Source organism: Clostridium sp. Marseille-QA1073, from assembly GCF_054863625.1.
On record NZ_JBSVQM010000001.1, the window covers coordinates 346,029 to 403,699 of the forward strand.

Sequence of the window (57,671 nt, forward strand, 5' to 3'; positions counted from 1 at the left end):
TTCTGGGAATTTTGCATTATGATATACGTTTTGAACGTCATCGTCATCTTGGCCCAGAATCCTTGAAATCACTTGGTTTGCATGAATTTTTAACAATTTTATAAATGTATGTATGTCATTGTAAATAGTTTTTATAAATCTTAATGTACATAAAATATATCATTATCAAAATTAGAAAACAATATATTATTTATTTCTAAACATTCTGCATAAATGATTAACTTTCTCATCAATTGAGATTGTATTGAGTTTTCTGTGTAACCAAGCAAAATAATATTACAAAGAGTATTTACATATTAATATATTTGTAATTAAAAAAGGATTATTAGATACAATTTCTAATAATCCTTTTGATTTATACATCATATGTTAAGGTTCAACCAAGTAAACGAAAATGGTGGAGAATTACAAATTGCATTTAAATACATCTTATGTTAAGGTTCAACATAATCAGAAAACATCAAAAGTTTTTAATACTATCAATTTAAATACATCTCATGTTAAGGTTCAACAAAAGAGAACTTGTGATTTTCAGTTCCCTTTTTGCTTTAGTTGAATTATTTTTCTATTTAAAATTGTTATTAAATGTTTCAACTATTTTATCCTTATCTTTATGTTCATCGTAGTTAAGCAACATGAACCCATCTTTATAAAGCACTGGCATATTTTTGCCCATTAAAGATACTTCCCCATCTTTTGCTTGTTTGACATATTCTTTCCCATTTTCTAACAAGTTCTTATTATCATAGAAATACAATTCAACTGTATCATCGTTTATATCAAACTTAATTCCGTTATTTGCTCCAATCATTTGATACATAACTTCTTTATTTTCTCCAACTGTCATTCCAGCTTCAGCAAATGATTGCTTTATAGAGTCTATTGTGACATCTTTAGCTTTAGAATTACCACATCCAACTAATAAAAAAAGTATAGACATAGAAATTATAATTGCTGATAATATTTTTTTCATAAATTCTCCCCCTTTTATGTACTTTTATGTACATAAATATCTCAACATTTTATACAATTTTATACAACCAAGCATTAATTATAGCTTTAATTCCTCTATTTACACAGAATATATTATTAATGTAAGATTAATAAATAGATAATTAAACACATATAGTAAAAAAATTCCTACATAATTATATATAGCTTTATTCGACACTTTATTTTATAGTATCCACATTGATGGATAAAGAATATTTAGATTTTTTATAATAAATTTATATATCCCTACATAGTAAAAGTAATCACCATTTCATTGATAAATATAAAATAGAAATTCATTATGAGAAAACTCCTAACGAAAACACTACATTTAATATATTTAAAGTAAAAAAGGACTATTAGGTACAATCCTAATAATCCTTTTTATTAATTACATCATATGTTAAGGTTCAACTAGGAATCTAATTATCCATATATAACAATAAATAGAATTTAAATACATCTTATGTTATGGTTTAACAAAAGGAATTTCGATACAAGAAAAAATTGCTTTACAATTTAAATACATCTTATGCTACGTGGTTTAACCACTGCACTCAAGCCATTCTTTATTTTCATTATAACCTGTAATACATTGAAAATAAAGACTTTATTTAAAATTTTACCAACCATCTTATATTTTCAAAAAATTTAATAAAAACCTCTTTATAACCCTAGATGTTTCAATAGTTTAAGAAGAGTTTTATCTTCTTTGAGGTTGGTAAAATTAATGTTTAATTGTTACTTTAACTAATCTAACAATTGCCTATTTAATCGTGATATACATAATCAGCACTACTAAGTGCATAACACTAATCTATAGCAATTTTCAACCTTATTATACTCTTAATTAATCTTATTTTTTATATCTTGTACGTCTTTTTTTACATTCTCAATCACATTTAATTTCGCTGCTAGATCTTGTATAATAGATTGGTTCTTATCTATAGTAGCATTTAATCTGTTCTCTCTTTCTTGTGTAGTTTTAAGAACATAAATTAATAAGAATACAAATAATGCGTATTTTAATCCTTTACTAATTGCTACTTTTATTACTTCTTGTTCCATATTCTCACCTGTTGTTTTAGTTTACTTTAAATTCAATAATCATAATTATGATTATGTAATATAATTTAAGTTTTTATCATAAAAATTGGCAAGAAAAAAGACCTTATGGTCCGTTATCTTGCCTTTAAAATGTATTTAGTTTTATATCGTAAAAATATCAAAATACGAACTAATCATTAACTGGTTCAAGTCTATCTTCATATATATAGTCTTAAATGATTTGGAAACAAGACTAAATAGCACCAATGGTTTTCTTCATATTTTTTTAAATTTTATAATTCCTATACGGTCAAATTCTTTGTCTTTAACCTTTTGGTCTATTTCATACATAAATTTAAGCCTTCCTTCATAATATATTTGAATTTCCACATGCGAAATATAGCAAATTCCTTTCTGAATAATACGGTATTTTAATATATTATTTATATTTACTTTTAAGTTACTTAACAAATTGGAATTTATATAATTAATTTTAATATTTAAGATTCTTCAATCAATTTCTTCTCACTTCTCAATGCTTTAGCAATATTAGTGCCTCCATTACGTTCACATAGTTCTATTTCACTATCAATAACCTTTAGCATCTCTTTCTTAGTGATTATATTATGCTCATGTTCCAATTCAGCATCACCCCAAAATTCTGGATAAGTATAGTCAAAATAATACTCATTCATTGATGTTACACCATATATAACTACTTCAATTGGCCCAAAACAATAATAATTTATTATTGCTCTTTTACCATCCTTATCAGCCACCTCAGATGGCATGCAATGATAAAAATTTCCTATAAATATTCCATTCATTATACCCCTCCAAATTCCTTATCTCTGCATTACTCATATATACCCTCCATAAAAAATAAATTCTATCGATAATTAATACTATAATAGCAAAAATAGGTAAAAATTTAAAGTCACTATAATTTTTACATAATCTTTCCCAATATAATCTATGATTCTGTTCTGTTAAATATATAGGATTACTAACATCTAATCTACTATTTCAATCTTTACTTAATTCTATAATATGATGTACTCATTCACCTTGTATTATCTTTCCCGTTCTATAGTATTCCAGTATATCTATTGCGTAATAATCAGCAATCACTACATCTCTTATTTTCTTCCAACTCTTATCATTATAAAAATCTTGATATTTCTTTTGTTCTTTATCCTTACGCCTTCTACTTTGGTATTCTCTATATCTTTCCTTTTCGCTTTCATCCCATTTCCTCTGATGATAATCGCAGTAAATCACTCCATGCTCTACTATCTTATTACATCCAGTTTTGCTACACTTCTTTTTTAATGACATTAGATTACCTATTCATATAAATAAAAAAGATAGATAATCCTATGTTTAGAATATCTATCTTCTTATTTATAATATTATATTTAATTTATGAGAACATTTATCTACTTTTCAAATTTAAACGATTCATTTTCCATTATAAATTCTTTGGTAATACTGAAACCACATAATTTAAGAATATCGTATGTTCCTCTTGGTCCTTCTCCCCAATAGCCACATGAACATGAATTAATTAAATGTATCTCTTCATTCTTATCATTAATTAATACTAATTTATACTCAGCTTCATCTTTTTTACCATGCATCTCAACTGATATAACATTTCCAAAGGCATCTTTATATCTCTTGAAAAATTCTAAACCTCCTTGAGTCGAACCATCACAATTATTATTTATTATCATTGCCATTATAATTACACCTCCATTTTATATAACTATTTCTACATTTTAGGATATAATCCTTCATTTGTCGATTATTTATGCACATAAAAATAGCACCTAGTTTCCTAAATGCTATAAAAAAGAGGCCTGTTAAAAGAGATTTTTTTATTAGTATTTTTATTAATCACTTAAAACCTCTTTGCTCCACTCAGCTCCTCTATCAGCTTCAAATACTGTTTTGATAATTAACAGAATTAAACCTCTGTACTTTAATCAGATTTTCTTTCAATTTTAAGAATTTTTCCTGTATCAGCATTTACTTCAACCTTATACAATCCAGTATCATTTCTAATGTCAACTTCATAGATTAATAAATTATTTTTATAATCTATTCTAACTTTTTCTACCCGACCTGGAACTCGCTCTGAAGCGATTTGTATAGCTGCTTCGCTATTAATCCTATAGGTTCTCCAGTAATCATCCCATAGCCTATAATAAATATCTCTCATTATATTAAACTCTTCCTTTTTAAGTATTCACATTATCATTATATGTAAATTTTTAAGAGTTAGTGCTTTATAATAATGTACATACCGCCTATCACATCAAAATAAAATAGCACCTAGTTTCCTAGATGCTATGATTATCTAATTTATTTACTTATTTCATATTCTCTAACTTCAAAAGATACTATTTTATCATGTACTATATATTCTTTTACTGATGTATATGGATTAAGCTTTTTATCAAATGAATATAATGCTGAACCTTTGCCATTAGCTCTTTCTTCATACCAGTTTATGAATTTATTTACTTCTTCCATGCTTACATCATATTCTTTTGTAGCTCCATTTACTAAAGAAATACTTAGAATTGCATTATTCTTATTTTCTTCTGCTAATTTACTTACATTTACTTCACAAGTAGCTGTTAAATCAGTATTTTCTACTTTAGCTGTTATTGTTGCTTGTCCTTCTTTTATAGCTGTTACATTTCCTTCTTGGTCTACTGTTGCTATTGTTTCATCACTTGAACTCCATACAACTTTCTTATTTACTGCATCTTCAGGTAATACTGTAGCTGTTAATTTATCTGAATTGCCTTCTACTAAATTTATGGATGTTTTATCCAAAGTTATTGATTGTTCACTTACTTCATATGGCAATAACTCTCCATCTTCATCAATGTCTATTGCATCCAATCCAGTAACATTTCCGTGGTCTGCATTTTCTGCAACAGTTATAATCACATTATGATTTCCTGGATTTAATCCTAGCTTCTCAAAAGATAATCTTCTATACTTTTTTGCGAATAAGTATAATTTTCTCCATCTATGCTTATATTAACAACTTTGGGTTTATCTATATTACCATTAGTAAGTATTCTTAATTTGGTTCCATAGAACCTAAATTTAATATCATTTCCTATCTTCTTACTAAATGTTATAGAGGAATTATAGTAGTACGGATCTGTATTATTTATTTTCCACTCCCCATTATATTGTATTTTGAATTTGAATCGTCATATCTTTTCCATCCTTTTTCCGGAAGCTTAATCTGATCTCCAACTTTTGCACTATTTTCAGGTGTATTATTTAAATTTTGCGTACCTATAACCGCATCATCAAATGAAGCAGCTTTTACTATTTTTGCATTATTAAAACTTAATGACATAAATACAAATGCAAACATTAGTATTAAAATTGATTTTAATTTTCTTTTCATTATTTTATCCCCCTTGTGTAATTTGTACATATGCATTATATACTGTATAAATTTGCATATTCAAGGATAAATTTACCATAATTTAGGTCATATTTTTTAAAACTTTATAATTATTGTAAAACATATTTAAAAATATATATTCTATTTAAATATATTTGTCAAATTAGAAATGATTAAGATATTTATTTGAATTTCTTTATCAAGTTTTAAATTATTTATAGGAATAATAATCACCTACTTTTTAAACTTTTAAACAAAAAACACCTATTTAAAATTAGGTGTTTTAAGCTCGTATTAATATTATCTATTAGATTTTAAATCATTTAATATACTACTAAAATAATCTTTATCTCTGATAAATAATCATTTTGTATTATACATTTTCTCAGTCTCATCATATATTTTTTTAATAAAGGACTTACGCTAACCTGTCTTTCTTTATTTCCTTTACCTCTAAGCATTGCAGTCTTATCTTTAATATCATCTTTTAATAAGGTACAAGTTTCATTATTTCTTGCTCCTGTATCTATCAAAAAAGCTATTAACATTTTGTTTCTAGCTTCCAAATACGTAGTGAATTTATATGCCTCTAACATATTTACTATTTCTGTATCTGTAAAAGTATTCATAATAACTTTACCTTCTTTTTGCCAACCTACTTTTAGACATGGGTTTTCTTCTAGATATTCTTCTTCCATGCAGTATTTTAAAAATGCTCTAACAGTTTTTAAAACAGCATTCGCATATGTAGGTTTGCACCTTTTTTGCATCAAAAATTTAAAATATTTCTTAATGTGCATGGATTTTATACTTTCTAATTCTGTAATGTTAAATTCTTTATTTAAATAATTAAAAAACAAAATATTATTATTTCTATAACCTTTTATTGTTTTTTCAGAATAATTCTTTACCTCACAGTCAAATATAAATTCTTTTAAAACGTCATTTAATTCCATAAAAATAAAACACCTCCAAATGCATTTTTTATACATACATTTAAAAGTGTTATATTTCATCACAAAATGATTAAAAAACGTATATCATCATGTTTCTTAATCAATCATATCGTCTAAAGCATTGATATTGCTTTACTCTTCAAATCCTTCTGGGAATTCTGCATTATGATATACGTTTTGAACGTCATCGTCATCTTCTAGTGCATCTAGCATTTTTTGTATTTTACCTGCTGTTTCCATATCTACTTCTGAGTTAGTGTCAGCAACTAATTTAACTTCTGCTTCTAAGAACTCTACTCCGTTTTCTTCAAGAGATTCCCTTACTGCTCCAAAATCTTCTGGTGTAGTAGTTACTACATAAACTTCATCTTCAGAAGCAAAATCTTCTGCTCCTGCTTCTAGAGCCATCATCATTAATTCATCTTCATCAAGGTCATCGTTTTTTTCTATAACAATTTCACCTTTCTTTTGGAACATGAAGCTCACACAACCTGTTGAACCCATATTTCCACCATGTTTTGAAAAGGCATGTCTTACATTTCCTGCAGTTCTATTTTTGTTATCTGTTAGTGTTTCAACAATAACTGCAACTCCAGCTGCACCATATCCTTCGTACGTAATTTCTTCGTAGCTAACTCCTTCAAGTTCTCCTGCTGCTTTTTTAATTGCTCTAGTTATTGTATCTGATGGCATATTAGCAGCCTTTGCTTTAGCAATTACATCTCTTAGCTTATTGTTTGTTTCTGGATTTGCACCGCCATTTTTAGCAGCTACCATTAACTCTTTACCTATTTTAGTAAATATTTTACCTCTTTTAGCATCTACTTTTCCCTTTTTAGCTTGTATATTATGCCATTTTGAATGTCCTGACATTTAGTTCCACTCTCCTAACTTTATATGTAAGGCATCTAAAATAAAATTACTGGTCAGTATACTAGTTATGAAGATGCCTAAATAATGTTTTTGCATTGTATAAGGCATGTGAAAGAAAATAGTAAACCAAAGATGTTAGTATATTTTAGGCATATGAAATAAAATAACTAGTTAAAGATGTGAAATATATTTTGCATCAGACAAGTTCACAGGTTTTCATGATAGTCTAGATATCATGGAGTTCTGACGACGCAGTATGATACAAAATAGATGAACATACTGACTAGTTATTTTTTTGAATATGCCTCATATTAGACAAGGCGTCAGGTTCCGCTCATAGTACTCATAGTAGCACTATGGGTGGGTTCTGACAACGCAGTATAATGGAAAATAGACTAATATACTGGTCTATTATTTTTTTGAAAATGCCTAACTTTAAAATACTCCTTAAACATTATAACACAGTGATCTATCTTCTTTCAAATACCCTATATCACCTCTTTAAAAAGTCTATTTTCCATTTTAAAATAATATTCCTCTTCTTCTTCAGAAATTATTACTTTTCCATTAGTAGCCTCTACAAAACTCCCATGTATAGTGTCATAATTTTTACTTTCACAATACATTATAATCTCAACTTTATCTGTATACATAGTATCTTCTATATGCCATTGATTCTTACCACAAATATACTGAATTTTTCCTAATAGGTCATAGTCTAGTTTTACCTTTATCTCAAGTCCCTTGACTTTCTCGACTATTCCCCCAACTTTAATAGCTTCAGATGCACCTTTGGAATAAGCCCTAACAAGACCACCAGCCCCTAAAAGTATACCTCCAAAATATCTAGTAACTACTACTGCTATATCTGTTAAATCATTTTTCTTTATAACTTCTAATATTGGAATGCCTGCTGTACCTTGAGGCTCACCATCATCACTATATCTTTGAATTCCTTTATTTTCTCCTACTATATAAGCTGAGCAATTATGAGTAGCTTGCTTATGCATGGCTTTTATCTTTGCTACAAATTCTTTAGCTTCTTCTTCAGTTTTAACTCTTTTAGCATATCCTATAAAGACAGATTTTCTTTCTTCAAATTCTGCACTTGCTTCATCTTTGATAGTAAAATAGCTCATCCCTTATCCCTCCTCATAAAATATAATGAATTTAACCAATACTATCTTTTGTATCTTTAAAACTGTTTAGAAACTCTTCACAGGCTTTTTTTATATAAGGTCTGTCATTAATTTTATAAATTTCCTCTATTTTTTCTATGGCTTTTTCACTTTTTATTTTCTGTAAAGATTTTATAGCATAGCTTACTACTTGATTATTTTCATCTTGAAGTGCTCTTAAAAGTGCCATCTCCCCTTTTGAATCTCCTATTTTGCCTAAAGCTGATACAGACAATCTTCTAATATTAACAAATTTATGTACTGTAGACTTTATTAAAAAATCTACTGATTGAGAAGCTCTAAGTTCACCTAGTACCCATATTCCAAACTCTTTTTCTTTTAACGATACTTCTAAATGATTTTTTAATATATAATCTATGAGTTTTGTTTTATTAACCACATCTAGACTATTTAATATATATATTCTTTCTGATTTTCCTACCTTTGATAAAGTCTTAAAAAGCTCTTCTATATTTTGGCTTTTAACTACATACCTATATTTTATTTTACATGCTATTATATGCTTCTGCACTTCAGCTTTTTGCAAATTTCTAATAATACTTATAGTTTCTATGGATTTACCTTCTAAATGTAAGAAATAAGATATTTCTTCGTCACTATACTTTTCAGCAAAATTCCAATCAAACTTCACTAAACCATTATTCAATAATTTTCTCACCTCATCTTCAATACCTTAAACTGAGAAATAAAATATTTGACATGTAAAAGAAAATAACTAATCAAAAAATAAATCTTATATTTTGCATTGGACAATGAAACTATTTCTCTTAGAATATAGCTCTCTTGAAATTGTAATTATACAATATGATAAAAATAAAAAACATATTGATTAGTTATTTTTAAATATGCCTTATATTTAATTATAATATATAAGTTAGGAAAGTTCATGGAAAAATTATATAATAACCTTTTTTATATTATTTCTCTCCATAAAATTGCACTTATTACATAGAAAAACATGAGTACAACTATTTCCATTATCCTCAATAGGTGCATCTGCACTATAAGGACCATAATACTCTTGTACTCTTCCTTTATCCTCCATTGTTCCTCCGCATTTGCTACATATATAATTACAGTTCTTTATTTCATTGCACTGTGGACAAATATATTCCATAATGATCCCTGCTACTCAAAATATGGACAAATATACCCATATCGAGATTTTTACTACTTCAACGTGTCTGATTTTGTTCTATAGAACTACTTTCATTTGATATAACACTCCATAGTCATAAATTCCGAACTAGCCATCCGTACATATCTACAATAACTTATTTATGCTATTTTGTAGATTTTAGCATCTCTTAAATTAAAACTTGCATTTATATCTCTATCCTCTTCATAGCCACATTCGCACTTATAGATTCTATCAGAAAGTTTTAAATCCTTTTTAATATGGCCGCATTCATGACATAATTTACTTGAAGGATAAAATTTATCTACAATTCTCAATTCAATACCCATCCAATTACACTTGTTAGTTAATTTAGTTCTAAACTCAAAAAACTTTTGCTCTGCAACTGCTTTGGATAAATGCTTATTCTTCATCATTCCACTAACATTTAAATCTTCTATAGTTACGAAACTTGGATTTTGTTTCACTATATCAGATACTGCTTTATTAATATAATTTGTTCTTATATTTGAAAGATTGTAATGAAGTTTTTGTACTTTAGCTATTTGTTTTTGGATATTTTGTCTAGTAGCATCTCCTTTCTTATCTTTATTTCTTAATTTTAAACTTTCATATTTCCTTGAAAGTTTTCTTTGTTCACGTTTTAATCTCTTTTCTAGTTTTTTTACTTTTTCAGTTTTATTAATATTCTTTTTACGAATACCATTTGAAATAACTGCAAAGTCTTTTAATCCTAAATCAATGCCGACTCCATCATTTATAGGAATATTTGGACTTACAATATCAGTTTCCACTAATACTGATACATAATATCTATCAGCACTCTTAGATACTGTTCCACTTTTAATATTTGCATTTATTGGTATATATCCATATTCTTTTAATCTTACATTTTTCAATGATGGTATCATTATTTTATGTCTGTATACTTTCCAGTCACCTTTATTGTTTTTAGGAAAATATAATTTAACATCTGATTTATTCTTCTTTTTAAACCTTGGAAATTTAGATTCACCTTTAAAAAACTTTTTATATGCAGTTTCTGCATTACATATAGTTTTCTTTCGTGCTTTTGAACCACATTTATTAATCCATTGATATTCTTCTAATGTTTTAATTTCATTGTTGATATATTTATCAAAATCATTAGCTGACATAAATGAATGTTGCTTATCCAATAAACCATCTTTAAATTGCTGATATAATTCTTTATTTTTGGCAAGATAAAAATTATATAAATATCTGCATATTCCAATTGATTGATTAATTTTCATCTTTTGTTCCAACGTTGGTTTTATTTCCACCTTGTATGCTATTAGCAATTTCTTCATCCTCCTCTATCTTTTTCTTACACTTTTGAAGACCATATATCCTACATAAAAATATCTTCTCTATCCCAACGTTGCAATGTTTTCACTGAAACTCCAAGTAACTCAGAAAAGTCTTTTGGTTTATAATTAGTTATGTATTTCATTAATATCACCCCTTAGGTATATATCAACATAATTAATCACATTTATCTATATTTTTATTAACTATTGACTCCCTCCTTATGGAATTATCTTTTCCATTTTTCCAATTTATAAATCTTTAGGCATCTAAAATAAAGTTATAATTTAAAGATATGAACAAGATGCCTTATTATAAAACTAAAACTGCTAACTTTAAAATCAGTTAGCAGTTTTATTCAAGTATAGCTGAATATATATGTGCCATTAAATATTTTCATTCATAACTTGTGAATTCAATAGTTTTAATTATAATATTAAAAGACATCAACTATTTTCATATATTAATTTTTAGAACTAACATATCTATGTATGATTTTTAAAATAAGCTATATAAAATATTATCTTTCTTCATTATAATTCTATTTTAGAAGGCATATACTTATTCTTCAATTATATAATCTTTACATTTATTGTATACTTCTTCATCACCTTGAACCATCATAACTGTTCCTTCTTCTACATACTCTTCACTATCAACTTTTCCATTTCTATGAAGATATGCGACGGTACTAGAATCTGCATATGGAATTAGCACCTTAAAAGCTTTTAACTTATAAGGAAGTAATTCTGTACTTTCATTTAACAACTTTTCTAAGTTTATTCTTTCTTTTGCAGATACTTCTATTATTTTATAGTTTTTATATTTTTCTCTTAAATCCTGTAATTTTTCTTCTAAAGCTTTGTCTGTTTTATTAAGAACTAATATAGTTGGTTTATCACAAGCATCTAATTCTTTTAAAACATCTTCAACAACTTCAATTTGCTTATCAGCGCTGTCACTAGAACTATCTACTACATGCAATAGCAAATCTGAATAAATAACCTCTTCTAAGGTAGATTTAAAGGCTTCAACTAATTCATGAGGAAGCTTTCTTATAAATCCTACTGTATCTGTTATAGTGGCTACCCTATTATCTGGAAGTAATATTCCTCTAGTAGTAGTATCTAGTGTTGCAAATAACATATCTGCTTCAAATACCTTCTCCTTTATATTTGAAGATTTTAATGGGTAAATATCGCAAAGAGTATTTCTTAGCGTTGATTTTCCTGCATTAGTATATCCTACAAGAGAAATCTTAGATATGCTATCTTTATTTCTCTTTTCTCTTTGTGTATTTCTAACATGCTTTATTCTTTCAAGCTCTTTAGTCAAGTCATATATTGTTTCTCTTATATGTCTTTTATCAGTCTCAAGCTTCTTTTCTCCTGGACCTCTTGTACCTATACCTCCTCCAGTTCTTGAAAGTACTGTACCTAGACCTCCCAATCTTGAAAGTCTATATTTTAACTGTGAAAGCTCAACTTGAATTTTTCCTTCTTTTGTTTTAGCTCTTCTTGCAAAAATCTCTAATATTAGGGTAGTTCTATCTATAACTTTTACACCTAATGCACCTTCTAAATTTCTAACCTGCGCTCCTGATAGCTCTTCATCAAAAATAACCACATTAGCTCTTAATGATTGCCTTACTAAAGCTATCTCTTCTACTTTACCTCTACCTATATAATAAGCAGGATCTATTTTATTTTTGCTTCTCTTTTGAAGTATTGAATATACAGGAATAGCTTCACAAGCCTTTGTAAGTTCACCAAGTTCTTCTAAGCTTTCTTCGTCTTCTGTACCAACTAATATTGCCCTCTCTGTATTATCCTCAATAACATCATTTTCTTTGATAAGGCTTTCTATATGCCTAACCTTATCTAAAAACTTAAACTGCATTACATCTTCTGTAGTTCTAAACTCTAATTCTTCTTCAACTAAAATATTATTGTTTACATCACAAAATCCTATATGATATTTTAAGTTACCTTTATTATTAACGCCAATCGCAACCATAGCATCAAGTTTTAACTTAATTAGTGCAGATATGTCTAGCCCAGATAATTTAGGATTTCCATTAGGATGAGTATGAATTACTCTAACTCCTGATAATTTCCCTTCCTTAACATCTATTATTGGTATGTCTACGGTACTACTATCACCAATTGCCACTCCTATTATATTTCCTTTTCTATCTATAGCAACACTAATTTCTCTTTCTAAATCTAAAGTAACTTCATTTAAAAGATTTACAAGCTCTTCTGTAAATATCATATCTTTAGGTATCTTCATTTCATATATTGTATCTAATCTATTAAGTATGGATTTTTTTACACTTTCAATGTTTCCATTTATCAAAATTATCATCTCCATTTTAAACTTCAATTTAAGTATGTAAAATAACTGTTCAAAATCCTATATAAATTTAAGTCTTTCTTAATTTATCACCCTTAGTATACCTTAATTCACAATTTTATATGGCGAACACTGTTCGCCGCTACAGTTATTAGTTGTAACTTCATTTAATTTTATATCATTAATAAACAGTTGTAAATACAATAGAGTATACTATCTTTTTTAATAAAATTAGCAATAAAACTACTTTTAATATTACAATTTAAATTTTTACAAATATTGAAACAAGGTCTCTAATTCATTCTTATATTTTTTAACATTGCATTTTAAAATTATACCATAAAATTTCTTATTATTTTATGAAGTATTTTAGATTTTTCTTTACTATTCAAGGTTTTATTAAAATAAACTAATGTGTATCCCCTATATTTTGTAATATAATATTTAAAATTATAATCACATAATTTTATTATGTATTTTTTGTTTTTATATATAAATCCCCTCATAAATTCCCCTCCAACTCTACTTTAAATGCAATATAATTATACCTCGTGAAAGTATTCCTGACAGGAATATTTCGACATAGTCCTTTTGAGGCACAATTTATAGGTTTTATTTTGTCGTAATTTGTGCAAAAATCCAATTGATAAAACAATTCGAGGTATGATAATGTTAAAAAATGCAAGAAAATCAAAAAGAATGTCGCAAAAATATCTTGCTAAAAGGTTAAGAATAACACAATCTTACCTTAGCAAGCTTGAAAATAAAAAAAAATATAATAAGAATGTAACTATAGATTTGGTTGAACGAATAGCTGAAGAGCTAGATTTAGATAGTACAGACGTTTTTTTCTACTTCTGTCGCAGAAGTTAAGCTTTACTTTTAATATTTTAAATAAATAATAACTTTCCGTTAGAATCTGCAAGCTAATCTTAGCTCAAATGTAGGCATAATATAGGGAAAAAAGTTTACTAGATATTTTTACTAGAATAAACTTTAGCCATTTTGTACAAAAAAGTATTAAAAGGTAGCTGATAGATTTTATAATTAAAAAAAATTGAGGAAGAATTTAAAAATTAGAGCGATACGAATAACTTTAAGTGCATAATTAAACTTGCGGTAGTAAATATAAACCCTTAAGATTTATAGATGTGAATAGTATTTAATAAAGTATATAAAAAAACAATAGTTCTTGGCTCAAATTAAAAACTATCTTTTTACTGAAATATGTCTATATAATCACCATGTACATATCCACCATGATTAGGATAGTAAATGTGTATCCACTCCCCTTCTTTTCTGTATAATCTTACTTTTTCTCCATGTTTCAAGATACCTAATATTTTGCTATTAGTAGATTTACTCTGTCTTACATTTAAACCGTCTTTGGCAGTAACAATACCTATCTTTCCATCTAAGGAATACCAATTACTATTACTAGGTATAGCTTTGTCTGTAATTCCTTCTGCAATTGCATTAGCTAATCTTTCTGCACCTACTTTTTTATATAACTCTACGTCTATACTATCTATAAAAAATAACTCTATTAACATTGCTTTAGCTTTTGTATTTCTTATTACATATAAATTACTACCGTCCTTAATTCCTCTATTATTAAATCCTAAGGCTACTATGTTATTTAAAGTTTTCTGTGCTTCTGTAAAAATGTCATTATTGTAGGTATATACTTCTGTTCCTTGTCCTCCTCCAGCATTTACATGTATGGATATAAATAAATCTACATTGTTAGAATTAGCCTTATTTACTCTATAGGATAAACTTTCATTTACACTATTTGCACTATCTATTGCACATTCTATAACTGTGTGTCCTAAGGCTCTTAATTTAGAAGTAACTATTTTTCCTACTTCTCTTGTAATATCCTGTTCTTTAAGTCCATTGCCCACTGCTCCAGTATCATAACCCTTTAAAGTATGTCCATAATCTACACCTATTTTCATTTTCCTAATCCTCCCTCTTAATTTCCTTTTTATTACCTTCCTTAAGTTGTAATAATGCTTCTCTTATTTTTTCTGGTATAGGCAATCCTAATGATCCACAATTTTCTAAAATAGATAAACCCTCATTTGCTATATAAAAATAACAAATAAGGGTTCTAAATATCCATTTATCAATATTTAATAATCGATCTAAGCTTACTGCAACTATTAACACTACAAATATAACACCTTTTCTAGCAATACCTTTAAGTCCAGCATTACTAGATAATTCTTTATTAAAATATGCCCTCATCCAACCAGTTGCATAATCTAAAGCCATTAGAGTAACTAATATCTGTAACGCTAAATCCCACGCTCCAAAGAACCATGTAAATCCTGTTCCTATGCTTGCTACTATTGTTTTTATTAAATTTTCTTTTTCCATATTACATCCCTCTTTTGTTATAAAAATAGGCAAAATAAAAAGACCTTATGGTCCGTTATCTTGCCTTTGAAATTTAATTTATTCTGCAATATAATCCATTTCTGTAATACTCTTAAATTCCTCTACTGTTAAAACACCCCACTTTGTAGCTTCTTTTAAATCATCTAAATTTAAATATTTTTCACTATAAAACAATTTATAAAAATTAAACATTACCACTACCTCCTAATTGGATTAATTTTATGTTTAAACTGTTTATTTGCTCTGCTAAACTAGCAATCAAAACATCTTTTTTCTTGTTTTCTATTGTAAGATTATTTATTGTTTTAATTGTTAATTCTTCTTTTGTAGGTTGATCTTCTACATGTTCATGGGTTACGTTGCCATGTTGTCCATAAGCTTCTTTTATGCAATTAAGCCAATATTCAAATTCTGAATCTTTGCATTGGTACTCATGCGCCTTAACTTCTTTTTCGTAAGAGGTAATTCCATCTTCATTTTCTATAATTTTAACTATCTCTTCTATAAAATATTTTATTTTATACATTCGTTGACCTCCTTTAAGGTATTTCTGTATATACTGGTTGGTTTGAAGCATTTAACCTCGAATATATAACCCTATTATTCGCATTAAGCGTAATAGTCGTTGGTTGTGACTTAGCTCGTAAGTCACTTATATTTGATATATCTTTACTATTCATTCTTTCAACTCTAATGAATTCGTTGTAATTGCCAAAAGTGTTTTGATAAACATAATTAAATAAAACATTATATCTACAATAATCACCAAAAGTATTAGTAACACAATGATTTTGAATAGTATTATATTGAAAACTATCTCCAGTTTTATTATGAGTACAGGAACTCCCAAAGCTATTTTCACTACAATTATAACCAAAAACATTATTAGTGCAACCATTCTCAAAGCTATTTTCAGTGCAACTATTACCAAAACTATTGTTACTACAACTATTACCAAGGCTATTAGAATAACAATTAGTACTAAAACTATTGTCATGACAACCATTGCCAAAACTATTATTAAAACAACCATAAACAAGATTATTGTTGTAACATCCATTTCCGAAACTATCTCCAAAACAACTGCCAATAATAGTATTTCCATAACAGTTACTACCAAGACTATTAAATCGGCATGAATATGCTAAATAATTAGCATAACAATAACAATTAAGAGTATTATTATATGCATTTGTAAAAATATTGCCATAACATGTAACGCCAAGCGTATTACGATATGACCTAAAATGAAATGTATTCCTAGAACAACCATTTAAAAGTGAATTTCCATAAGAATCTTCAATGAATACATTGTTATGCAATAGTGGAGCATTATTAGTTTCGATAATATTACTATGACATCCAGTTCCGAATGTAGGCATTTCTACTAACTCGCCAAGATTTAATTCAATATTTTTTGCTATTTTAGTTTTTTCATTTAATAATAATGGTGTATCCAAATCAGGGTATACCTCATAAAAAACATTTTGGTCTATAGGACTCGTTGGAACGTTTGTGTTTTTAGCTATCCACAGTTTATTGTCTGCTTTATAAACAACACCCATTACTACAGGGTCACCAGTATTCCATTGATGATAACTAGGTCTTCCAGTTGTTATTTCAGTACGTGTGTAATATTTTGGGTCAGGTTTATACCTTGCCCATAACATTGTACGCCAATCTTGCGGAGCATCATTTTTGCTAATAGGGTCATATCTTCTTAATATAAACCCTTTTCTTGAAGTTGCTTTATCTTCACATACGTTATTATCAAAGTCATACCAAATGGTATCAGAAGGGTATTTCGTACTAAAAACAATAGGTTCAAACGTATTCTTGCTACTTGCTGTTAAAACTAATTCCTCTACACCCATTTCTTTTAGCACTTCTGTTGTAGGTTGAATATATTTAGTTCTGTAATCTGTAAGAACATATTGAACTCCTGGAATTAATTTATTATCTTCAATTAGCTCTTTTAACTCATTATAGTTTTTTCTTTGTTGTTCCATATGTGACTCTATATTATTAAGTGTTTTATCTAATGTATTTTCTTCATCTACGTACACAGCTTTTGCATGTGTCATGGGTAATATATTGCTTTTATCTACATCCTTTAATACCTTTATTTTTCCTTGCATATTTATCACCTCTTATTTTAAAAATAGACAAAATAAAAAGGCTATATGCCCTAATATCTTACCTTTAAATTATTTTAATTATGTCGCAAAAATTATCTATTGTTTAGCAAAATCTTCATTACAAATTTTTTTAAATTCATCTGCAGTAATTTCTCCGAAAGGATTTTTTTCACATTTAACCACTTGACTTAATAAGTCTATTCCTATCGCACCTATATCATAAGCCATTTTCCAAAAACTCATTATTCATTACCACCTTTTTTTAAATTCATAACTTCTATTTTTAAAATTGCAACTTCTTTAGTTAAATTTACAGATAAAGCATCTTTTTTCATATTATTAATTTTTTCCTGTGCTAAATTCTCTGTAAGTAATTTGACTTTTTCTTCCAAAATTTCTTCCTTAGTTTTTTCTAACGTAAATTCCCCACCTTCTAATTTAAACATAGAAAAATCATTAATTCCATCAAATCTGCTATACTCTCTTCCACCTAAAAAACATATTATTGAATTATTTATTTTTATTACCTTATTAAATTGGAGTATATTATTATTGTTATCTCTATAATAATTATTATTTATTTTTAACTTTATCATTTCACCTATACCTCATTTCCATATAACATAGTAGTTTTATATGCTTTGGAGGTTTTGCCCACAAGGTTACTATCCCATTCATAAATTTTAGAATCTTCACAATAATAAGCACTTTTATTAGAATTACTATCTGAAGTACATTTATGGGCACGTATTAAACTTTGACTAGCACCTATAAAATAATCAGTTTCTAAATTTTTGAAATTCATGTAATGTAGAAAAACTGAACAATTATAAAATGAAAGACTATGCTTTATAACATGTCCCCCATTATGATCAGGACCAGGTAAAACATCTATATATGATGTTACATCAATACCACCACTATAACCATTTGTATAAACTACATCACAATTATAACACTGTAAATAATCAATAGATGATAAGTATAATTTAACATGTTTACAATTTTCAATTATAATTCCTTTACATTTATTCTTAGAACGTATAATGATTGCATTCATATTTGATATAATAATATTATTTGGATAATCTCCCTCTATATATATTTCTACTGTTTTATAATATTTTGATATGATATCTACTGTTTTAAATGGTGCTTTTGAACTTAATCCGTCGTTATTATCATCACCATTTTCATAATTAACATAAACAGTTGTATAATTATTACCTATATATTTAGAAAAATTATTTAATGAATTATTTATATAATTTGTATTATTTACAATATCAGCCATTTGCGACTCTAAATTTTCTTTATTTTCATTTATCTTTGTTTCAACTTTCTCAAATTCATCTTTTATCAAAGGATGCATTTCTCCCTCAATTATAATTGTTTCATCAAGTAAATCTTCAGCATAGACTCCTTTTAAATCTTTAATTTTATTTTCTAATACTTCTACATCCTTTTTAGTTGCCATTATAATAGCTGGATCTACCTTTAATGTTACATTTGCAGAATTACTTACTTCTAATATCATTCTTATTATTAAATCTTTAGTTGATCCATCACTTATAACTGGTTTATAGGTTTCTGGGTATTTTCCTATAGCAATTAAACTGCCTTCATCGTCAAATATCCCTACCTCTCTTATAAAAAATCCTCCTATATTACCAGCAATTATTGTTTCTATAACTATCCAGTTTGGATTCTTACTATCTGTGGTTATCGAACTCACATTTCCTTTCCAAACTTCATTAACTATAGCTTCTTGATTTTCTGTGGGATTATAGTACTTTCCATTTCCATCACCTAGTACTAAGGTTGTTAAATTTAATTTATTTCCAAAAGTATTTGCATTAGCTATTTTCGCTTTTCCTATAGATGTTAATATGCTATAAAATTGTTCTGCCATTATATTGCCTCCTCTCTAGATATACTGTTATTTTCTAAGATTTAAGTTATGCCACAAATATTATCTATTGTGATAAGAATTTATTTACTCCTTCTTTTAAATTAAATAAACTTGGCACTTCTTCCTTTATTATTATTCCTACATTAATCTTTCTTACATAAAATTTAACTAGGTAGCTATCAACTGTAAAAGTTATTTCTTAATTGCTTCCTTGAAATACTGAAATAGTAGAAGTTAATTTTAATATAGTAACTTCCAATTCTATTACTTTACTTTTTAATCTTTCATTTTCTTTATTGCTTAACTGTAGCTCTTTTTCTAATTCTTTAATTCTGTCTTATAAAACAGTATCCGCCGCTGGCTCATAAGTTTCTTGACTCCATTGATTACCCAGCTACTTTCTATATCTTACTGTTTCATTATATTCTTGTAATTCTATATATACATCTGTATTATTTGGTATTCTATCTACCTTTGATTGAATTTCCATACATACATTGTTGTTATTTAATTTTGCATAATAATAAAATTTTTTCATTTTTATAATTCCTCCCTATAAACTTATACTTTTGTAATAATTGGTAAATTAACTCCTATGCTAAAATTAACTGTTCCTAACCTGTCACCTACGGGCTCCACTTCTAAAAGATAAGTATCTTCATCATTTCCTGTTACATTTACATCCATGTATACAGTGCTTGACGTAGCCCTATCTGAAGGTCCTCTATAGACAGTTGTGCCTTTCCTGTCATAAAAGATACCGTTTCTTTTTATTGTCACCCAAACTTGTAGTGATTTAAACTCATTAGTAATGTAGCCTTCTATTTCAAATATAAACCTTACGCTTCCACTAAACCCTAGTTTAATTCTATGTCTGTAGTAAGCTTGGTCATTTATCAGTTCATAATCATTTATGCTTGCTTTTTTCAGTACACTAGAAAACCAGTTCCCAGTTCCTGCAACCAGTCCATAACTTCCAACGACTCCACCAATATTAATACCCTTTTTAATATTGGAAGATATTAAATTAGGAAACTGAGCTTTTACATACCCACCACTATAATATCCGTTTGGTAAATTATATTGTCCATCTTGAGTTGTTAAAGTTTGTGAAAGGCTTCCTCTATTAGGCATAGTACCGACTATTCCAGTATCATTATCGTTGCTAAATGTTTTTCCTGCTAGTACATTTGCAACTAAAGCATTTCCCTCTGCACTAGCATTTATAAAAAAACAATTGCCTAACGAGCTATACCAAACTGTTACTGCTTTTCCTGCTATTAGATTAGGACTTGTAGTAGTATTAGGTCTATATAAAGGTTTACCATTTATAGTTGTAGAAGTTCCATTATTATTTTCAGAAACTATAAAGGTTTTAGAATAGCCATCTACTAATGTTGGAGTATTGAGTATTATTGCTGTAGCTGTTCCATCTGCCACTTTATACGTCATATCAGCCATTTGCGACGTAACTTCTTGTAAATTTTCTTCTATTGTTTTATCATTATTAGCTTTTATGTCTTCTGCCTTAAGTGTGATATCACCTAGTTTATTATTTACTTTAGTTACTGGTATTTTAATATTTTTAATTTTATTATCTAGTATTTCAATATCTTTTTTAGTTGCAATTACGGTAGTTGGGTCTATTTTTAAAGTTACACTTGAAGCATTATCTACTTCTAATATCATTCTTATTATTAAATCTTTGGTTGCTCCATCATTTACAATAGGTTTATAGGTTTCTGGGTATTTTCCTATGGCTATTAAGCTGCCATCATCATCAAACACGCCTACTTCTCTTATAAAAAATCCCCCTACATTACCAGCTATCATTGTTTCTATAACTATCCAATTTGAATTTTCACTATCTGTGGCTATAGCTCCTATATTTCCTCTCCAAACTTCATTAACTAGTGCTTCTTGGCTTTCCGTAGGATTATAATACTTGCCACTTCCGTCCCCTAATGCTAAAGTTGTTAAGTTCAATTTGGTACCAAAAACACTGGCATTAGCTATTTTAGCTTTTCCTATAGATGTTAATATACTATAAAATTGTTCTGCCATTATATTGCCTCCCTTCTTGGGTGTATTGTTATTTCTTCCACATCTGAATTATTAGATAATGCAACATTAAGTTTTGCTTTAGTTTCTAAAGTTTTAGCGCTATATGGATATAAAGTTATTTCTTCTCCTGCTGTAACACAACTTGCATAATAAATAGGTGATTTAATCTTTTGTACTAATGTGGAATTTAACACCATATTGCATGGAATTATATATCTAAAGTTATCTATTATTTCATTAAACGTATTCCAATCAAAAGTATTTATTTCTACCTTTAAAATATATTCATTATTTAATAATTCTAATTTAAAATTATCTTCTCCAAATAAATTTTTCAGCTTATTGTCTAAGAATCTATAACTAAATGGAACTTTGTCCAATTTTCTATTTTTAATCCTTAATTTTCTAAAGTCTAAGCTTTCATTCAAGTCATCTACCCTTATTTTAAATAAAGTTTCATATTTCTTGATGCCATATTCTGTTGCAGTATCTATAAAATTTTCATTTAAAATTCTTTGTTGTCCTTTTTCTAATAATTCAAACTCTTTATCTTCTGTTTCCATTATTTCTTTAAATTCTTCTATATTTGCAATCTCTGGTGGTAGAAATTCTATTAACTTATTCATTTAATACCACCTCTTTCAATGTAGGGACTTCATCTAATCCTAGATTTAAATTTTCTTCTTTTCCATTTACTTTAGTGGTGTGTATGTCTGCCACACCTTCTACATTTAAAATTCTAGCTTCAATTTGACTTATTCTAACTATTGTATTTTCTTCCTCAGACCATTGTTTTCTAAGACTTAAGAGATAATCTTTAATAACTTCCTCTATATCCTCCTGAACTTGGCCTATGGTAACTTCCCGTCTTAACACAAGTTTAGTATCTATAGTTATTTCTATATCTTCTGCTCCCTTAACCGTTACTACATGGCCAACTGGAGCTATACCTAAACCTTTCCCATTGTTAGGAACAGGGTCTAAAGTAGTTTGCACTAAATTAATTAATTCTTTAGTAGGAACGTTGTAGCTGCTATCTAAAAATACTATCTTTACAGTTCCTCCACCATTCCATATAGGGAATACTTTTACAGCCCCAATTCCCTCTATGGCTCTAGTGTTAATTTTGTAATCTGCTACGTTACCGCCAAATGGTTTTTCATTTAAATGTTCAATGTACCTATTAAAAAGACTTTCATTGTCTTCTATTTCTTGTCCTGGGATAATAATTTCTCCTAAATTAGCAGTAGATAAACCCTCTATATAATCTATAGGTATTAATTGCCCTGCTATGAAATTGCCTTCTATACCTATAGACTCGCACCTCATTTTATATGTTCCTGTGGATATCTTCTCTATAGTTATAAAATTAAAATCATCTATAGAAAATCTACTACCTATAGGAATATCTATTAAATTATTATCTTGGTCATAGAAATATCCTTTTTTAATTGCATAAGTTGCAGCCCCTCTTTTAAGCCCTTCTTCTGCTACCCTTAAATCTAAAAACTCACCTGGCATATTAGGACTAGCAAAAGTATATTCTAAGAATCTATCCATATCAGAATACATTCTTGCAACTTCCATTGCTGCTGGAGCTAAAGCATTGTATATAATAGAGCCTTCTCTTTTGTCTAAATCTCCTTGTACTCTTTCTAACATCCTATTTAAAATTGTTTCCTCTGTATATACTTCAAACAACTATCTCACCACACTTTCAGTAAATTCTCCGTAAATGGAAAAAACTGTGAACTCAACTTGAACACAGTCTTTATCATATTTAAATATAAAATTATCAATATTGTTAATCCTATCATCTTGTAATAGTGCTTCAGTTATTCGTCTTTTAAACTCACTTTCTGCTATATCCTTTTGCTGCCCTATAAGTTCATTAAGCTCACTTCCATAGTTCCAAGAATATATCAAGTATTCATATCTTTCTGTATTTAATATTAAATATATCGCTTGCTTTAACGCTTCAACTCCATCACAAAAACCTATAGTTCTTCCTTTTTCAAAATCTATTCTGTATGTTTTACTAGGTTCAATTATTTCTTCTAATTCTAGATCATCGGATATAACTGCTCCTTGTGGTAATATACTCAATTGTTACACCACCTTATCTAATATAATGTATTGTTGTCCACCTTGCACTCTTAACAATAAGACTTTATCACCTTGTTTAAGCCCTTCTCTTATAACAATTTTATTTAAAGCATTAGAAGTTGAACCATTAGTATAATTATGATTATGGGACAAATCTATTTCATACTTAGTTAAACTTTCAGGGATAATAAAAAATTCCTTTGGTAGTATAAGCTTTTGGTCTATCTTTATTTTAAAGTCCTCTATATTTAGTACCTCACCAAAAATTATATTAACTGGATTACTTGCACCTACTGCATCTATTCCGGCTTTTTTTATAATATTTATCATTCCCAATTATCTACACCACCTTTAAATCAAAATCTATAACTAAATTACCTTTTTCAAACTTATGTGTGGCTTCTTCTATTAAATAGTATTGTTTAATTCCCTTTTCTTTTATGTCCACATAGACACCAGCCCCTGCCCTTAACTTTAAATCGTCCTTAATATCAATGCTTAAAATATCTTTTAATTTTAATGTTTTAGACTCTCTGTTCTTAAGTTTTAATGTATTATTAACCATTTCTTGTATTTGTGCCTTATTCATTTTTTCATCTACTTTTTTATAATATTGAAGTCTTCCCCATTTAGCTATATTCTTACTATCCTGTGCAATAAACACATCTGTTCTCATCTCTTCTTTATTTTCTCTAACTATCTTCACTCTATTATAGGTATCAGATTCTATACTATTTTTCCAATCATAATCACCTAAATTGCTATCATCAGAGATAACAGTTCTTTCCCTCATATTATTTATATTTTTTAAACAAAGAGCTCCAAAATCATCATAAAAGGTATAAGTTTGCTTTGTATTCACTAAAGTCTTTTCTAAAGAACTATATATTATATCTAGAAGCTTTTTATCACTCTCTAAAATAGATGGAATTACATACTTTGTGTCTTCTATAGTTCCTACCTTTAATCCAATATCATTTGCTATTTGACTTATTATTTGGCTGGCTTTTTTATTAGTAAAAAAATAACTATCATTGAATAGCAGGTATCTTATCTGATCAAAAGCTGTTACTTTTACTTCAACATCTTTACTGCCGCCATTCTCAAATACATAACCATAGAAAACTTTGTTATTATCTACCTTAAAACTTATTACATCACCGTTATTTATAGATATAGATTTGTCCTTTATAAATTTAAATTCTAAACTAGAAGGATTACCTTTTCTTTTAGTTTTCCAAGAGACTTCTGTAATAAGTTCAGATATATCAAATACATTGCCATTTTTATTATCTAAAAGTAATTCAATTTGCACTTAACCACCACCTATGGAATTTTAAAAACTTGACCTGGATATATTAAATTAGGGTTTTTGATATTATTTAATTTTGCTATTTCTGGATATCTAGCACCATCACCAAGATACCTTTTAGCAATATGCCACAATGTGTCTCCACTGACAACAGTATGTGTTTTTTGTTTTGGTTTTTCTATTGGCCTTGGCGGTTTAGCCTTTACAGCTGCAGTTTTATTTTTAGTATTTTGTTTAGTTACTATAACTACTTTTTTAGCTGCATAAGGCTTATATCTCTTAAATTCTATAGAGTAATATATATCTCCAACTTCTCCACCTTTTTCACTTAGTTTAAAACTTTCTATAATAAATAAGTCATTCAGCTCTAAAGGACTCCCGCCAGTAAATATAAATCTTATTTTTTGTCTCTTATCTCTCCACGCTCTAATTTTGTTAATATAAAAACTCGGAGAAAATAATTCCTCCGAGCTTACATAGGGTCCTCTATTTAATGGAAAATAACTTTCAAAACTTATCTCACTTAACTTAGGTTTATTTATTGTATTAATTTCTCCTAAGTTAATAACATTAAAAGTTTCATTGTCCCCATCTTCATTTATCTCTATTTTTTCTGGGAGTACTGGAAGAATAAATCCTTCTTCACCGTCATTTATTCCTAGATACATTTTGTACATTAAGCATATACCCCCTCTGCACTATTAACTAGCTCATTTTCCATGTAGGTTTCTATTCTAGAGATTATTGTATTAATATCTGCCTCTTCTTTAATATCTCCAGTTGTAACCTGCACTGTAGGAGTTAGTGTAACAAAATTTTGTACGCTCTCCTGTTCCGCTAAATCTCTCATCATTTCTAAATGCTCATTACTTACATCCATTTTATCGTCAATATTTTTAAGATGATTATTAGCATTATTTAATCCATTAGCTCCTGGACTTCCTAGCCCACTTCCATCACCTAATAATTCCGATGGATTTTTTATTGTATTAGCTGTATCATTTTTATATGAATCTGGCTTTAATTTATCTAATATATCACTTACTTTAAAAGTATTAGGATTGTTTTTATGATCCTCCTTAGCAGCTGCTATATCAGCTCTTCTTTTCGCTAAATCAGCATCTGCCTTATTAATCATGTTATCTAGATCATCTTGCCTTTTTTTCATTGCCGCATTTTTGTCAGCTTTATAAGCATCTAAAGCTTTATTTCTAGCTGATTTTTCTAGTTGATTTTCTGCCATAGCTTTAGTGCCAAAAGTTACTTTACTTATAGCATCAATTGAAACTCCTGGGATTTTATTAACATGACTAATTAAATCATTAATTAAATCTATTGCTCCATTAACGAAGTCCTGTAGTATCATGAGTCCACCAGCTCTCATATCACCTAAAGCATTTTGAATGCTTACAGCTAATTGATAACATGCCATACATAAAGAATCCCACATATTCATTATTCCGTATACTGTCATATATGCGCTAATTTTAAGCATATCCCATGCAGTAAGCAATACGTTTGTAAACATAAGCCATGTTGCCTTTAATCCATTGGTATGAATCATCCATGCAATTAGTACTGCTATAACAACTACTATAGCAGTTATTATCCATGTAATAGGACATGCTGCTAAAGCTGCATTTAATCCGTCCTGTGCAATTATCAAAGCAATAATTGCAAGCGTTTCTATACCAGATGCAATAGCATGTATCCCTTTGACTATTGTAGTTTTTAATGTTGCAAGCCACGCTATTCCCATTACTGCATTATAAGCAATTATACCTGCTACTAGGCCCCATATTAAAGGACCAATAAAAGACCAATTATTTAAAACTATTTCACCTATCCAACAAAACGCATCTGCTACTCCTTTAGCTATGGTAGATATAATAATTAATCCATTAGATATGGAATCAAAGACAGGTTGAAATCGTCCTTGTTGAAACGCTTCATTAATAGTACTTAAAATAGGTTTTAAAATCTGCAAAGCACCATAGCCGGCTTCTGCAAAAGAGGTTTGTATATTTGATTTTAAATTGTCTAATTGTGCTATTGCTGAATTATTAACTTCTTCTAATGCTTGCTCTGTAGCTCCCTTTGCATTTAATATTTCATCAAATTTATTTATGAAATCATCTATACCTGAACTACTCTCAAGAAATTCTTGATCTGCACCCTCAAACCCAAAATTATCCATTAAAGCTCCATAGTCACCAGCTAATGCTTCTTTAATTGCAGATGCGGAACCTTCCAACCCTTGAGTTGGATCAACAAGAGATAACTTTTCAGCACTCTTATTTAAATTCATAAGTTTATCTGTGTCTTTAGTTACTTTCATAAATTCCATGCTTATTCCTGTGAATTCTTCTAAACTATAAGCACTTTGATTGGCATGATCAGTTAGTCCTTTAAAAAATTGTTTTCCTGCACCCTTGTTACCTAGAGCACTAGAAACAGTATTAATTTGTTGTTCTAATCTTGCAGCACCACCTATTGTCAAATCAAAAGCTTTTTCAATAGTAAGATACTCTTCTTTAAAGGATTCAAATTTATCCCGTAATTTTTCTGTTAATTTTTCTATAAAATTTGAACTTTTATCAATAGAATCATTTAAATTCTCCTGTTCATTTGCCGCTTCATTTTGAGAAATTGCTAATTGGTGCAATGCCGCCGAAGCCCTATTAGTGCTGTGTCTAGCCGCATTTAAGGTATTAGTAATTCCTATATCTCTGCTAGATGAGCTTGATAAACTATCCATAGCTGAGATAGTTAAATTTAAAGCTTGGGTAATTTGTTGAAGTGGTTTTGTCATTTCATCAAACATTTTTAAGCTAGTTGATACTGTTGCCATAATATCACCTCCCTTTAGAGATAATAAAAGCACCCCTACTAAAGAGTGCTTTTAACTTAAAAAATTTGTTTTTATAGAACTATAATATTATTTAACTCTATTTTTTCTTAGCTTTATTTAAAGATCTTTTTTCACTTTCTACATAAAGATCTATACTAGCATATATAAAAGCTTTTTCATTCCTAGGTATATTTTTAAATGTGCTTGGAAGAATTTTAAGTTTATGGAGGGCATAATGTGCATAATTAGCCTCAGCATCCCCCCCATTTATTAGTTTTTTGCTTCTTCAACTAGTTCCTGCATGCTTCTATCGTATCCATTTACTTCACTTACTACACTTGACCATTCTGAGTATTCTCCATCACTCATCTTACTTTTCATAGCTTTAAGCAATTCTTCATCACCCATAACTTGCCATGCTGATTGAAGTTCTGAATTTTTTAAATCTGGGTAGGTTGTAGTTTCTATTATAAGTTTAGCTAAATATTTATCATTATCTGTTTCTATTACTTTTTGACCTTTTACAAAACTAACTTTTCTGCATTTTTTTCTTATTTCATCACCTATAGTTGATGCTATAGGTTTGAACCTCATTTTTCTTTTTTTTCCGCCTATAGTTATTTCTCTTTCTATTTCTTCCACTTCTTCAAAGGAATCCATTAAAAAGTCTTCAAATTTATTCATTATATTTCCTCCTAATTATCCTAATGTTGGTTTATTAAATTTGTTTAATATATCTACATCTTCAAAAGTGAATGCCATGTCTTCTTCTAAAACTTCACTTTCTACATCAAAAGCAGCCATGCTTACCTCATCAAGATTACAGTTTTTTAATACTACTGTTTGTCCTCCTAAACTACTTGTTGGATCCTCATTGGTTACAGTAATATCAAAGTAAACATCTCTACCTTCTTTTATATAGCTAAGCATTAACTCTCTGAAAAGAGAAGTTGCATAATACACAGTAAGAGTACCTGTACCTTTCCAACCTGTCGCCCTATTTTGAGTAGCCCTATTCCCTAAGGTTTTCCCTTCTGTTTTTTGTTTTTCAACTTTTGATTCTAACTTCTTTGCATAAAATAATTCTTCATTTCTACCATTTACAGTTATATATGCTCGTGCCTCAGCACCACTAATAGTATCACTAAGCTTTAAAGATCCCATCTAACATACCTCCACATTCATGTATAATTTTTCCATACTATCTATTGGTTGTACTTCAACCTTTACTAACACAGAGTCTTTGTCTTTTCCTTTTTCAATTTCAATATCTTCTGGAACAACATTTTCAAGGGCATCTATCTCTTGAAGCTGCTCTAAAAATTTAATTACATCCTTTTTAAAAAGAATTCTACCATCTACGCTATTAGCAATTTTACCAATATAATTAGTTTCCCATAATAATTTAATTCCATTATTTATTTCATATAAAGTTCTTATCAATCTATTTTTTCTATAGTCTTTATCTTTATCTTCAGTAAATGTTTTAAGAGTATTAATATCTTGTTCTATGACTACCTTTCTATTATTAATAGTAAACACTATTTCCCCATTATTTAAAGCATCTACTATTTCCTTATTTGTATATTTAATATCTACATCAATAGCACCATCATATTGAAGATATGTGTTAGATTGATTTACATTTGCTCCTGCTGTAGCTCCAGTAACAAATGCAACTGCCTTATCAGATGTTATTTTGGTTCCATCCCCTAAGATAACTCCATTTTTAACACTAATAACATTTTCGCTATCAGCTTCAGCATAATTTTCTAGAACTAATTGTACTTGTCTGCCATCTTCTTTTAGTCTCTTTATAAAATCAGTAGCTACAGCTTTTATATCTGATTCCTTGGTTGGTATTCCTATAGTATGAAACTCATGTGCTTCAATGGCTGATAAATAATCAGTATAATTTTCATTAGTAACAGTTCCATCTTCACCGCCTTTTAATGGTAGTCCTGATGTAGTTTTTAACTCTCCAGTTCCTTTGAACTCAACATAACTATTTGATTTCAAATCATCTATAGTTTTAACTAATTGTTTATCAACTTTGTTACCTTCAAAAGTGGTCATAACCTCAAACTTACTTGTGTCATCTATATCATTTTGAATTATTACAGTAATATTATTTCCCTTTGTGCCACTATACTTAGCATTTATAGTTAGTCCTTCTAATGTTGCAGTGGCTTTACTCCCCTCATTAAGTCTATATAGCAAAAGCGTCTTAGCTTTCTTAAATACTTCTCTAATTAATAAAGCACTACTATCTGATATATTGATTCCCAATACTTTTGATAAATCATCATCAGCATGTATAGTAATGATTTCTTTTTCAGGTCCCCAAGGCAGGGTTAAAGGTAATGTTGCAATTCCTCTTTCACCTATTGATGTTATTTCATTCTTTTTAGATTTAAAGTTTATATATGCTCCTGGTCTTACTTTATTTTGTGATGTCCATGTTCCTCCAGCCATCTATTTCACCTCTCTCTTTTTAAATTCATCTATAATATTTTCAGCTTCCTCTAATGAGTATTCCTTATCATCAAGTAAAGCCTTTAAAATATCTCTTTCTATTTGTGTAAATTTATTAGAATTAACAATTTGCTCTTTATTAAATTTAATTTGTTTAATTTCTTTTTTAGTCATTTTTCAATTCGACCTCCTTATTTAACACTTTCATTTTAGTCACTTCTTCTACTTCCCTCACTACTTTATAATTAAATTGTAAAAAAAAGTGTAATACTCCATCTATAATTTCATGTTCCATATTACTAGCTCTATATAAATCTTTATCTACAGGTACATATTCAAGAACTTCATAGAGTTTATTAGCAACCTCTAAGCAATCTAAATTAATCTCCTCTTTATCAATAAAATAACTCACGTCAAAATATATACTTTTTTTATACCTAATATTAAGTTCTTTACTTTGTCCTGATTTTAAAACTTTAATAAAAAAACAAGGTCCTTCAAAACCCTGCTTTACTTCTTCATCATATATATTTATGTTAGGAAACTCTTTACTCAGCTTTTGGTTAACTCCTACTCTTAAATCATTTATAGTTGATATACTATCACCTCCCTTAAGATCTACCATAAAGTATCTGTTTTAATAATTGAACTTGTTTTTGCTCTAGAAACTTAGGCAGCTCTTTTTCTATTTCTTCCATAGAAATAGTTGCCATAAACTTTCCTTCTACCCACACCTTACCATCTTCAGTTACATACCCATACTCCACATGAGAAGCATATTCTAAATCATTAAATATCTCTACTATATAACTATTGCCATGTTTAGCTACATTTCCTATTTTCCAGTTTTCCTTTAACTCTCCTTTAGTCTTATTAGGATAAGCATCTACTGGAGTTCTATCCTTAATCTTTTCTTTAGCTCTAAGTGCCATTTCAAGTAAAAATTCCTTTATCCATCTTTCAATTACTCTTTCATCAAGAGCTTTTTGAAATCTCTTAGACATCTTCTTAAAATGACTACAATCCAAATTTCCAAGTCTAGCCATTATGATTCTCCTCTTTACTTAATATCAATTCTTGATGGGTATAATACATTAATCCTTTTACATATTTAGTAGCTATATTTAATTAATTATTCATTACTCCTATTTAAGTAAGGTTTAATTTCTCTTTAGTTATATGGTCTTTATTATTTGCTTTGTATTTTCAAGACAAATTCCAATAAAAAAATCCTTAGAATCACATTCTAAGGGCATACCTGAAAACTTTTTAGTTTTATTTGATTTACTTCAGTAATATGTGAGCTCTTTAATACTTTTTAATCATGTCATTTTTATCACCTCCAATATAATATTTATATTAATTATTTCAAGTACACTTATATAAGTAGATACTTAATATAATTTTTCCATACTATCATATTATCATGCTGCTAATATCTTTAAAATATCAAGAAAATATCATTATTGTATCATGTTGAATTCTATACTATTCTCCATCTACAATATATAAACTTTTCAGTCATGTCATTTTCATCACCTCCAATGCGACATTTATATGGATTATTCCAAATAGCACTTATATTTTTATAAGTGTTAAAAAGGCACCTACATAAGTAGATGCCTTAATATATTTTTCCATACTATCATATTATCATGTTACTAATATCTTTAAAATATCAAGAAAATATCACTATTGTATCATATCAAATTCTATGCTATTATCCAGCTACAATATATAAACTTTTCAGTCATGTCATTTTCATCACCTCCAATGCGACATTTATAAGTATTATTTCAAATAACATTTATATTTTCATACCTGCTAAAAAAGCACCTACATAAGTAGATGCTCTTAAGGCATGTGAAGGAAAATAATAGATCAAAGATGTTAGTATATTTTTTATCAGACAAGGAGTTAGAACCTGCTCATAGTGGCGCTATGTGCAGATTCTAATGACGCAGTATGATGGAAAATAGGCTAATATACTGATCTATTATTTTTTTGAAGATGCCTAAACATATTTTTCCATACTATCATCTTATCATGTTATTAATATCTTTAAAATATCAAGAAAATATCACTATTGTATCATATTGAATTTTATACTATTCTCTATCTACAATATATAAGCTTTTTAGTGATGTTATTTTTGCCACCTCTAATATAATATTTATAAGTATTATTTCAAATAATATTTATATTCTTATACCTGCTAAAAAAGCACCTACATAAGTAGATGCTCTTAAATATAATTTTCTATACTATCATATTATCATGTTATTAATATCTTTAAAATATCACTATTGTATCATATCAAATTTGATACCCTCTATTCCAAATAGAAATATACTTAATTCATTAGTCATCTCTTTTACCCACCTTTTAGCTGTTATTACACTACAATTTAATTCTTCTGCTACATCTTCATAACTCTTTTCATCTTTATAATATTTTTCTAAAGCTAAATACTTTTCTAAGGAGCATAATTTTTCTTCCTTATTCTTAAGCATTTCTAAAGCCATATCAATATGAGATAACATTATTAAAGTTTTTGTTTTACTTCTTTTTATACTAAGTATATATAGTTCATCTACGTCATCTAATATATCAAGATAATCACTCTCATCTCTTATTTGATTAATATCATCTATGGCATTCTTAATATGATTTTTTAAATCATTATAGTGTTTTAATAACAATCTAGTATTATGAAATCTTTTATCTTTTCTTTCAATCATTTTTTCTTTATCATATTCTCTTATAGCTTCTTTTACAGCTTTATTTATTATTTCGTCTATATTAACTTCACTATTCAATAATATCACCTTCCTAATTTTTTTAATGCTCATATTTATTCATTTATAATTAATTCTGTAATATTAATAGTTTAAATAATTTATAGGTTGTACATTTTTATGTGCAATGATAATGATAGACCTATTTTTAGAATTTGTATTTAAGAAATAACAGCTTCTTTAATATGTCTTAATATTTTTGGAATCATTATAGCTATATTATATTTCACATTATTCCTTTTTATTGTGTATGACTTAAATGAACTTATATATAATAGACATACTTTACAAGTTGTAATTTTTGTTTCTATTCTTTTTGATTTTATATTAATTCTCGAGCCCTTCTTTCATAATAGCTTCATAGTCTTTTTAAGTATGCCAGCTTACTAGCTCCATATTATTTTACATAACTTTGAAATTTAATTAATACTATTGTTTTCATTAGTGATTTCCTCCAATAATCCGTGTATTATTTTTATAGAGTCATCTATATAATTATCTCCAGGATTTGGAGCCTCTATCGACCTTAAATTGCTTAATACCTCTTCAAGAGCTTTTCTGTATCTTTCTATCATATATCCACCTTCATTTTCTTTATTTTGACGTATTGATATCTTTTTTTCATATATTAATTTAATGCATTGTAATAATGGATTATTTTCCCATTAATTGAGTATAAATCTAGACTTGTAAACTAATAAATTTAAAACTTTCTTCTAAAAAATATTGCTTAAAATTTCTTTTAGTCGTTTATTTTCTTTTTAAGTATTTTATTTTCTATCTAAACCTTTTTTCTAAGGATGAAGTTTTTTCTAAATCTCTCCTTAAAGTTTTACAATATACTTAGGATAAAACACTATAACTTGTACACTTTTGCAGGAAGTTATAATACCCTCTTTGAAATATCTGCTTATAGAACTTTCATCTAGCTCCATCTTTCAGATATAGCTTTAACTAAAATAAGTTTTTCCATCTTTACACCTCATTCATATCACTATTAGTTGTAATATAGAGTAAAAAAATATCTTTCATACTACACTTAAATTCATTTGATATTTTAAAAGCTCATGAATAACTTAATTATTTATATCCTCCTTATAATTGATACATCATGCTGTTACCTATATTTAAATTTCTAGCTGCTTCTTTAGCTGTATTAAATCCAGTTTCTTTTTTAATATTGTAATATGGTTCGCAATATGTTTATTACTCTTTTCCCGATTTCTAAATTCTATATCTACATTTTACAACCATTAGTTATATTGGACAAGGTTTATTATAACTATTAGTGATAATTAGGATACTATTTTCTTTAATTTACTATTGATAGCTTTAAATATCACTATTAGTTGTATTGATATTTTTATCACTGTCGGTTACAATACTAATAATGATAAAAATTCGTCGAGGTGATTAATGTGATTGGAGAAAGAATTAAAGAATTAAGAAAAGAAAATGAAATTACACAAGAAGAATTAGCTAAAAATATAGATGTTAGCACCTCCATGGTAGGAATGTATGAAACAAATGCCCGTAAACCAAGTTATGAAGTACTGATTAAAATAGCTAAATATTTTGGAGTTTCTACTGATTATTTATTAAATACAGAAGAAAAATTAGATGCAGCTATAAATTCTTTAAATAAGATCAACCATATGGCCAAAAATGCTCTTGCTCCCAAACATAAAGGTATAAGTAAAAATGATGTTGACAAAGAATTATGTGATATTGATCAATTTAGTACTGCAGAAGAAGCTATGCAATTCATATTAAAACAACCATCTGTTATGGGTTTTGGTGGATTTGACATAAATACAATGAGTGAAGATGAAATATTAGACTTTGCAAATGAATTGTTAAATCAATTAAAGATATTAAGTTATAAATACAAGAAATAACTAGATTATTTGAGTAGAATGTCAAAAAGGATATTTAAAATTGTGTTACAGGTTAATTAAAGAAGGATTAAAACCTCTATTATAAGTAACTATATAACAAAAATTAATGCAGTTTTCAATATATTATGAGCGAATTTGAAATAAGCTTTTAGTTAAAGTAGTAAAACAGTTGAAACAAGTATGTAAAAAAGTGAAAAATATAACTATGGGTTTTTAGATTTAAAAAATAAAGATTCATATAGAACAATACCTTGCCAAAGATTCTATAATAGGTATCTAACAGAATTAGCATATATTTAAGTCAATTATTTAGATTAGATAAGTATGATGCTACAATACGCAGTGTAAGGTGCTTTGTTGATAATGATGGGCAACTACATATGTATTTAAAAGATTCAAATATACCAATTTTGCCTTTTATTTAAGAGCAACTTTTAAAAAAGGAATGCATCTAAATTATATATTATAGATGCATTCCTTTTTACTATAAGTTGGCCTATTTAACATTCTTTAAACTTCATAGTACACATATGACTGGAACTAAAAAAAGCTGGTTCTAACGACAGTGATAAACATATAAAGATTTATTACATTAAATTAATAGAATCTAAAGTATTATTTTTTAGACTTTTTATTACATTACCAATTTTATTTCTAGCCTCATCACCTGTTAAGTTATTGCTTTGTATATATCTAATCACATTTGTTTTTTCGATATCACTTAGATTCTCAAAGTAAGTTCTTGCTTCTGGTTCTTTAGAAAGCTCTGATCCAAAACCTTCTGGAATGTCAGGGACATTTGGGTTAGGATTGTGCCCTAATCCTATAAAGTTCTTATCATTCATTGTTATTATTCCTTTCGTAATATTACTTGGAGTACATTGCTCGTTGCCCATCAATCAATTTTAAATTTCTCAGTTATCACTGAGAAATTTAAAATTGATTGGTGGGCAACAATATTCGCCATATATTATTGAATAAATATTAAACTATAAGTCATATTAAAAAGAACTTACGAACACTGTTCACCCCTACAATAAAACACTAGCAATTGTATTGATAATTAAAAAATTCATTTAAGAAATTATCTTGTTCAAAAATAAATTTCACCTTAATTGTGCATTTTGCATTGTGAATTATAAATTAAAATATCTTAGAGATATACATTAAGTTTTAAGGTAGTTTATCTATATAATAGAAAAATAGCTTTTGTAAGAAGTTAGGGTTGAAAAGGCTAATGTACTTAGACTTAAAAGTAAGTCTTTTTTATATCACTTTGATGTTATTAAAGATTGCACGTACTCTAGCATTTCATTTCTAGATTGTATCCTATGAGTATTGTCAATAATCTGCTGCTGAGCTTCTTGTGATAAAGAAAAAAAATAATCCATTGCATTATATTGTTCAAGCGCTATTCCTAAGCCTAGTGGCATTTCAACACCACTTTTGTATTTTTCCATATCTTCACCTCTAATTCTTATCTTAGGAAATTTTCCAGATATTTAAATACTCTAGGTCATATTTATGAAATCTATTGAGTTATTATTTAAATTTTTTATTGCATTGTTAATTTTATTTTTTGCTTCAGTACCTGTTAAATTGTTATTTTGTATATATCGTATTACATTTGTTTTTTGTTCATCACTCAAATTTTGGAATGAAGTTCTTGCGTCAGGCTCTTGTAAAAGCGCCATTGCAAAACCCTCTGGGATATCTGGAACGTTTGGATTAGGGTTATGACCCATTCCTATAAAATTTTTATTACTCATTTAGTATTACTCCTCTCTTATAAAATTAGTTTAAACTTGATGATAAAATGCTGGTAAAAATTATTGCCTTAACTCTTACCAATATTACATTTATTACATTGAATCTCGTTCTAAGTTTTTTTATTTTTTTCTTAACCACTCCATAGCTGCTTTCCAATCATTTTCCTGTAAATCTTCAAATTTATTAACCTTTCTAAATTTACAAATATATTCTTCTGATATTTTTTTCTCTTTTGATAAGTTCCTTATTTCTTCTGCTTGCTCTTTTGTAATTTTTTTAGGTTCTTTTGCTTCTGATATAGTGTGTGATGTAGTAGTACTACCATCGTCCTCATCTTCACTTGCTATACCCAACATAGCTGATAGTTGGTATCTTCTAGCATATGTAATTGAGCTTCCTGAACCTTGTGCTGTAGGTTTATCGCTCTTTAATTTTAAGGGTTCACTTTCTATCCATTCTCCACTCTCATGTAATAACATAGTTGTTATAGCCACCAAATTTCCATCTTCACTATTAGGCATTTGTATATAAGATAAACCATGTTTACTTAAAGGTTCTTTAACTGTATTTATAACTTCATCTAATGGAGCATATTTACTATTAAAAAATGGATTATTCGCTACATTTTTGGGATTTTTAACTTCCGCTTGAAAATCTTTTAAGGCTGAAGCTAGCTCTTTTATACTTTCCGATTTTTTCATTAGCGTTACCTCCTTATTCTACTTTTACTGTTATGCTTTCCTCTTCTAAGATACTTATGCCTAGAATAACCTTCCTTGCTTCTATATCTATACCATCTTTGAAAATTTTTTAATGCAGCTCCATATAGTTCTTTCTTAGATTCCAATAAACCCTACATATTTATACTATTTTTTCCTCTGCTTTTCTTATAACTACATTTTTAGCTTTTCTATTTATTATCTAGCAGAATCTTTATACTATTATCATCCTTTATAAGAGAAGTTCTCAATTGATTTCTTTTTCAAGTGACACAATCACTTTTATTAAAAAATCTATTTAAGAAACTAGTTTGATTAAAACTAATTTTAACAATAATTGTCAATTATCCTTTCTTAATTGTCTATCGCCTAAATTTGTAAATTGAAATATTTAAACGGTAGACTATATATTAACTTTTTAGATAGTTTTATTTATATAGACATGTAAATAATCATTTAGTAAAAATAACGCAATGCTAAAGAAAAAGACGATTAAAAATCTTAATATAGATTTTTAACTTTAAAAAGATAAAACTTATATTGAACAGTACCTATGTGAAAACTTCTATATGAATATTTAAAAGAATTGAAAGATGGTAAAAAAATTGTTAATATAAATAATAGGCTTTTTAATTTTAAAATACAGATTCGTGCAGTACTACTTAAATCAATTATTCAAATTAAGGAGGTATGATATTATAGTAGATGAGGTAAGTTACACTTATACTACTGGACTTACAGCTAATTAAGTAGATTTTGTGACTATCACTAAATTTCTTAAACATAATGTTGAATAGACATTGAGAATATATTCTCATGTAAGTGAAAACATGTAAAAAAGCAACGAACATAATAGAAAATTTTTTTAATTTTTAATGAATCTTTTAATGAATTAAAATTCAATATTAATCTATACGGAGTTAATGGACTTTCTCACCATACTGTCCATTATTGTAAATATTATTTAAGGGACGTGATTTCTATGGAAAATAAAAAAGTAAATGTATTAATTTCAAAAGAGCAAATCGATGAAGCTTTAGAGAGACTTGGTTCTGAAATATCTAAAGATTATGAAGGTAAAAAACTCTATGTCCTTTCACTTCTTAGAGGAAGTTTTATATTTGCCGCTGACTTAGTTAGAAAAATTCAAGTTCCAACAAAAATAGGCTTTATGACTACATCAAGCTATGGACATGATGAGCAATCTTCTGGAACTGTTAAGGTAGTAAACGATGTACCTGATAATATAGAAGGATATGATGTGCTAATAGTTGATGATATAGTTGATAGTGGTATTACTATGGAATTTGTTATGAATCATATGAAAGAACTAGGTGCTAATACTGTAAAATGCTGTACTCTTTTAGATAAACCATCTAGAAGAAAAATAGATATTACACCAAATTATTGTGGATTTGAAATTGAAGATGTATTTGTAGTTGGATATGGGCTTAATTATGGAGATTATTATAGAAATATTCCATACGTATTCAATTGGGAAGAGAACTAATATTATTTTTCTACTGATAACAATACTAAGTTGTTGTCAGTTTTTTTCATTTAAAGACCTAAAAAATAACTAGTCAGCACACTAGTTATTTTTTCTTTTTTAATAAAAAATATCTTAAATTTAGATGCTTTTCATATTTATATCATAAGTTAATTTTAAACCGCATCAGTATTAAAATTTAATTCATTAGAATTTGTATAATTTCTTAATAGTCCTCTATAAACAACATTTAATTTATCTAGGTTTTGTATATCTGCTGGCTTAATCATTGTAAATTCGCCTTCAAAATTAAATATACCACTTCTTTCTAAAACTTCTGATACAAATTGTGAACAAAAATAATGATATTTTCTTTCTAAAGACATTTTAAAAGCCACTGCTAAAACACCTAAAAAATTGTATCTATATTTATCTTGCTCTTCTTCAAACTCTTTAATAATCTCTTTTACCTTCTCATACTGTTCCAATGTAACATCCATTGAGTAAACTATACATTCAGTATTGCAAAACCTTTTATAAACACCATCATCAATTTTCTCTTTAATAAATCCTCCTATAAAAGGATTTTTAGGTCTTTTTCTTCCAAAACTATACATTTCACTTAACCCTGGATCTAAAGCTATAGATGTATGGGAATAGTCATTTCTAGTATATATTCTTATGGCTCTAGAAAGAGTTGTTCCTGTAAAAGTAAGCATAATATATATTTTTTCCATGTCTCCCCCCCTAAGTACATAACTAAGAACAAGACTTAGTTGTTAGTTATATATAGATAATATATCAAATTTTAATACTTTGCACAAATAGTTTAAAATATAAAAACTATTATCTCATAAGCTTTAGACAATAATTCTTTTACTAAACCCATGAAAAATTTAATAAACTTTACAAATTATTTTAGTTTTATAAAAACCTATAGAAAATTAAGAATATTCCAATAAATCCCATCATAAAATGCACCCATTTGGATGCATTAATGATATGGAATAATATATATTAATCTTAAAATTAATATGAATATTAGGATAAATTCTATTTCTCAGTATCCTAATAAGTATCCATATTAATAAAAATTTATAACAAATAATTATTCATATTTTCCCTTTAAATTTATTTTAACTCAACCTCACTTGAACTTATTTTCCACTATTTAAATCTAGTTGCACAGAAGTTTCTGGTATTTTCCCTACAATCACTGTTTCTGCTATAGGTAATTGACTAACTACTTCTACCTCATTATACCCTATTGGTAAAACCACCTTTATTTTAGCTTTTACTTCTACGTATATTTTGTGTCTTGTTTGATTAATACCAGCACTTTCAAAATCTGAAATGTATCTAGTTTCCACATGTCCAACAGGTTGCATTGTTGCAGTAATATTAGGACCTAAATTAGATAATAAATTATTCTTAGTTATATATCCTATAGGAAACTCTATGCCTACTTGTCCAATCTCTTTTAATTCTCTTTGTACTCTTAAAGATACATCTGTAGCAATTTTATTCATTTTAAGAGTATCCGCCTTTAAGAGAATTATATTCCCTTCTAAATCTTTCTCAAAATTAATAATTTCATCATATTTAAATTGATCTATATATTCTTCAATAATTGATTTATTAATTATATCTGTAGCTTTTGCCCTCATCTCTCCATCACATATTACCATAATGTTAGGGACTATCACCTCATCAAAGTAATAAAGAAAAGCTATTAGCACAGTACATATAAAAACTATAACTGATATTATTTTAAATTTTGCTTTTATTTTCATATTTTTTATATCTCCTAAAACATTTTTTCCAAAATATGGTTTACATTGTAATAAATTAGTAATAATTAATTATATGTACTATTATTCATTTGAAGAATATTTATTATAGATTTTATTAATTCTTTATATTATGGTATAATACAAAAAAACATAATTAAAGTGAGACATTTTCAAAAATAACTAATTAGTATGTTAAGTTATTCTGCACCATACTTACTTTATTACTCTTATTGATATCGCTGGTATCAATAAGACTAGAGTTCTTGTTTGATACAAAATAACCTAAGCATATTTAAATAGTTATTTTATTTAAGATGTCTAATAGAATCTTAAGGAGGAAACCTTATGAGTGAAAAGAAAAAGGGTGACGGTAAAAAAAAGCGTTCTCGTAAAAAAACCCGTTCTAAAATATTTAAGGGTATATATATAACACTTATTATTGTATTATTAGGATCTATTGCAATAGGTGCTGGAGTGGGCTATGGAATGATAAAAACTGCTCCTGAAATAGATGTTCAAAAATTTCTAGAAGTAGAAGAAACTTCTACAATATATGATAATAAAGGTATATTAATTGATGAATTTAATACCCCTGAAAAAAGAATTTCTATATCTATAGATAAAGTACCTAAAATTTTAAAAGATGCCTTTATAAGTATTGAAGATGAGCGATTTTATTCTCATAAAGGTATAGATCTTAGAAGACTTGGTGGTGCTTTTGTTGCAGACGTAAAAATTGCCTTAGGGCTATCTGACGGAAGTCTACAAGGTGCATCAACAATAACTCAGCAATTAGTTAAATATAGGTATTTTTTAGAGGACTCTTTAAATAATAGAACCTCAATTAAAAGAAAAGTTCAAGAAATGTACTTAGCTTACAAATTAGAGAAAGAATATTTAACTAAAGAGCAGATATTAGAATCCTATATGAATACTATATTCTTAGGTGGTAGTGCCCATGGAATCGAAGCTGCTTCTAAGATGTACTTTAGTAAATCCGTTGATAAATTAACAATTAAGCAAGCAGCCTTTATAGCTGGTGCTGCACAGAACCCCTCAGTTTCTTTTGCAAATGCATTTAGAAATTATAAGGAAAATACGCCTTTTGACTCCCCTAGGACAAAAACAGTTTTAGGAAAAATGCTTGAAACAGGTGCTATAAGTCAAGAGGAATATGATCAAGCAATGGCTGAAGATTTATTATTTAAGTTCTCATTAAAATCTAACAACAAAATGAACTATGAATATTTCTCAAGACCTGTTATTGAGGAAGTTGCTAAAGACTTAATGGCTGTCTATGGGTATAATAAAGAAAAAGCTTATGATGAATTAATGTATGGTGGTTATAGAGTTTACACTACAATGGATAAAGCTTTACAAGATGAAGTTCAAAAAGTTATTGATGATGAAAATGGCGAATTAATTTCTCCATATATGAATCCTAATCTTCAAGCTTCTGCTGTAATTATGGATTATAAAAATGGTGAAGTTAAGTGTATAATTGGTGGACGTGGTGATCAGCCTGCAAATTCTTATAATAGAGCTGCATCTGACAATTTCTTAAGGGCACCAGGTTCTAGTTTGAAACCTCTTACAATATATGCACCAGCAATTGATTCTCAAAAGTTAACTGCTGGATCAGCCTTTGAAGATGCACCTATTCCAACAGAAATGGGCTCAAAGTATGGTGACCCACCATATGACCCTAAAAATAGCCCTGATATGTATAGGGGATATGTTACTATGAGGGATTCAATTAGAGTTTCTGCTAATACAATAGCCGTTAGAATTGGTGATGCTATTGGTCTAGATTTAGCATCAGAATATGGTACTAAATTTGGTATTCATCTTGATGATGAAGATAAAAGTAGCATGGCTGCACTAGCATTAGGTCAATTGGATGGTGGTGCTTTATCTGGAACTAATCCATTAGCATTATCAAGCGCTTATGGTGCTTTTGGAAATAATGGAACAGTTACGAAGCCAAGATTATACACAAAAGTTGTTGATAGAAATGGTAAAACTATTTTAGAAAATAAACTTGAAAGTAATAAAGTTATATCTCCTGAAACAGCATATATAATTTTTGATATGCTTAAAGAACCTATAATAGGTACTGGTCCTAGTGCTAATTTTGGTAATATGCCTGCAAGAGGTAAGACAGGTACATCTTCTGATTCTAAAGACCTTTGGTTTACAGGATTAACACCTTATTATTCTTGTGCAGTTTGGATGGGTAATGATGATTATACCGAGATTGAAGGTATGAATAGTGATAATCCTTCTGCTCTTTGGGGAAAAATAATGGCAATTGCTCATAGAGATTTACCATATAAAGAAATTGATAGGCCTGCTGGTGTAATTAATGTAGATGTATCTAGAGATTCTGGTACACTTCCAACAGATCTATCCTATAGAGATCCTAGAGGCGACAGAGTTTACTCAGAATTGTTTATTTCTGGTACTCAACCAACAACCTTAGACGATGTCCATGTGGAAGCTGATGTTGTTAAAGGTGCAGATGGAAGATACTACTTACCGTCTGAAAATACTCCAAAAGATAGAATTGAAAGACGCGTCTTTATAACAAGAGACTATTATCCATCAGTCTATCTTCAAGATTCTCCATGGGTATTACCAACAGAAAAGGATCCAACTAAATATGGCACTATAGATAAGGGCAAAGATAAAGACAAAGATAAAGACAAGGACAAGGACAAAGATAAAGACAAGGATAAAGACAAGGATAAAGATAAAGACAAAGATGAAGAAATTAATGAAAATGATATAAATAGTAATAATGAGTTTCAAAGATCTAACCTACAAACTATGAATTTTCATCAATCTTCAACTATAGGTAGTGTATTTAAAAATATATCTTTTACTAAATTTATAGATACCATATCTAATTATATAAAATTTTAATAAATAAAAAGTTGGCAAATCAATTTGCCAACTTTTTATTTTGTTTTAGGATTAAATAATAATGCCATTATATACCCAAAAACAATTGCACCAGTTACTCCTCCAGCTGTTGCTTTTATTCCTCCTGTAAAAATACCTACAAATCCTTCCTTTTGAACTTCCTCAATAACTCCTTTAGCTAGTGAATATCCAAAACCCGGTAGTGGTACAGTAGCACCAGCTTTTCCTATTTTAACTATTTTCTCATATATATTAAATGCTTGAAGTATTACACCACCTGTAACAAATATAACTAATATCCTACCAGGAGTTAACTTAGTTGTATCCATCAATATTTGTCCTATAACACATATAATTCCTCCTACTATAAATGCAGCTATGTAATCACTCATATCTACTCTCCTCCGATCTCTACAGCCACTGCATGAGCAACCCCTGGTATTGTTTCACCTTGTAATGGAGAAGTAGAATTTAACAGTGCACCTGTAGAAATTAATAATACTTTTTTAAATTTACCTGTAAGCATATTTCTATATATGTATCCAGTCATAACCGCACCGGAAGAAGCACATCCACTCCCACCAGAGTAAGTATTTTGTCTTTCAGAATCAAAAATTTCATCACCACAGTCAATATAGTTTGAACTAATATCATAACCATATTCTAAAAGTAATTCTTGTGTGATTTTTTTCCCCACCTTACCTAAATCACCTGTAGCTATAATATCATAATAATTTGGGTTTCTGCCTGTATCTATAAAGTGCTGCTTCAATGTATCCACTGCCGCTGGTGCCATAGCTGCTCCCATCTCATTTGGATCTGTAATTCCATAATCTTTGACTTTTCCTGTAGTTATATGAGTTATATATGGTTTGCTTTTATCATCATTTTTAGTAATAACCATAGCCCCTGCTCCTGTAACGGTCCACTGTGAAACTGGCGCTCTCTGACTTCCCATTTCAAGAGGCAATCTAAATTGCCTTTCTGCTGAAGAAAAGTGGGAGGAAGTTGAAGCTATAGAATAATTTGCACAGCCCGATTCTATAGACATTGCAGCCATACTCATTGATAGTGTCATATTTGAACAAGCTCCATAAATACCCATAAAAGGTATATCTAAATCTCTAGCCATAAAACCAGATGAAAATAATTGATTTAATAAATCTCCGCTAAACATATAGTTTATATCGCTTTCTTTTAAATTTGCTCTTTTAATACAGGACGATACAGCAGTATAATGAATTTTACTTTCTGCTTTTTCAAAGGTATCACAGCCAAACATATCATCTTTCAAAATTTGATCAAAATAATCCTTTAGAGGTCCCTCTCCCTCTTTTGGACCAACTACATTGTAAGTACTAATTATTCTTGGTTTACTATCAAGACTTACAGTTTGCATTCCCATTCTAACAGCCATTAAAATCACCACCTAAAAATATAATATAATAATCCTAAAATAACAGAAGAGCCTACACCATAAACCAAAACTGGTCCAGCAATTGTAAACATTTTTGCAGCAACTCCAAATACAAATCCTTCTTTTTTAAACTCTATAGCAGGAGACACAATTGAATTTGCAAAACCTGTAATTGGCACTACTGATCCTGCTCCTGCGTAATCTCCTATTTTATCATAAATTCCTATACCAGTTAAAAATGATCCTATAAATATCAGAATAACTGATACATAACCTGGTATTTGTTCTGTAACAAATCCCCATCTAACTAGCATATTTTGTATGAATTGACCTATAACACATATAAGTCCACCAGTCCAAAATGCACGAAAACAATTTCTTAGTAACTTAGGTTTGGGAGTAGCTTTGTTATAAATATCATAAAATTTACCGACTATTTTTGTTTCTTTTGATTTCATTGCTTCACCGTTGACAAATTCTATAAGGTTATACTCTACTTAGTTTATTCCTTTCTACTATAATTTTTTCATACACTACTTTGATATATAGTTATGGGGAATAAATTCCTTACATACTCACAAATATTTTTACACATTTAATTTGTGACATGTCAACATTCTCCTTTCTTCATATTTTTAATAATTATTTTATAATTGATAAAAAATCTTTAAGAATATAAATTTTAATAAGAAATTACAATTTTAAATAAATGATTATAGGAAATTCTTATAATTTTTTATGAATGTTTTTAACTGTTGTCATCCTCTCTGAATTACTAAAATATATCACAATAAATATTATTTCCAATTCATATTATTTTATGAAAAAAAGATAAGATGATAATACATCTTATCTTTAACCACTTAATTTCTCTCTCATCATTTTTAATACTTTTTTCTCAATTCTAGATACTTGTACTTGGCTTATTCCCATCATTTTAGCTACTTGTATTTGAGTTTTATCTTTAAAATATCTAAGCATTATAATTTGACGAGATTTTAAATCTAACTTTGTTAGTGCTTCCTTTAAGGCAAGTCTATCTATAACTTCTGTATCTTCTTCATAATCTTCACTTAATTTATCTATTAAAAGTACAGGTGCGCCATCATCATGGTGGATAGTATCATATAAATATTGCATACTATTTGAGGACTCTAAAGCTGTAATGATATCTTCTTTATCTATTTCCGAAAATTTAGATAATTCTTCAATGGTAGGTTCACGCCCTAACTTTTTAGTGAGTGCGTCCCTATCATAATGCAGCTTTCTAGCAGTATTTTTTATGCTTCTGCTTACCTTTATTATCCCATCGTCTCTTAAAAATCTTTTTATTTCTCCTACTATCATCGGTACTGCATAGGTCGAAAATTTTACATTAAAACTTTCATCAAAATTATTTATGGCCTTTACTAAACCTATACATCCTATTTGAAATATATCATCATATTCATATCCTCTATTTAAAAATTTTTTACTAAGAGATGATACCAAAGGTAAATTCATTTCTACTAGATTATCTAAAGCTACTTTATCTCCTTCTTTTGCAAGCTTAATAAGCTGCATATTATCATCGTAATTATAGCTATTAGCTTTCTGTGTTTTATCACTCATATTATTCACCTATCTTAAGGAATTAAAGGTCTTTTTCATAATTACTTTAGTACCCTTACCCTTCTCTGATATAACCTCTAAACTATCCATGAAAGTTTCCATTACTGTAAATCCCATACCGGATCTTTCTAAATCTGGTCTTGAAGTATATAGTGGCTCTCTTGCTATTTCTAAATTTTCAATACCTTTGCCTTCATCACTAACCATAACTGTAAGTTCATTATCATCTATAGTAGCTTCTAATGTAACTATTTTATCTCCATCTTCTTCATATCCATGAATAATTGCATTAGTAACTGCTTCTGAAATAGCAGTCTTTATATCTGTTATTTCTTCAATAGTTGGGTCTAACTGTGCTGCAAAGGCTGATACAACTACTCTTGCAAAACTTTCATTTTCAGATTTACTCAAAATTTCAATTTTCATTTTATTATGATACATATTAATACCTCCACTAAACGCTTTTTATCCCTTGCTCCACATCATCATAAATATCAATAATTTTAAATAACCCTGATAATTCAAAAACTCTTTTTACTGATGGTTTTAAATTGGTAATACAAAGCTTTCCACCTTTCATAGAAAGCTTTTTATATCTCCCTATTACAGCACCTATACCGGAGCTATCCATAAAAGATACTCCAGAAAAATTCATTATAAGCTTATTGATGTTATCTCTATCTAGCATATCATCAATTTTATTTCTCACCTCTGAAGCGTTATGATGATCTAACTCTCCCATAAGCTCTACAATTAACTTATCTTCTATATTGTCAAACTTTAATATCATCTACATCCCTCCATATATTTAGATTAAATTATGTTTAAATTAATATTTAAACTAATAATTAATTTTTTGGTAATAAATTGTAAATCACTTTAATCAATACTCTTCAAAATATTATAGCTAAACTATCAGTATATGATTTTAATTATCATATTATTTCTAAAACATTATAACATAAATATTCTATTAATTACATTATTTTCCTGCAGAATTAACAAATATTCCATGTTATTTTAAATTAGTGATATAAAACAAATTATTTAATCAAATATGTTACTAATATTTTAATTAGAAAAGCGTTAAACTTCACTAATAGCAATGATTTTTCCATCTATGAAAGGAATATAACCAAAAATTATTTTATATAAAATCTACTATATATTTTTTTAACTTTATTTTTTATTTTAAAATTTTTTAACTTATTAGATAATAAATCGATGCTATAAAATTCTTAAATAAAAATTTACTTTTCTAATAAAAAAATCTATACCACTTAAAAAGCACATGATTTTATTATACCAATTAATTTATTAATTCTATTTCCTCTGTTGTAAGTAAAAAATATTTATATAATTCTTCTTCACAATGAATAGATATCTCATTTATTGGAGGAATTAATAATTTCATGAGATTATTAGGATAGTATTCATATAAATCCTCTCCTAATTTTTAGCAAAAGTTTTAAAATAAAACTCATAGATTTTACTATTTAATATAAATAATAAAAATTCATAGGTAAATTCACTTTTTTCTTTTAACCTTAATGCATATACGTCTGCACTAAAATAGCTGCCAAAATCTAAAGAAAACTTATTACTAGAAGCTTTAAAAGGAAATATTATTTTATAGTCATCAAATATTTCTTTATTTCTCCCCCATTGAAGTTGATACCATTTCCGTACACCTCTTAAGCACTCTCTTCTACTACTAAGTTTTTCTTTATAAGGTGATATATGTTTCATACAATTAGGATATTGGCTTTCATCTTCAATTAAATCTGAGTAAATTATAAAAGAATTTTGTCTATTAACTTTGTTTTGTTTTATAAAACTACTTTTTATCCATGGTTTTAAAAGTTCCTTTTCTAAATTTTCATCCTCTATTATTTCATTTCTTACAACAAAAGCTTTATCACACCCTGTAATAATTCCTTGATGACTTGTACAAATATCTATTAGTTTCACACTACATTTATTTTCAATTTTCTTTATAATATTTTTAACCTCATAACTTCTAAGTATCCATCTTTCTCCTTGCAAAGTAGATTGTTTAATATAAAACCTATTATAATCTTCTCCTTCATTTAGAAATAAAGAACTATAAAATCTATCATCTTTTCTACCTTTGTCAGATAACGGTTTTATCACTTCAACTTCGCCAAAACTCCCTTTATGCTTTTCCATAAATATTATAACTGGATCAATTCCAACTCCCTTAAAAGGTCGTATTCCATAAAAATCAATAATTCTTCTAATGTGAGTATTTTCATTTAATGTTTTTCTAAGCTCTTTACCACTAGAAGACTCTAAAAAATATCTAGAAGTTATAAATGAAATTTGTCCCTTATTATTTAAGGTGTCCAATGCTTTTTTAAAAAAACAATAAGACAAATCACTTTTATCTTTGTAAATTTCCTTAAATTTTTCTTTTAATACTATTGAATAATCTTTATCTATAAATTTTGGTCCAACATAAGGGGGATTTCCTATAAAAATATCAAATTTATTATCCTCTTTCCATAAAAGGAAATCTTCATTAATTAAGTTATAGCTAATATTAGAGTTACTATGATAAAATAAATCAATTTGAAGGATTTGAATAGCTATTGTATCAATGTCAAAGCCATAAATATTATTTTTATAATATGATTATTTATATCTTCTTCTTTAAGCTTTAGTTTATTTTTCATATTTATTTCTTTAAGATTTTCTTTATAGATTTACAAGGTGTAAAAAACAAGGAATTAATAAATTTCCTGCACCACAAGCTGGATCAATAATCTTTATAAATGGATTATTAATTATATCCATGCTAGTAACTGTATTCTCTATAATATACTTAGCTATTGGATAAGGAGTATATACTATTCCTTTTTCCTTATTGGTTTTCAATGAGTCATAATAATATTCACCTATAGTTTTATTATCTTGTACTTTAAATTCTTTTTTAAAAGCCTCAAGTGCAATAATTTAAACATTGCATCTATAGGATTTAATAATAAAGTATATAACTCTTTTATTTTTTCCCTAAAAACCTCCACCACACTTACCCCCCCTTTAAAAATTAATTTTAATTGTTTATTTTAATATATCATACTAAAAATTTTTACTTAAACCATATTTTTACTATAATGGACAAAATTATGGTATTTTTTCTTTGCCAATATTTTTTTATGCTGTATATTTAGTCATATGGAAAATATCTACTCAAAGTTAGCTGATATATTTTATATTAGATAAAGAAACAAATTGTCGTAATAATCTTACTAGTATAATCAAATATGCAAAAATACTAAAAATCTTATTTATAAATCAAAAATTAAAGATAAAAAATTATAATTAAAATTAATTTCTAAAGGATTAATTTATTAAACTAATTTCTTAAGAGAAATAAACAAAATTATTTCTCTTAAGAAAAAAATATACCAAAACACTTAATGTGTTTTGGCATATTCTGCTATATTTTACTATTAACTATTTTCAATATTTCTTCTCTTAGTCTAATACCTTCACTACTTATATTTTCAATATCTTTTTCTATACCGTTTTTATATTCTTCATCTTTTATTGATGACATATTAATTTTTACATTTAATATAGCTGCTTCAATAGCACTTTGAGTCATAAGAGCAGCAACTCCTGCATCAGAAACTGCATTCTTATTTCCATATTGTGCAGCTATTAATATATATTTATATAGTTCGAAAGCTGCTTTAGCAGTTGATAGTGGTACTTCTAATGATTTCTTGTAACCTAATTGTATTTTTTCACTTCTAACTTTCTTTTCCTCTTCAGTATCCTTAGGCATCTTGAAAGTTTCCATAAGTTCTAAAAATACCTTTGTATCTTCATTCATTAAATCTAAGAATTTAAATTTTAATTCTTCACAAGCCTTTAATGTTTCATCTATAGATGCTTTTTTATCATCTTCAAGTTCATTATAAGACTTTTTACCTACAGTTAAATTACATACCATAGAAGTTAATGCTGATGCTAATGAAGCTGAAATTGCAGATACACTTCCCCCTCCTGGTGCTGGTGATGATGACGCTAATTCTTCTACAAATTCCTTGACTGTTTTCTTTTCTAACATATATATCACGCTCCTATATTAGTTTCCCACTACAATATTACCACTTTTAATAACCTTGTATACAGAGTTTATTCCAAAATGATATATTAAATAATTTAAATTTTTAGCATTAAAAATAACTATATCAGCTTTTTTTCCTACTTCAATGCTTCCTATTTCTTTTTCACGATTCATAGAAGCTGCTGCATTTATAGTCATAGCATTTATAATTTCTTCTGGGAACATTCTCATTCCAAAAGAAGCAAACGTCATTACAGTCTGCATAGATTCTGTTGGTGATGTACCAGGATTACAATCCGTAGCCAGTGCTACACAAACGCCTTTATCTATCATCTCTCTTGCCCTTGCAAATCTTCCAAGCATTAAATAAAAAGCAGTTGATGGAAGTAATACTGCTACTACCCCATTATCAGCTAGTGCTTTTATTCCTTCATCACTTGCAGCAATTAGATGTTCTGCAGAGATTGTTTTTATTTCTCCTGCAAGTTCAGCTCCACCTACAGATTCCACTTCATCTGCATGAATTTTAGGAATTAATCCATACTCTCTTCCTAAGGAGAGTATTTCTCTACACTCTTCTGTAGTAAATACTCCCTCCTCACAGAAACAATCTATGAATTCTGCTAAATTATTTTCCTTAATATATGGAATCATATCTTTAATTACTTTTATAAATTCAACTCTTTTTCCTACATATTCTTTAGGAATAGCATGAGCACCCATAAAAGTTGATACTATATCCACAGGATGAATTTTATTAAGCTCTTTATTTACATTTAAAATTTTAGCTTCTGTTTCTAAATCTAATCCATATCCTGACTTACTTTCAACAGTAGTAGTACCATGATTTAGCATTATATCTAATCTAGCTTTACTTTCTTCTACTAACTGTTCAAAAGAAGCTCTCCTAGTACTATCAACAGTGCTTAATATACCACCACCACTGTTTAATATTTCAATATATCCTACCTTGTTTAATTTAAGTGGAAGTTCTCTTTCTCTTGATCCTGAATACACTAAATGAGTATGGGGATCTACAAGTCCTGGAGTCACAGTTTTACCTTTTCCATCAATAATGGTATAATTTTCTGATAAATATTTATTATACCCGTCTCCAGTTCCAACCTCAGTTATTATATCATTATTAATGACAACATAACCATTATTTATAATTTTAGCATCGTTCATTTCTTCTTTAGTTTTTTTATGGCTACCTTCACAAGTTACTAAACAGTCAATATTTTTTATTATGATTGACATGAAGTACCTCCCTCTTTAACTTTATTCACTTACTCTTTTTTCCAATATTTGATCCATAGAGAAGTTTTCTATTTGCAAATAGTATTCTGCACTATTAATTAATGCAGCCATAGGTAAAAGTCCAATAACCTCACTACCTACCACCGGTACTCCATAGCGTTTTGCTTCCATCTTAACCATTTCAAAAGCTCTATAAACTGCTGTTTTTTCATAGTTAACTAAATTCATAGAAACCTGTGCTATATTTCTTTCTTCAAGCATAACTCCCATAGCTTTAACGAATCTTAGTCCTCCACCTAAATGTCTTATAGTTTTGGCAATTTTATCTGCAATTTCTAAATTATCTGTACCTAAATTTACATTGAAAGCTACTAAAGGCTGTCTAGCAGATATTGCAACACATCCACCTTTAACATTTACTTCACTTGGACCATAATCTGGTTTCCAATTTTCTTCTTTAATCTTTTCAAAGAATCCTTCATATTGCCCCTTTCTAACAGTAGCTAGATTCTCCCTATGTGGAGCAGATGCTGCTTTTTCATATAAATAAACAGGTATTGAGAATCTTTCTCCTATAACTTTACCTACTCTATTAGCTATCTCCACACATTCATCCATTGATACATCACTAATAGGTACAAATGGTACTACATCTAAGGCACCCATTCTAGGATGACCACCATGATGAACACTCATATCTATAAGTCCATAAACTTTTTGTGCCATATTAATAATAACATTTTCTACTGCTGTTGGTTCACCTACTAGTGTAACAACAGTTCTATTGTGATCTGCATCACTAGAGTAGTCTAGTAATTTTACCCCTTCTACTCCTCTTACAGTATCAATAATCTTTTCTATTTTTTCTTTGTCTCTCCCTTCACTAAAGTTAGGAATGCACTCAATAATTCTTGCCATAAAAATCACCCTCCCTATGTAATAAATAATATTTTAATAATTTATTTTTACCACTTTTTCAACCTTGTCTAATATTGTATTATCAACAATAATCTCTAAAACTTTGTCTAACTCTTTATACATAACAACGTCTTTATCAATAAAGTCTGTAACTTTTCTAACTGCCTCATAACATTCTTTAGTTCCTTTACCTAAAGTAAAGCCTTCTCTAAAGTCTATTGCTTGACAAGCAGCTAAAATTTCTGTTGCTAAAACCCTTTGAGTATTTTTTATTATATCTCTTGCTTTTCTTGCAGCGATAGTTCCCATACTTACATGATCTTCTTGATTTGCTGAAGAAGGTATAGAATCTACACTAGCTGGATGAGCTAATATTTTATTTTCTGAAACTAATGCTGCTGCCGCATATTGCGCAATCATAAATCCTGAATTTAATCCGCCATGCTTAACTAAAAATGGTGGTAAATCATTTAGTTGATAGTTTATTAATCTCTCAAGTCTTCTTTCTGATATATTAGCCATTTCAGCTACAGCAATTCCTAAAAAGTCACAACCTAAAGCAAGAGGTTGTCCATGGAAATTTCCTCCTGATATTACATCCCCTTCTTCTGTAACAATTGGATTATCTGTAACAGAATTAATTTCTGTTTCTATTACACTCTGTATATATCTGATAGCATCTTTACTTGCTCCATGTACTTGCGGTACACATCTTAAAGTATACGCATCTTGTACTCTTATTTCTCCTTGGCTTGTTATCAATGTGCTGTCTTCAACTAAATTTAATATGTTTTCTGCAGTAATAATTTGTCCTTGATGATTTCTTATTAAGTGAGTTCTTTTATCGTAGGCATCTTTAATTCCTCTTAGTGCTTCTAATGTCATAGCTGCTGCTACATCACTTAGTTTCATTAGATTTATTGCATCATAAATTCCAATAGAAGCTATAGAGTTCATAACCTGAGTTCCATTTATAAGTGCTAATCCTTCTTTCGCTGTAAGCTCAATAATTTCAATATTAGCTTTTTTCATTGCTTCTTTACCTGATAGTATTTCTCCATCATACTCAGCTTCTCCTTCACCAAGCATAGGAAGGACCATATGAGAAAGCGGTGCTAAATCTCCTGACGCTCCTAGGGAACCCTTTTCTGGAATAGAAGGATGTACCTTTTTATTTAGCATATCTATTAATGTTTGTAATGTAGATAGTCTAATCCCTGAGTATCCCTTTGAAAGTGCATTAGCTCTTAAAAGCATAATTGCTCTAACATATTCTGTTTCAAGGTTATCTCCAAAACCACAGGCATGAGAAATTATTAAGTTTTTTTGTAATTTTTTGGAATCTTCCCCTGAAATTGTAACATCAGAAAATTTTCCAAAGCCTGTAGTTATTCCATATATAACCTTATCATCTTCTACAATTTTATCAACTATGTTTCTTGATTTATTAACTCTTGCTTTTGCTTCTTCACTAAGTTCTACTAGATAATTATTTCTAGCTACGTCCACTATTTGTTGAAGTGTTAAACTATTTCCGTCTATGATAACCTTGTTCATATATTTGCCCCCTTTTTTATAAATAATATTCTTATTACATATAATTCTTTATAATATTGATTTAACCTCTAAATAAATGAAATAAAAATATTCTGAATATTTTTAATATATTATTACTTTACCATGACAAAGTAAGAAAACTGTAGCAAACTCACAGCAATTAAAAATAAGAATGAAAATAAAGAATTATAGTAAAAATTTTATTCTTAATACCTTAATAGTTTTTAAATGAATTTTACACTTAATTTAATATTCCTCATTCTCTTGCTAATATAACCATAGATGTTATTATAAAAAAGCTTCCCAGCATAGTTTTAAAAGCTAGCGCTTCACCTAATATTAATGTGCCTAATATTAAACTAACAATAGGTTCTAAAGTACCAAATATAGCTGCGCTAGAAGGACCAATTATTTTAACCCCCTGCAAAAATGCCATCAATGCAACCACTGTAGATATAAATGCAATCATAACTATGGCAACTAATCCGTAAGCTTTTATATGAAAGTTTAAATTGTTAGTAATTAATCCTATTACGAAAGTAGCTAAAGCTGATGATAATGATACATAAAAGCTCATAACATAACTATCTATTGATTTTATATAATTACTAGATGCTCCTAATACATACCATGAATAGCATAACGAAGCTAATAGAGATAATATAACTAAACTAGCACTACCTAAATCTATCATTATAAATATTCCTATTATACATAAGGATAAACATATTATTTTCTTTGTATTAATTCTTTCTTTATATATTACTGAAGATAAAATTGTTACTATGGCAGGATAAATATATAAAGTCATTGTTGCTATTCCTACTGACATATAATTGTATGCCATAAAAAGTAATACTGACATCATGGTATATCCAATAATGCCCAAAGCAAATACAAAAATAAGCTGATTTTTTTTAAGTTTTATAGATATCTTTTTAAATCTTAAGTAAAGAAATAATATTATAGCTACAAAAGAAAATCTCAAAAATAATGTAGTTTGAGTATTTGCCCCTCCACTATAAGCTACTTTAGCTAATATTGGCATAATTCCAAAGAAAGTAGTTGACATTACTACATATAAAATGCCATAAATTTTTTTCATTTTATTACCCCCATTAAGCACTTTAGTTATAACAAATTATGTAAAGCAATATATAATTAAAATTTGCCTTTACTCAATGAGATATTTCAAATAATAACATGATATTTTATCATAAATTTTTCTATTATAGTTTATGATTATATAAATCCCCCCTTTAATGCTATTTATATTTAAATATTTATTCCTTGTAAACATTATGTTTAATATAAGTATAAAAATAACTCACTATATTTAAAAATATTAAAATATAGTGAGTTATTATTCATTTTACTTAAATTATTCCTTTGCTAATATAATCATAGATATAATTATCAGTATGCTTCCTAATATGGTTTTAAATTGTACTCCTTCTCCTAATATCAGTATTCCTAATACTAAAGTAACAATAGGTTCTAATGTTCCAAATATAGAGGCATTAGAAGGTCCGATAATTTTAACTCCCTGTAAAAATGCCATAAGTGCTATAACTGTAGATATAAAGGCTAATAACAGTATAGCTACTAAACTGTAAAACTTTATATTTAAATTAATGGTTTGAGTTGGCAATCCTATAGCTAATATACTTATAGCAGATACTAGTGATATGTAAAAAGTAATAACATAGTTATTTGTTGATTTAATGTATTTATGAGATGCTCCTAATACATAAAAAGAATATCCTATAGCAGATATTAAAGCTAATAAAATTCCTCTTATATCATAGTTAGCTACTCCTAAATCTACCATTATAAATATTCCTAAAATACAAAGTATAAGGCAAAGTATTTTTTTTAAACTTAACTTCTCTCCATAAAATACAAAAGATAAAAAAGTAACTATTGCTGGATAACTATGTATTATCATTGTAGCCATACCTACAGATATATAATTGTAAGATAAAAATAACATCATTGATGTTAAAGAGTACCCGGCTACCCCTAAAAATATTAAAAGTACATATTGTTTTTTTTCAAGCTTTAAAGATATATTTTTGTTTTTATATAATAAAATAACATCAAAGTTGCAAAGGAAAACCTTAGAAATAAAGTTGTTTGTACATTTGCTCCTCCACTATAAGCTAATTTAGCAAGTATAGGCATTATCCCAAAAGCTATTGCTGATAATACAATATACAGTATGCCATGTATCTTTTTCATATTCTCCTCCTTAGTTTTATCATCATATATCTTAAATAATGCATCTTACTAAGATATATGAAAATTTATTATATAAATAATTCATTAAATTTAAAAATATATGAATAATTAAATACAACAATATTTATTATATTATTAAAATCCAGTATTTTAAATACCTTTACAATTTTATCTTCTGCAAAATAGAGTTATTCTAAAAAATTATTGTGTAATAAAAAGTCTATTTAGAACTCCATCCATAAAGGAGATATTTATAGATCATTAATTTGCTAATAATCAGCTCTCAATTGTATAATAATTTTAAAATTACTCTCTCTATAGTAATCATATTTTTAAATTAAAATAAGCGCAGTACAAACTGCGCTCTATTATTAATAACTATTTTTCCCTTCCATCTGTATATATTTTTTTCAGATCTAGAGAACCAAAGGTTGGCGACATATAATTTTTAACATACTTACGTACATAAGTATTTTTAAATCTCCAAACTGTTGGACTTATAACTGCATCATCATATATAAAAATCTTTTCTGCTTCATTAAATAGTTTAATTCTCTCTTCATTATCCATACTTTTTCCTGCT

Annotated in this window: 67 protein-coding genes and 3 pseudogenes (1 of these 70 only partly in view); 4 read left to right on the forward strand and 66 right to left on the reverse strand. The window is 28.0% G+C overall.

The genetic code is table 11. The features are described from left to right. Nucleotides 1-565 precede the first annotated feature (565 nt). The 17 genes and pseudogenes from ACY1IQ_RS01525 to ACY1IQ_RS01605 all read right to left on the reverse strand — a co-directional run bounded on the left by ACY1IQ_RS01525 (nt 566) and on the right by ACY1IQ_RS01605 (nt 13,835). Nucleotides 566-973, reverse strand: a complete 408-nt coding sequence (locus ACY1IQ_RS01525; RefSeq protein WP_461612284.1) for a hypothetical protein — start codon at nt 971-973, stop codon at nt 566-568. An 866-nt stretch (nt 974-1,839) separates the two neighbouring features. Beyond that, nucleotides 1,840-2,061, reverse strand: a complete 222-nt coding sequence (locus ACY1IQ_RS01530) for a BhlA/UviB family holin-like peptide (RefSeq protein WP_461612285.1) — start codon at nt 2,059-2,061, stop codon at nt 1,840-1,842. Between the two features lie 479 nt (nt 2,062-2,540). Beyond that, nucleotides 2,541-2,867 (reverse strand): hypothetical protein, encoded by a 327-nt coding sequence (locus tag ACY1IQ_RS01535; protein ID WP_461612286.1) that lies wholly within the window; start codon nt 2,865-2,867, stop codon nt 2,541-2,543. 232 nt (nt 2,868-3,099) lie between these two features. Continuing rightward, nucleotides 3,100-3,378 carry a hypothetical protein gene (locus ACY1IQ_RS01540; protein WP_461612287.1) on the reverse strand — a complete coding sequence of 93 codons (279 nt, stop codon included), beginning with the start codon at nt 3,376-3,378 and terminating at the stop codon, nt 3,100-3,102. A gap of 101 nt (nt 3,379-3,479) precedes the next feature. Continuing rightward, nucleotides 3,480-3,782, reverse strand: coding sequence for a hypothetical protein (locus ACY1IQ_RS01545; protein WP_461612288.1), 303 nt, complete (start codon nt 3,780-3,782; stop codon nt 3,480-3,482). Between the two features lie 242 nt (nt 3,783-4,024). Then, nucleotides 4,025-4,264, reverse strand: a complete 240-nt coding sequence (locus ACY1IQ_RS01550) for a PepSY domain-containing protein (protein WP_039631297.1) — start codon at nt 4,262-4,264, stop codon at nt 4,025-4,027. Nucleotides 4,265-4,407: 143 nt separating this feature from the next. Then, a pseudogene (locus ACY1IQ_RS01555) lies at nt 4,408-4,896 on the reverse strand (Ig-like domain-containing protein); the annotation flags it as partial. Between the two features lie 337 nt (nt 4,897-5,233). Continuing rightward, nucleotides 5,234-5,479 carry a hypothetical protein gene (locus tag ACY1IQ_RS01560; protein ID WP_461612289.1) on the reverse strand — a complete coding sequence of 82 codons (246 nt, stop codon included), beginning with the start codon at nt 5,477-5,479 and terminating at the stop codon, nt 5,234-5,236. Between the two features lie 323 nt (nt 5,480-5,802). Next, a complete protein-coding gene (locus ACY1IQ_RS01565) occupies nt 5,803-6,435 on the reverse strand; it encodes a tyrosine-type recombinase/integrase (RefSeq protein ID WP_461612290.1) in 633 nt (210 codons plus the stop codon). Between the two features lie 132 nt (nt 6,436-6,567). Further along, nucleotides 6,568-7,308 carry a YebC/PmpR family DNA-binding transcriptional regulator gene (locus ACY1IQ_RS01570; protein WP_461612291.1) on the reverse strand — a complete coding sequence of 247 codons (741 nt, stop codon included), beginning with the start codon at nt 7,306-7,308 and terminating at the stop codon, nt 6,568-6,570. 488 nt (nt 7,309-7,796) lie between these two features. Next, a complete protein-coding gene (locus ACY1IQ_RS01575) occupies nt 7,797-8,447 on the reverse strand; it encodes a YigZ family protein (protein ID WP_461612292.1) in 651 nt (216 codons plus the stop codon). 31 nt (nt 8,448-8,478) lie between these two features. After that, nucleotides 8,479-9,153: a HEAT repeat domain-containing protein gene (locus ACY1IQ_RS01580; protein WP_461612354.1), complete on the reverse strand. Its 675-nt coding sequence runs from the start codon at nt 9,151-9,153 to the stop codon at nt 8,479-8,481. 249 nt (nt 9,154-9,402) lie between these two features. Then, entirely contained in the window at nt 9,403-9,624 is a 222-nt protein-coding gene (locus ACY1IQ_RS01585; RefSeq protein WP_461612293.1) for a hypothetical protein, read from the reverse strand. 161 nt (nt 9,625-9,785) lie between these two features. Further along, the gene (locus ACY1IQ_RS01590; protein WP_461612294.1) at nt 9,786-10,976 is read right to left on the reverse strand and encodes an RNA-guided endonuclease InsQ/TnpB family protein; all 1,191 of its coding nucleotides are present in this window, start codon (nt 10,974-10,976) and stop codon (nt 9,786-9,788) included. 56 nt (nt 10,977-11,032) lie between these two features. Then, nucleotides 11,033-11,110, reverse strand: a pseudogene (locus ACY1IQ_RS01595) (MerR family transcriptional regulator); the annotation flags it as partial. Between the two features lie 425 nt (nt 11,111-11,535). Then, nucleotides 11,536-13,332: a GTPase HflX gene (hflX, locus tag ACY1IQ_RS01600; protein ID WP_461612295.1), complete on the reverse strand. Its 1,797-nt coding sequence runs from the start codon at nt 13,330-13,332 to the stop codon at nt 11,536-11,538. A 329-nt stretch (nt 13,333-13,661) separates the two neighbouring features. Then, nucleotides 13,662-13,835 carry a hypothetical protein gene (locus ACY1IQ_RS01605; protein WP_461612296.1) on the reverse strand — a complete coding sequence of 58 codons (174 nt, stop codon included), beginning with the start codon at nt 13,833-13,835 and terminating at the stop codon, nt 13,662-13,664. Between the two features lie 163 nt (nt 13,836-13,998). Between ACY1IQ_RS01605 and ACY1IQ_RS01610 the strand changes: the two genes are divergently transcribed. Continuing rightward, a complete protein-coding gene (locus tag ACY1IQ_RS01610; protein WP_461612297.1) occupies nt 13,999-14,202 on the forward strand; it encodes a helix-turn-helix domain-containing protein in 204 nt (67 codons plus the stop codon). A gap of 344 nt (nt 14,203-14,546) precedes the next feature. Here ACY1IQ_RS01610 and ACY1IQ_RS01615 read toward each other — a convergent pair whose 3' ends face one another. The 25 genes from ACY1IQ_RS01615 to ACY1IQ_RS01735 all read right to left on the reverse strand — a co-directional run bounded on the left by ACY1IQ_RS01615 (nt 14,547) and on the right by ACY1IQ_RS01735 (nt 33,966). Further along, nucleotides 14,547-15,290, reverse strand: a complete 744-nt coding sequence (locus tag ACY1IQ_RS01615; RefSeq protein WP_461612298.1) for an N-acetylmuramoyl-L-alanine amidase — start codon at nt 15,288-15,290, stop codon at nt 14,547-14,549. Between the two features lie 4 nt (nt 15,291-15,294). Further along, entirely contained in the window at nt 15,295-15,714 is a 420-nt protein-coding gene (locus ACY1IQ_RS01620; RefSeq protein WP_461612299.1) for a phage holin family protein, read from the reverse strand. Between the two features lie 78 nt (nt 15,715-15,792). Beyond that, a complete protein-coding gene (locus tag ACY1IQ_RS01625) occupies nt 15,793-15,927 on the reverse strand; it encodes an XkdX family protein (RefSeq protein WP_461612300.1) in 135 nt (44 codons plus the stop codon). Continuing rightward, nucleotides 15,920-16,261, reverse strand: a complete 342-nt coding sequence (locus tag ACY1IQ_RS01630) for a hypothetical protein (protein WP_461612301.1) — start codon at nt 16,259-16,261, stop codon at nt 15,920-15,922. The genes ACY1IQ_RS01625 and ACY1IQ_RS01630 overlap by 8 nt, the downstream gene beginning before the upstream one ends. 13 nt (nt 16,262-16,274) lie before the next feature. Beyond that, the gene (locus tag ACY1IQ_RS01635) at nt 16,275-17,873 is read right to left on the reverse strand and encodes a hypothetical protein (protein WP_461612302.1); all 1,599 of its coding nucleotides are present in this window, start codon (nt 17,871-17,873) and stop codon (nt 16,275-16,277) included. A gap of 96 nt (nt 17,874-17,969) precedes the next feature. After that, nucleotides 17,970-18,116: an XkdX family protein gene (locus tag ACY1IQ_RS01640; protein WP_461612303.1), complete on the reverse strand. Its 147-nt coding sequence runs from the start codon at nt 18,114-18,116 to the stop codon at nt 17,970-17,972. Next, nucleotides 18,116-18,469, reverse strand: a complete 354-nt coding sequence (locus tag ACY1IQ_RS01645) for a hypothetical protein (protein ID WP_461612304.1) — start codon at nt 18,467-18,469, stop codon at nt 18,116-18,118. The genes ACY1IQ_RS01640 and ACY1IQ_RS01645 overlap by 1 nt, the downstream gene beginning before the upstream one ends. Nucleotides 18,470-18,474: 5 nt before the next feature. Next, nucleotides 18,475-19,785 (reverse strand): phage tail protein, encoded by a 1,311-nt coding sequence (locus ACY1IQ_RS01650; protein ID WP_461612305.1) that lies wholly within the window; start codon nt 19,783-19,785, stop codon nt 18,475-18,477. Between the two features lie 394 nt (nt 19,786-20,179). Then, nucleotides 20,180-20,323 carry a hypothetical protein gene (locus tag ACY1IQ_RS01655; protein WP_461612306.1) on the reverse strand — a complete coding sequence of 48 codons (144 nt, stop codon included), beginning with the start codon at nt 20,321-20,323 and terminating at the stop codon, nt 20,180-20,182. Between the two features lie 23 nt (nt 20,324-20,346). Next, nucleotides 20,347-21,849, reverse strand: a complete 1,503-nt coding sequence (locus ACY1IQ_RS01660; RefSeq protein WP_461612307.1) for a phage tail protein — start codon at nt 21,847-21,849, stop codon at nt 20,347-20,349. Continuing rightward, nucleotides 21,849-22,475: a putative phage tail protein gene (locus ACY1IQ_RS01665; protein WP_461612308.1), complete on the reverse strand. Its 627-nt coding sequence runs from the start codon at nt 22,473-22,475 to the stop codon at nt 21,849-21,851. The genes ACY1IQ_RS01660 and ACY1IQ_RS01665 overlap by 1 nt, the downstream gene beginning before the upstream one ends. Then, on the reverse strand, nt 22,468-23,550 hold the full coding sequence (locus ACY1IQ_RS01670; RefSeq protein ID WP_461612309.1) for a baseplate J/gp47 family protein: 1,083 nt from the start codon (nt 23,548-23,550) through the stop codon (nt 22,468-22,470). Before ACY1IQ_RS01670 ends, ACY1IQ_RS01665 begins: the two co-directional genes overlap by 8 nt. Beyond that, nucleotides 23,551-23,955, reverse strand: a complete 405-nt coding sequence (locus tag ACY1IQ_RS01675) for a DUF2634 domain-containing protein (protein WP_461612310.1) — start codon at nt 23,953-23,955, stop codon at nt 23,551-23,553. Nucleotides 23,956-23,958: 3 nt separating this feature from the next. After that, on the reverse strand, nt 23,959-24,291 hold the full coding sequence (locus tag ACY1IQ_RS01680; protein ID WP_461612311.1) for a DUF2577 domain-containing protein: 333 nt from the start codon (nt 24,289-24,291) through the stop codon (nt 23,959-23,961). Between the two features lie 4 nt (nt 24,292-24,295). Continuing rightward, complete coding sequence (locus ACY1IQ_RS01685; protein WP_461612312.1) at nt 24,296-25,270, reverse strand: XkdQ/YqbQ family protein; 975 nt, start codon at nt 25,268-25,270, stop codon at nt 24,296-24,298. 11 nt (nt 25,271-25,281) lie between these two features. Then, the gene (locus ACY1IQ_RS01690) at nt 25,282-25,944 is read right to left on the reverse strand and encodes a LysM peptidoglycan-binding domain-containing protein (protein WP_461612313.1); all 663 of its coding nucleotides are present in this window, start codon (nt 25,942-25,944) and stop codon (nt 25,282-25,284) included. After that, nucleotides 25,944-28,118: a hypothetical protein gene (locus ACY1IQ_RS01695; protein ID WP_461612314.1), complete on the reverse strand. Its 2,175-nt coding sequence runs from the start codon at nt 28,116-28,118 to the stop codon at nt 25,944-25,946. Before ACY1IQ_RS01695 ends, ACY1IQ_RS01690 begins: the two co-directional genes overlap by 1 nt. A 270-nt stretch (nt 28,119-28,388) precedes the next feature. After that, nucleotides 28,389-28,802 (reverse strand): phage tail assembly chaperone, encoded by a 414-nt coding sequence (locus ACY1IQ_RS01700; protein WP_454053417.1) that lies wholly within the window; start codon nt 28,800-28,802, stop codon nt 28,389-28,391. Between the two features lie 15 nt (nt 28,803-28,817). Continuing rightward, nucleotides 28,818-29,282, reverse strand: coding sequence for a phage tail tube protein (locus ACY1IQ_RS01705; RefSeq protein WP_039631259.1), 465 nt, complete (start codon nt 29,280-29,282; stop codon nt 28,818-28,820). After that, nucleotides 29,283-30,593 carry a phage tail sheath family protein gene (locus tag ACY1IQ_RS01710; RefSeq protein ID WP_461612315.1) on the reverse strand — a complete coding sequence of 437 codons (1,311 nt, stop codon included), beginning with the start codon at nt 30,591-30,593 and terminating at the stop codon, nt 29,283-29,285. It abuts the gene before it with no gap. Next, entirely contained in the window at nt 30,594-30,767 is a 174-nt protein-coding gene (locus ACY1IQ_RS01715; RefSeq protein ID WP_461612316.1) for a hypothetical protein, read from the reverse strand. It abuts the gene before it with no gap. Next, nucleotides 30,760-31,218: a phage tail terminator family protein gene (locus tag ACY1IQ_RS01720; RefSeq protein ID WP_461612317.1), complete on the reverse strand. Its 459-nt coding sequence runs from the start codon at nt 31,216-31,218 to the stop codon at nt 30,760-30,762. The genes ACY1IQ_RS01715 and ACY1IQ_RS01720 overlap by 8 nt, the downstream gene beginning before the upstream one ends. Next, the gene (locus ACY1IQ_RS01725) at nt 31,205-31,639 is read right to left on the reverse strand and encodes an HK97 gp10 family phage protein (RefSeq protein ID WP_461612318.1); all 435 of its coding nucleotides are present in this window, start codon (nt 31,637-31,639) and stop codon (nt 31,205-31,207) included. Before ACY1IQ_RS01725 ends, ACY1IQ_RS01720 begins: the two co-directional genes overlap by 14 nt. A 1,257-nt stretch (nt 31,640-32,896) precedes the next feature. Then, a complete protein-coding gene (locus tag ACY1IQ_RS01730; protein WP_461612319.1) occupies nt 32,897-33,412 on the reverse strand; it encodes a helix-turn-helix domain-containing protein in 516 nt (171 codons plus the stop codon). A 398-nt stretch (nt 33,413-33,810) separates the two neighbouring features. After that, nucleotides 33,811-33,966 (reverse strand): hypothetical protein, encoded by a 156-nt coding sequence (locus tag ACY1IQ_RS01735; protein ID WP_461612320.1) that lies wholly within the window; start codon nt 33,964-33,966, stop codon nt 33,811-33,813. 843 nt (nt 33,967-34,809) lie between these two features. Here ACY1IQ_RS01735 and ACY1IQ_RS01740 point away from each other — a divergent pair. Further along, entirely contained in the window at nt 34,810-35,289 is a 480-nt protein-coding gene (locus ACY1IQ_RS01740) for a helix-turn-helix domain-containing protein (protein WP_461612321.1), read from the forward strand. Nucleotides 35,290-35,876: 587 nt separating this feature from the next. Here ACY1IQ_RS01740 and ACY1IQ_RS01745 read toward each other — a convergent pair. From ACY1IQ_RS01745 to ACY1IQ_RS01765, 5 genes are all read right to left on the reverse strand, one after another. Beyond that, nucleotides 35,877-36,185 (reverse strand): YdeI/OmpD-associated family protein, encoded by a 309-nt coding sequence (locus ACY1IQ_RS01745; protein WP_461612322.1) that lies wholly within the window; start codon nt 36,183-36,185, stop codon nt 35,877-35,879. Nucleotides 36,186-36,560: 375 nt separating this feature from the next. Then, entirely contained in the window at nt 36,561-36,749 is a 189-nt protein-coding gene (locus ACY1IQ_RS01750) for a hypothetical protein (RefSeq protein ID WP_461612323.1), read from the reverse strand. Between the two features lie 51 nt (nt 36,750-36,800). Next, nucleotides 36,801-37,058 (reverse strand): hypothetical protein, encoded by a 258-nt coding sequence (locus ACY1IQ_RS01755; RefSeq protein WP_461612324.1) that lies wholly within the window; start codon nt 37,056-37,058, stop codon nt 36,801-36,803. Nucleotides 37,059-37,178: 120 nt separating this feature from the next. Beyond that, on the reverse strand, nt 37,179-37,760 hold the full coding sequence (locus ACY1IQ_RS01760; RefSeq protein WP_461612325.1) for an ERF family protein: 582 nt from the start codon (nt 37,758-37,760) through the stop codon (nt 37,179-37,181). Nucleotides 37,761-37,765: 5 nt separating this feature from the next. Next, the gene (locus ACY1IQ_RS01765; RefSeq protein WP_461612326.1) at nt 37,766-37,906 is read right to left on the reverse strand and encodes a hypothetical protein; all 141 of its coding nucleotides are present in this window, start codon (nt 37,904-37,906) and stop codon (nt 37,766-37,768) included. Nucleotides 37,907-38,760: 854 nt separating this feature from the next. On the opposite strand from ACY1IQ_RS01765, the gene hpt reads away from it, so the two are divergent. Further along, a complete protein-coding gene (gene hpt, locus ACY1IQ_RS01770; protein ID WP_461612327.1) occupies nt 38,761-39,288 on the forward strand; it encodes a hypoxanthine phosphoribosyltransferase in 528 nt (175 codons plus the stop codon). Nucleotides 39,289-39,443: 155 nt separating this feature from the next. On the opposite strand, the gene ACY1IQ_RS01775 is transcribed toward hpt, so the two are convergent. Together ACY1IQ_RS01775 and yunB are read right to left on the reverse strand one after the other, a co-directional pair. Beyond that, nucleotides 39,444-40,004 (reverse strand): hypothetical protein, encoded by a 561-nt coding sequence (locus tag ACY1IQ_RS01775; protein WP_461612328.1) that lies wholly within the window; start codon nt 40,002-40,004, stop codon nt 39,444-39,446. 420 nt (nt 40,005-40,424) lie between these two features. Further along, nucleotides 40,425-41,060 (reverse strand): sporulation protein YunB, encoded by a 636-nt coding sequence (gene yunB, locus ACY1IQ_RS01780; protein WP_461612329.1) that lies wholly within the window; start codon nt 41,058-41,060, stop codon nt 40,425-40,427. Between the two features lie 345 nt (nt 41,061-41,405). Between yunB and ACY1IQ_RS01785 the strand changes: the two genes are divergently transcribed. Next, nucleotides 41,406-43,985, forward strand: a complete 2,580-nt coding sequence (locus ACY1IQ_RS01785) for a transglycosylase domain-containing protein (RefSeq protein ID WP_461612330.1) — start codon at nt 41,406-41,408, stop codon at nt 43,983-43,985. 35 nt (nt 43,986-44,020) lie between these two features. Here the strand turns inward: ACY1IQ_RS01785 and spoVAE are convergent, their stop codons facing one another. From spoVAE to ACY1IQ_RS01870, 17 genes and pseudogenes are all read right to left on the reverse strand, one after another. Then, nucleotides 44,021-44,377 carry a stage V sporulation protein AE gene (gene spoVAE / locus ACY1IQ_RS01790; RefSeq protein WP_039631240.1) on the reverse strand — a complete coding sequence of 119 codons (357 nt, stop codon included), beginning with the start codon at nt 44,375-44,377 and terminating at the stop codon, nt 44,021-44,023. A 2-nt stretch (nt 44,378-44,379) separates the two neighbouring features. After that, a complete protein-coding gene (gene spoVAD, locus ACY1IQ_RS01795) occupies nt 44,380-45,402 on the reverse strand; it encodes a stage V sporulation protein AD (protein WP_461612331.1) in 1,023 nt (340 codons plus the stop codon). A 5-nt stretch (nt 45,403-45,407) separates the two neighbouring features. Next, nucleotides 45,408-45,860 carry a stage V sporulation protein AC gene (spoVAC, locus tag ACY1IQ_RS01800; RefSeq protein ID WP_461612332.1) on the reverse strand — a complete coding sequence of 151 codons (453 nt, stop codon included), beginning with the start codon at nt 45,858-45,860 and terminating at the stop codon, nt 45,408-45,410. 397 nt (nt 45,861-46,257) lie between these two features. Beyond that, nucleotides 46,258-47,013 carry an RNA polymerase sporulation sigma factor SigF gene (gene sigF, locus ACY1IQ_RS01805; protein ID WP_461612333.1) on the reverse strand — a complete coding sequence of 252 codons (756 nt, stop codon included), beginning with the start codon at nt 47,011-47,013 and terminating at the stop codon, nt 46,258-46,260. Between the two features lie 9 nt (nt 47,014-47,022). Beyond that, nucleotides 47,023-47,454: an anti-sigma F factor gene (gene spoIIAB, locus ACY1IQ_RS01810; protein WP_461612334.1), complete on the reverse strand. Its 432-nt coding sequence runs from the start codon at nt 47,452-47,454 to the stop codon at nt 47,023-47,025. Between the two features lie 13 nt (nt 47,455-47,467). Beyond that, nucleotides 47,468-47,803, reverse strand: coding sequence for an anti-sigma F factor antagonist (gene spoIIAA, locus ACY1IQ_RS01815; RefSeq protein ID WP_039631231.1), 336 nt, complete (start codon nt 47,801-47,803; stop codon nt 47,468-47,470). A gap of 659 nt (nt 47,804-48,462) precedes the next feature. Continuing rightward, nucleotides 48,463-49,203, reverse strand: coding sequence for a TaqI-like C-terminal specificity domain-containing protein (locus ACY1IQ_RS01820; RefSeq protein WP_461612355.1), 741 nt, complete (start codon nt 49,201-49,203; stop codon nt 48,463-48,465). Nucleotides 49,204-49,215: 12 nt separating this feature from the next. Next, nucleotides 49,216-49,911 (reverse strand): annotated as a pseudogene (locus ACY1IQ_RS01825) (HsdM family class I SAM-dependent methyltransferase); the annotation flags it as partial. Nucleotides 49,912-49,931: 20 nt separating this feature from the next. Beyond that, a complete protein-coding gene (locus ACY1IQ_RS01830) occupies nt 49,932-50,060 on the reverse strand; it encodes a hypothetical protein (RefSeq protein ID WP_461612335.1) in 129 nt (42 codons plus the stop codon). A 416-nt stretch (nt 50,061-50,476) separates the two neighbouring features. Next, the gene (locus tag ACY1IQ_RS01835; protein ID WP_461612336.1) at nt 50,477-51,112 is read right to left on the reverse strand and encodes a cyclodeaminase/cyclohydrolase family protein; all 636 of its coding nucleotides are present in this window, start codon (nt 51,110-51,112) and stop codon (nt 50,477-50,479) included. Nucleotides 51,113-51,130: 18 nt separating this feature from the next. Next, nucleotides 51,131-52,372, reverse strand: coding sequence for an imidazolonepropionase (gene hutI, locus ACY1IQ_RS01840; protein ID WP_461612337.1), 1,242 nt, complete (start codon nt 52,370-52,372; stop codon nt 51,131-51,133). Nucleotides 52,373-52,393: 21 nt separating this feature from the next. Then, complete coding sequence (gene ftcD, locus ACY1IQ_RS01845; RefSeq protein WP_461612338.1) at nt 52,394-53,290, reverse strand: glutamate formimidoyltransferase; 897 nt, start codon at nt 53,288-53,290, stop codon at nt 52,394-52,396. A gap of 33 nt (nt 53,291-53,323) precedes the next feature. Continuing rightward, nucleotides 53,324-54,847: a histidine ammonia-lyase gene (hutH, locus tag ACY1IQ_RS01850; protein ID WP_461612339.1), complete on the reverse strand. Its 1,524-nt coding sequence runs from the start codon at nt 54,845-54,847 to the stop codon at nt 53,324-53,326. Between the two features lie 256 nt (nt 54,848-55,103). Next, nucleotides 55,104-55,952, reverse strand: a complete 849-nt coding sequence (locus ACY1IQ_RS01855; protein WP_461612340.1) for a DMT family transporter — start codon at nt 55,950-55,952, stop codon at nt 55,104-55,106. 276 nt (nt 55,953-56,228) lie between these two features. After that, on the reverse strand, nt 56,229-56,975 hold the full coding sequence (locus tag ACY1IQ_RS01860) for a DMT family transporter (protein WP_461612356.1): 747 nt from the start codon (nt 56,973-56,975) through the stop codon (nt 56,229-56,231). Further along, nucleotides 56,909-57,088: a hypothetical protein gene (locus ACY1IQ_RS01865; protein ID WP_461612341.1), complete on the reverse strand. Its 180-nt coding sequence runs from the start codon at nt 57,086-57,088 to the stop codon at nt 56,909-56,911. The genes ACY1IQ_RS01860 and ACY1IQ_RS01865 overlap by 67 nt, the downstream gene beginning before the upstream one ends. A gap of 378 nt (nt 57,089-57,466) precedes the next feature. Further along, nucleotides 57,467-57,671, reverse strand: the 3' portion of a protein-coding gene (locus tag ACY1IQ_RS01870) for a peptide ABC transporter substrate-binding protein (protein WP_461612357.1). Its footprint extends 1,478 nt past the window's final position; the window shows 205 of its 1,683 coding nt (coding positions 1,479-1,683); its start codon lies beyond the right edge, outside the window; its stop codon occupies nt 57,467-57,469.

Excerpts from the sequence above, each read along its gene's own strand:
- hpt (WP_461612327.1), top strand. The coding sequence starts at position 38,761 with ATGGAAAATAAAAAAGTAAATGTATTAATTTCAAAAGAGCAAATCGAT.
- hutH (WP_461612339.1), bottom strand. The coding sequence starts at position 54,847 with ATGAACAAGGTTATCATAGACGGAAATAGTTTAACACTTCAACAAATA.
- spoVAC (WP_461612332.1), bottom strand. The coding sequence starts at position 45,860 with ATGAAATCAAAAGAAACAAAAATAGTCGGTAAATTTTATGATATTTAT.
- ACY1IQ_RS01755 (WP_461612324.1), bottom strand. The coding sequence starts at position 37,058 with ATGAGTAATAAAAATTTTATAGGAATGGGTCATAACCCTAATCCAAAC.
- ACY1IQ_RS01635 (WP_461612302.1), bottom strand. The coding sequence starts at position 17,873 with ATGCAAGGAAAAATAAAGGTATTAAAGGATGTAGATAAAAGCAATATA.
- ACY1IQ_RS01605 (WP_461612296.1), bottom strand. The coding sequence starts at position 13,835 with ATGAGGGGATTTATATATAAAAACAAAAAATACATAATAAAATTATGT.
- ACY1IQ_RS01570 (WP_461612291.1), bottom strand. The coding sequence starts at position 7,308 with ATGTCAGGACATTCAAAATGGCATAATATACAAGCTAAAAAGGGAAAA.
- spoVAE (WP_039631240.1), bottom strand. The coding sequence starts at position 44,377 with ATGAGTGATTACATAGCTGCATTTATAGTAGGAGGAATTATATGTGTT.
- ACY1IQ_RS01690 (WP_461612313.1), bottom strand. The coding sequence starts at position 25,944 with ATGTACAAAATGTATCTAGGAATAAATGACGGTGAAGAAGGATTTATT.
- ACY1IQ_RS01665 (WP_461612308.1), bottom strand. The coding sequence starts at position 22,475 with ATGAATAAGTTAATAGAATTTCTACCACCAGAGATTGCAAATATAGAA.
- ACY1IQ_RS01700 (WP_454053417.1), bottom strand. The coding sequence starts at position 28,802 with ATGAATAAATTTGAAGACTTTTTAATGGATTCCTTTGAAGAAGTGGAA.
- ACY1IQ_RS01535 (WP_461612286.1), bottom strand. The coding sequence starts at position 2,867 with ATGAATGGAATATTTATAGGAAATTTTTATCATTGCATGCCATCTGAG.
- ACY1IQ_RS01585 (WP_461612293.1), bottom strand. The coding sequence starts at position 9,624 with ATGGAATATATTTGTCCACAGTGCAATGAAATAAAGAACTGTAATTAT.
- ACY1IQ_RS01695 (WP_461612314.1), bottom strand. The coding sequence starts at position 28,118 with ATGGCAACAGTATCAACTAGCTTAAAAATGTTTGATGAAATGACAAAA.
- ACY1IQ_RS01720 (WP_461612317.1), bottom strand. The coding sequence starts at position 31,218 with ATGGTAGATCTTAAGGGAGGTGATAGTATATCAACTATAAATGATTTA.
- ACY1IQ_RS01615 (WP_461612298.1), bottom strand. The coding sequence starts at position 15,290 with ATGAAAATAGGTGTAGATTATGGACATACTTTAAAGGGTTATGATACT.
- ACY1IQ_RS01560 (WP_461612289.1), bottom strand. The coding sequence starts at position 5,479 with ATGAAAAGAAAATTAAAATCAATTTTAATACTAATGTTTGCATTTGTA.
- ACY1IQ_RS01715 (WP_461612316.1), bottom strand. The coding sequence starts at position 30,767 with ATGACTAAAAAAGAAATTAAACAAATTAAATTTAATAAAGAGCAAATT.
- ACY1IQ_RS01550 (WP_039631297.1), bottom strand. The coding sequence starts at position 4,264 with ATGAGAGATATTTATTATAGGCTATGGGATGATTACTGGAGAACCTAT.
- ACY1IQ_RS01630 (WP_461612301.1), bottom strand. The coding sequence starts at position 16,261 with ATGTATAAAATAAAATATTTTATAGAAGAGATAGTTAAAATTATAGAA.
- ACY1IQ_RS01835 (WP_461612336.1), bottom strand. The coding sequence starts at position 51,112 with ATGTTAGAAAAGAAAACAGTCAAGGAATTTGTAGAAGAATTAGCGTCA.
- ACY1IQ_RS01565 (WP_461612290.1), bottom strand. The coding sequence starts at position 6,435 with ATGGAATTAAATGACGTTTTAAAAGAATTTATATTTGACTGTGAGGTA.
- ACY1IQ_RS01525 (WP_461612284.1), bottom strand. The coding sequence starts at position 973 with ATGAAAAAAATATTATCAGCAATTATAATTTCTATGTCTATACTTTTT.
- ACY1IQ_RS01710 (WP_461612315.1), bottom strand. The coding sequence starts at position 30,593 with ATGGCTGGAGGAACATGGACATCACAAAATAAAGTAAGACCAGGAGCA.
- spoVAD (WP_461612331.1), bottom strand. The coding sequence starts at position 45,402 with ATGGCTGTTAGAATGGGAATGCAAACTGTAAGTCTTGATAGTAAACCA.
- ACY1IQ_RS01855 (WP_461612340.1), bottom strand. The coding sequence starts at position 55,952 with ATGAAAAAAATTTATGGCATTTTATATGTAGTAATGTCAACTACTTTC.
- ftcD (WP_461612338.1), bottom strand. The coding sequence starts at position 53,290 with ATGGCAAGAATTATTGAGTGCATTCCTAACTTTAGTGAAGGGAGAGAC.
- ACY1IQ_RS01650 (WP_461612305.1), bottom strand. The coding sequence starts at position 19,785 with ATGGCAGAACAATTTTATAGCATATTAACATCTATAGGAAAAGCGAAA.
- hutI (WP_461612337.1), bottom strand. The coding sequence starts at position 52,372 with ATGTCAATCATAATAAAAAATATTGACTGTTTAGTAACTTGTGAAGGT.
- ACY1IQ_RS01775 (WP_461612328.1), bottom strand. The coding sequence starts at position 40,004 with ATGGAAAAAATATATATTATGCTTACTTTTACAGGAACAACTCTTTCT.
- ACY1IQ_RS01785 (WP_461612330.1), top strand. The coding sequence starts at position 41,406 with ATGAGTGAAAAGAAAAAGGGTGACGGTAAAAAAAAGCGTTCTCGTAAA.
- ACY1IQ_RS01545 (WP_461612288.1), bottom strand. The coding sequence starts at position 3,782 with ATGGCAATGATAATAAATAATAATTGTGATGGTTCGACTCAAGGAGGT.
- ACY1IQ_RS01540 (WP_461612287.1), bottom strand. The coding sequence starts at position 3,378 with ATGTCATTAAAAAAGAAGTGTAGCAAAACTGGATGTAATAAGATAGTA.
- ACY1IQ_RS01610 (WP_461612297.1), top strand. The coding sequence starts at position 13,999 with ATGTTAAAAAATGCAAGAAAATCAAAAAGAATGTCGCAAAAATATCTT.
- spoIIAA (WP_039631231.1), bottom strand. The coding sequence starts at position 47,803 with ATGATATTAAAGTTTGACAATATAGAAGATAAGTTAATTGTAGAGCTT.
- ACY1IQ_RS01760 (WP_461612325.1), bottom strand. The coding sequence starts at position 37,760 with ATGAAAAAATCGGAAAGTATAAAAGAGCTAGCTTCAGCCTTAAAAGAT.
- spoIIAB (WP_461612334.1), bottom strand. The coding sequence starts at position 47,454 with ATGTATCATAATAAAATGAAAATTGAAATTTTGAGTAAATCTGAAAAT.
- ACY1IQ_RS01655 (WP_461612306.1), bottom strand. The coding sequence starts at position 20,323 with ATGAAAAAATTTTATTATTATGCAAAATTAAATAACAACAATGTATGT.
- ACY1IQ_RS01620 (WP_461612299.1), bottom strand. The coding sequence starts at position 15,714 with ATGGAAAAAGAAAATTTAATAAAAACAATAGTAGCAAGCATAGGAACA.
- ACY1IQ_RS01640 (WP_461612303.1), bottom strand. The coding sequence starts at position 18,116 with ATGAGTTTTTGGAAAATGGCTTATGATATAGGTGCGATAGGAATAGAC.
- ACY1IQ_RS01735 (WP_461612320.1), bottom strand. The coding sequence starts at position 33,966 with ATGATAGAAAGATACAGAAAAGCTCTTGAAGAGGTATTAAGCAATTTA.
- sigF (WP_461612333.1), bottom strand. The coding sequence starts at position 47,013 with ATGAGTGATAAAACACAGAAAGCTAATAGCTATAATTACGATGATAAT.
- ACY1IQ_RS01660 (WP_461612307.1), bottom strand. The coding sequence starts at position 21,849 with ATGGCAGAACAATTTTATAGTATATTAACATCTATAGGAAAAGCTAAA.
- ACY1IQ_RS01725 (WP_461612318.1), bottom strand. The coding sequence starts at position 31,639 with ATGGCTAGACTTGGAAATTTGGATTGTAGTCATTTTAAGAAGATGTCT.
- ACY1IQ_RS01865 (WP_461612341.1), bottom strand. The coding sequence starts at position 57,088 with ATGAAAAAGATACATGGCATACTGTATATTGTATTATCAGCAATAGCT.
- ACY1IQ_RS01590 (WP_461612294.1), bottom strand. The coding sequence starts at position 10,976 with ATGAAGAAATTGCTAATAGCATACAAGGTGGAAATAAAACCAACGTTG.
- ACY1IQ_RS01745 (WP_461612322.1), bottom strand. The coding sequence starts at position 36,185 with ATGGGCAACGAGCAATGTACTCCAAGTAATATTACGAAAGGAATAATA.
- ACY1IQ_RS01705 (WP_039631259.1), bottom strand. The coding sequence starts at position 29,282 with ATGGGATCTTTAAAGCTTAGTGATACTATTAGTGGTGCTGAGGCACGA.
- ACY1IQ_RS01750 (WP_461612323.1), bottom strand. The coding sequence starts at position 36,749 with ATGGAAAAATACAAAAGTGGTGTTGAAATGCCACTAGGCTTAGGAATA.
- ACY1IQ_RS01820 (WP_461612355.1), bottom strand. The coding sequence starts at position 49,203 with ATGGAAAAGCATAAAGGGAGTTTTGGCGAAGTTGAAGTGATAAAACCG.
- yunB (WP_461612329.1), bottom strand. The coding sequence starts at position 41,060 with ATGAAAATAAAAGCAAAATTTAAAATAATATCAGTTATAGTTTTTATA.
- ACY1IQ_RS01530 (WP_461612285.1), bottom strand. The coding sequence starts at position 2,061 with ATGGAACAAGAAGTAATAAAAGTAGCAATTAGTAAAGGATTAAAATAC.
- ACY1IQ_RS01575 (WP_461612292.1), bottom strand. The coding sequence starts at position 8,447 with ATGAGCTATTTTACTATCAAAGATGAAGCAAGTGCAGAATTTGAAGAA.
- ACY1IQ_RS01645 (WP_461612304.1), bottom strand. The coding sequence starts at position 18,469 with ATGATAAAGTTAAAAATAAATAATAATTATTATAGAGATAACAATAAT.
- ACY1IQ_RS01625 (WP_461612300.1), bottom strand. The coding sequence starts at position 15,927 with ATGTTTAATTTTTATAAATTGTTTTATAGTGAAAAATATTTAAATTTA.